The organism is Pseudomonas sp. C2B4 (genome assembly GCF_013359695.1).
Taxonomy (GTDB): domain Bacteria; phylum Pseudomonadota; class Gammaproteobacteria; order Pseudomonadales; family Pseudomonadaceae; genus Aquipseudomonas.
Map to the genome: position 1 here is coordinate 1 of NZ_JABFMU010000051.1, position 47,707 is coordinate 47,707.

Sequence of the window (47,707 nt, forward strand, 5' to 3'; positions counted from 1 at the left end):
AATTAATCCTCTGTAGGAGCGAGCCTGCTCGCGATGGTCGTCAACGATGACACGGGCTGACTGACACCCCGCGGCGCCTGTGCCTCCATCGCGAGCAGGCTCGCTCCTACAGAAGTAACTGAGAACATCAGTAGCTGAAATCATGCCCCAGCTCTTTCTGCATCCACTCCAGAAAGCGCCGCACCCGGGGAAAGTTCGAATGGGCCCGGGGAAACACCAGGTGGTGGGCAGTAATCGGCGCGCTCAACGCCGGCGCGACTTCGACCAATGCGCCCCGTGCGAGATAGTCCTGCGCCAGCAGCGTACTTTCGAGGGCAAAGCCAAGCCCGTGACTGGCGGCTTCCAACGTCATGTAGGAGCGGTCGAAGCTCAGGGTGTAAGGCTTTTCGGGGCGTGACACGCCATGTTGGGCGAACAGCTGCGGCCACTTGATCAGCGTCGCCTCCGACAGGATCAAATGGCTGTCCAGCAAGTCGGCGGCCGTGCGGATCGGGCGCTTTTCCAGCAGCTTGGGGGAAGCCATGACCGCAATCCTTTCATTGCGAATCGTCCGTACTTCGTAGCTGGGCCAGTTGGGCATGCCGTGGCGAATGTCGACATCGATCTTGTCGCGGCTGAAGTGCAGCGACTCATAAGAGCACGAAAGGTTGAGCTGGATATCCGGGTGACTCTCGCGAAACTGCTCCAGGCGCGGCATCAGCCACAGCAGGCCGAAACTGGGTGATGAGTGCAGCCGCAGGCAATCGAGACTGACGTCGCTGGTGGCGCGCTCGGTGGCCACGGCGAGGCTGTGCAGGATGCCGGACACCTCCGTCAGGTATTGCTCGCCGACCGGTGTAAGGGTCACGCCCCGGGCCGTTCGGAAGAACAACTGGCGCCCGATCATCGCTTCCAGTTTGGCCAACTGATGACTGACCGCCGAGGGCGTCAGGTCGAGCAATTCGGCGGCGCGCGCGACGTTGCCGAAGCGGGCTGTCTGCTCAAAGGCCTGAATGGCTTTCAGCGGTGGCAATGTTGCAGGTGCATCGTCATTTGAACGCATGATGATTGTTATTCCGCTGCAAGTGGCATGGCACGGGCGTCAAGCCATTCAAGCATCCGTACAGACGGTTGGCGAGTGCTGAATTTTTTTCAGCACCCAGTGAAGTTCGCGTTATTGCTCAGGGTCACCTCGGGGAACAAGCTGAGTCATCGATTCGATTCGGGTCGAACTAATAAAAACAATCTCAGAGGAACTCTCACATGCTTCTTCAAGGCAAAGTCGCAATCATCACCGGTGCCGCTTCCGCTCGTGGCATTGGCCGCGCCACGGCGACCACTTTCGCGCAGCACGGCGCCCGTGTGGTGATTCTCGATCTGGATGAATCCGCCGCCCGCGATGCCGCTGCGACCCTGGGCGAAGGTCATCTCGGCCTGGCCGCCAACGTCGCCGATGAATCGCAGGTCCAGCAGGCCGTGGCGAAAATCATCGAGCACTTCGGCCGCATCGACATCCTGGTCAACAACGCCGGCATTACCCAACCCCTCAAGACCCTGGACATCCGCCCTTCGGATTACGACAAGGTGCTGGACGTCAGCCTGCGTGGCACCTTGCTGATGTCCCAGGCGGTGATTCCGCTGATGCGCCAGCAGTCCAGCGGCAGCATCGTGTGCATGTCGTCGGTTTCCGCGCAGCGCGGTGGCGGTATTTTCGGCGGTCCCCATTACAGCGCGGCCAAGGCCGGCGTGCTGGGTCTGGCCAAAGCCATGGCCCGGGAACTGGGGCCGGACAAGGTCCGCGTGAACTCCATCGCCCCCGGTCTGATCCATACCGATATCACCGGCGGCCTGATGCAGGACGAACGCCGCCACGCGATCATCGATGGCATTCCCCTCGGGCGCCTGGGTGAGGCGCAGGATGTGGCCAACGCGGCGCTGTTCCTGGCCAGCGACCTATCCTCTTACCTGACCGGCATCACCCTGGATGTGAACGGCGGCATGCTGATTCACTGATGACACCTGGCGGGCCTCGCGGCCCGTGCGGTTCTGGATCGACGACGCAGCCGGGCCCCTGGGTCTGGCGGTCAATAAAAACAAGAGATCAGACCATCATGACAACCCTGTCGCTTGAAGCGGTTTCGACCGTGCGCTCCAACGCCTACCGCAAGACCGCGTGGCGCCTGATGCCCTTTTTGATGCTGTGCTACCTGTGCGCCTACCTGGATCGGGTCAACGTCGGCTTTGCCAAGCTGCAAATGATGAACGATCTGGCGCTCAGCGAAACCGTCTACGGACTGGGCGCCGGCATGTTCTTCATCGGCTATTTCCTCTGTGAAGTGCCCAGCAACATCATCCTGCACAAGGTCGGGGCGCGGGTCTGGATCGCCCGCATCATGATCACCTGGGGCATCGTCTCCGCCCTGTTCGCCTTCGTCGAAAACGCCTGGCAGTTCTACGCCCTGCGCTTTCTGCTCGGGGTTGCCGAAGCCGGCCTGGCGCCGGGGCTGTTGCTCTACCTGACCTACTGGTTTCCGTCCTACCGGCGTGCACGCATGACCGTGCTGTGGTTCATCGCCATTCCGCTGTCGGGCATGGTCGGTGGCCCGCTGTCCGGCTGGATCATGAACCACTTCGCCGGCATGCACGGCTGGGCCGGATGGCAATGGATGTTCGTGCTGGAAGCGGTGCCGACCGTGTTGATCGGACTGCTGGTGCTGAGCTACCTCAAGGACGGCGTGCATCAAGCCAGTTGGCTGGATGATGACGAAAAGGCACTGATCAGCCGCGAGCTGGCCGAGGACGACCAGCAGAAAGTCACCCATGCCTCGGTGGGCGAGTTCATCCGCGACCGGCGCCTGTGGTTGCTGGCCGGGATTTACTTCTGCGTGGTCATGGGCCAGTACGCCATCACCTTCTGGCTGCCGACCCTGGTACGTAACGCGGGGGTTTCCGATCCGCTGCACATCGGTTTCCTGACCAGCCTGCCCTACCTCTGCGCAATCGTGGCCATGCTGTATGCCGGACGCAGCGGTGACAAACACCGTGAGCGCCGCTGGCACCTCATTGTGCCGATGATCGCCGGTGCCATCGGGTTGAGCCTGGCTGCGCTGATGGGCGGGAATGTACTGCTCTCCATTCTCAGTCTTTGCCTGGCCGCTTCCGGCATTCTGTCCGCGACATCGATGTTCTGGATGCTGCCCACCACGCTGCTCGGTGGGGTGTCCGCCGCCGCTGGCATCGCGGCGGTCAACAGCTTCGCCAACCTCGCCGGCTTCTGCTCGCCCTATCTGATCGGCTGGGTCACCACACAGACCGGCTCCAGCGCCATCGGCATGTACCTGATCACCGGCGTACTGCTGTTCGGTGCCACGTTGGTGCTGCGCATCCCCGCCGCCTCGGTCAATCGTTGATTCATTGGAGTTTCACCATGACTGCTCATCCTGCATTCACGTCATCCACGACGCTGGCGCAACGCGCTCACAACATTCGCCGCCATGCCTTGCGCATGGGTCAGGTTCAGGGGCAAGGCTATGTCGGCCAGGCCCTCGGCGCTGCCGACCTGCTGGCCGTGTCCTACTTCCACGCCCTGAGCTATCGGGCCGAAGACCCGGAATGGGAAGGACGCGACCGCTTCTACCTCTCGATCGGTCACTACGCCATTGCCCTGTACGCAGCCCTGATCGAAGCGGAAATCATCCCTCAGGATGAATTGGAGACCTACGGCGCGGACGACAGTCGCCTGCCAATGTCGGGCATGGCCGCCTACACACCGGGCATGGAGATCACCGGCGGTTCGCTCGGCCAGGGCCTGGGCATCGCGGTCGGTGCCTGCCTGGGGCTCAAGCGCAAAGGCGCATCCTCCTTCGTCTACAACCTGCTGTCGGACGGCGAACTGAACGAAGGCTCGACCTGGGAAGCGGTGATGTCGGCGTCGCACTGGAAGCTCGACAACCTGATCGCCATCGTCGACGTCAATAACCAGCAGGCCGACGGTCATTCCAGTGAGATTCTCTCGTTCGAACCCATCGTGGATCGTTGGCAGGCCTTTGGCTGGTTCACCCAGCGGGTCGACGGCAATGACCTGGAGGCGCTGGTCGCCGCATTCGACACCGCGCGCAACCATGCCGGCAACCAACCACGGGTGATCATCTGCGACACCAAAATGGGCAAAGGCGTGCCCTTCCTCGAAGCCCGCGAAAAGACCCACTTCATCCGCGTCGAAGAACACGAATGGGATCTGGCACTGAACAACCTTGAAGAAGGAAACCACCAATGAGCAACGCCGCCAACACGCCGACTTCCACGGTTGAACCTGCCAAAAAACGCCTGACGACTTCGGCGATGATCGCCTCGATTGCCTCTGAGGGCCAGGCCACGAAATCCGCTCCGTTCGGCCATGCGTTGGCCACCTTGGCGGATCAGCGCCCGGACATCGTCGGCCTCTCCGCCGACCTGTCCAAGTACACCGACCTGCACATCTTCGCCAAGGCGCACCCGGATCGTTTCTATCAAATGGGCATGGCCGAGCAGTTGCTGATGAGCGCGGCAGCGGGGATGGCCCGGGAAGGTTTCGTGCCGTTCGCCACCACCTACGCCGTGTTCGCTTCGCGCCGCGCCTATGACTTCATCTGCATGGCGATTGCCGAGGAGAACCTCAACGTCAAGATCGTCTGCGGCCTGCCCGGCCTCACCACCGGCTACGGCCCCAGCCACCAGGCCACGGACGACCTGGCGATCTTCCGCGCCATGCCCAACCTGATGATTGTCGACCCGTGCGACGCACTGGAAATCGAGCAAGCCGTGCCCGCCATCGCGGCGCACAACGGGCCGGTGTACATGCGTTTGCTGCGCGGCAATGTACCGCTGGTATTGGACGAGTACGGCTACCAGTTCGAGATCGGCAAAGCCAAGACCCTGCGTACCGGCAACGATGTGCTGATCATCTCCACTGGCCTGATGACCATGCGCGCACTGGAGGCTGCCAAAGCACTGCAAGCGGACGGCGTCGATGTCGCCGTGCTGCACGTGCCGACGATCAAGCCGCTGGATGAGCAAACCATTCTGGCTGAAGCCCGCAAACCGGGCCGTCTGGTGGTCACCGCCGAAAACAGCTCGATTATCGGTGGACTGGGCGAAGCGGTCGCCGGGGTGTTGCTGCGCAATGGGGTGACGCCGACCTTCCGGCAGATCGCCTTGCCCGACGCCTTCCTCGACGCCGGCGCTTTGCCGACGCTGCATGACCGTTATGGCATTTCCACGCAAGCGGTCTGCGCTCAAATCAAGGCCTGGCTTTGATCGCCGGCTGACAGAGGCGCCCAGGGATGGGCGCCCGACGTGCTCAAGGCATCAGCCCGGGATCGATTCCCGGCTGAATGCCCCCACCTCCTTCACCAGGCCCTCAGCGGCCAACATCACCAGTGCCCGGCCTTTTTCCGCAGTCGCCTGCGCCGGGTCCGAACCCATGCGACCGTCCGGATGGCGTGCGCGGAAGTCTTGCGCTTCGCGGATAGGGCCCCAGTTGGCGATCTGCGGTGAATAACCCGCCGACTTGATCGAGTCTGGATAGGCCCACTGGGTGACGGCAATTTCCGAAGGCGTGGCATGCACACCGTGGCCCGTCGGGAACTGCTCCTTGGCAAGGTCATTGACCCCTTCCAGGTCCCACCAGTTGCACAACTTCAGCGCGAACCCTGCGGGACGACGGGCGAAACTCGCCTCGGCGTAGAGTTCCGAAAAAGCCGCTTCAATCGATGCCACGTTGCCGCCGTGACCGTTGAGGAACAGGATTTTCTCGAACCCGTGGGCGGCCAACGACCGCACCCAGTCGCCAATGGCGGCGATGAAGGTCGAGGGGCGCAGTGAAATGGTGCCCGGGAACCCGAGATGGTGCTGCGCCATGCCGATGTTGAAGGTCGGCGCGATCAGGATGTCGGCATCCTTTTGAGCTTCACGGGCAATGATTTCCGGGCACATCCAGTCAGTGCCCAACAGGCCGGTGGGACCGTGTTGTTCATTCGAACCGATGGGAATCACGATGGTGCGGCTGCGTTCAAGAAACTGGCCGATCTCGGCCCAGGTCGACAGGTGTAGAAGCATGGAAGTGCTCTCCTTTGGGTGGTTCCTTGCGGAACTCGACGATTCAATTTCAGGGTTGAAGGTAACTGATCAGCCTGCGCTGTATTGAGGCGCGACCTGCTCAGTCGAGAGTGATCTGTTCAGCGTGATAATAAGCACCGCACACAGGGAAGCGCAGCCAACGACTACGATGCCGAGGTTCATGTCGCCGGTGGCGGTTTTGGCCCAACCAATGACCGCCGGCCCCCAGAAGCCGCCGCACAGGCCGATGGTGTTGATGAAAGCAATGCCTCCCGCCGCCGCTTCACCCTTGATGTGTTCCGAGGGCATGGCCCAGAACACGGTATACGCCATGAAAATCGTTGCGGTCGCCCCGGTCAACAGCGCCAGCGTCACCAGAACATGTCCCTCGGCAAAAGGGAACATCAGCAGGCACAAGGCGGCGATACCCGCCGGTACGGCGCAGTGGTAGCGTCGTTCGCCGAGTCGGTCGGAGCGGCGTCCAATCAGGTACATGCCGATGGCGGCGCCCAGGTAGGGAATGGCGGCATACCAACCCAGTTGCAGGGTGTCATTGACCCCTCTAGCCTTGAGAATGGCTGGCAGCCAGAAGCTCATGGCGTAGATCGAGAAGATGATGCAGAAGTAGGCCGAGGCCAGGATGTAGGTTTTCGGGTCACGCAGCACGGCCCGGAACGAATGGACCTGGCTCGTCGATGTCCCCAGTTCAGTCTCCAGCAATTGTTTTTCCTCGACACTCAACCAACGGGCCTCCGAGGGTCGATTGGCTAGCACGAAGTACGTGAGGATGCCGAGGAACACACAAGGCAGGCCTTCAAGCAAAAACATCCACTGCCACCCGGTCATGCCGCCCACACCGGACAACGTGGTGATCAGCCACGCGGACAGCGGGCCACCGATGATGCCGCCGATGGGCCCGGCGATAAACACGATGGCAATGGCGCGGGCCATTCGTGTCGGGCCGTACCAGCACGACAGGTAATAGATCATGCCCGGGGCAAAACCGGCTTCGAACACACCCAGCAGAAAGCGCATCAGATAAAACGTCGGCACGTCGCGAACAAAGAGCATGCACGCCGAGGTGATGCCCCATAACACCAGGATGCGGCTGAAGGTCTTGCGCGCGCCAACCCGTGGCAGCATCAGGTTGCTCGGCAATTCAAACAACACATACCCCAGAAAGAAAATGCCTGCGCCCGCGCCATAGGCTGCGTCGGATAACCCCAGATCGTTTTGCATCTGCAACTTGGCGAAGCCGACATTGATCCGGTCCAGGTATGCAAAGACATAGCAGATGAACAGCAGCGGCAGCAGCCGCCAATTGAGCTTGCGGTACAGGGCCGTGATCGCCCCGCTTCTTGCCGACGTTGCAGTGATTGACATGCGCGTCTCCGATTTTTCTTGTTGATCTTCGGTGGTGGAAAGGATGTTGCGCCGACGACCAAAGCCCAGCAAGAGCAACTAAGTTCGCGTATCGTTGCTTTATGAGCAACACACAGAGGTATCCGCCATGCGCGAAATCAACCAGCAACGGCTGCGGTATTTTCATGAAGTGCTGACCCACGGCTCGATTCGTGGCGCGGCCGACAGCATCAACACGTCGCCATCGGTGATCACCCGGCAGATCAAGCTGCTGGAAGAGGAACTGGGGGCAAAGCTGTTCGAACGGCTGGCGCGGGGTGTGCAGCCGACCGAAGCGGCCGCGCATCTGTTGGAATTCTGGCGCGGTTATCGATCCCACCAGGAGAAGCTCGAAGACCAACTACAGGCGATCAAGGGTCTGCAGCAAGGCCATGTGCGGGTGGTCATCAGCGAGGGCTACGTCGATGCGTTGGTCGACAACGTACTCGCGCCGTTCTGCAAGCAGTACCCGAAGCTCAACGTCACCCTGGACACGCTGCCGGTCGTCGACGTGCTCCACGAAGTCGCCGAAAACCGCGCGCACATCGGCCTTGCCTACAACCCGCCCCTGCATGCGCACATCGATTTTCGGGCAGCGTCGTCGCAGCCGGTCATGTTGCTGGTTCGCCCCGATCATCCGTTGGCGTTGAGAGGTGGCCCGGCAACGGTCGCGGATATCCTCGCCTGCCAACTGGTGTTGACGCCCACCACCTTCGGCATCGGCCAGGCGATAGAAATGCTCGAGTACGCGGAGAAAATCGAGATCCGCCCGGTGCTGGTCAGCAACTCCCTGGCAGCCCTCAAGCGTCTTGTGGCCACCGGGGACTTCGCTTCGTTGCTCGGAGAATTCGCCGCCTACAGGGAAATCGCCCAGGGCAGCCTGGCCGCCATCGCAGTGGAGCATCCGCTGTTCCAGGGCGTCGAGGCGAAGCTGCTGGTGAAGTCCGGACGACCGCTGGCCGCTCCGGCTCAGGAGTTGCTCAACTGGATGCTCAAGCGCCTGCCCATGTTCTCGCCTGACGGGAGCCCGGGCCTGGAAGGAAAAGAGACCGCCTGAAGCGGATGCTTCGGGGGAATGAGGGTAATGCAGCCGGTGTGAGCGTTCACTGAAGCTCAAATTGTGGGAGCGAGCCGGCTCCGGGCGGCGTTCCGACGAATGCGGTGTGCCATTCACCTGGATGTTGACTGACACGCCCTCTTCGCGAGCAGGCTCGCTCCCACAGTGGGCCCGGTACATCTGTGAGGGATGGGTCGGTTGTCAGGCCGCCATCGCGAGCAAGCTTCGCTCCTACAGGTTTTAGTCCGCCAACCGAACCTGCAACCGACCGCGATGGGATAACCCGGCCTGCAAGGCAAAAGCCACGATCACCGTCGCCGGCGCGGAAAAGCTGCTCAGGCCGCTGCCAGCAAACATCAGTGCCAGCCCGAGCGCCGTCGCGCCAAACCAGGCCGTCAGGCCCACCGGGTTGAACGCCGCCACCCGATCCAGCGCCGACGCGTCATAACGCCCGTAGACAATCTGCGCCAACGCTACGCCGACCCAGGCCACCACGAAGATACCTTGATAGGCCAACGCCTTGAGCAAGTAGGCAAACACGTCCGCCAGCATCAAGCCGTAGACGATCACGCCGACCGCCAGCGCCCACACCAGGTACGAGGCGCGCAGGCCGAAACGGGCGAAGAACGCCTGCATGTTCAAGGTCGCCAGGTAGTAGTTGGCGGTGTTGATCCGGGTTTGCGTGGCCCACACGAACAGCAGGCCCCACAGCCCCATCAGTTGCAGGATCGCCATCACCACCGACACTTCGTTCAGCGCGCCTTCGTGGGGAATGCTGCTGACCAGGTAGATGCCCGCCGCGCCGTTGAGCAAAAAGGTCACCGCGTAGAACGGCATGCCGAAGTTCCAGCGACCGTGATACTCGGCGTCCTCGGCCTTGCCGAACCGGGCGTAGTCGAAGGTGAACAGCATCAGAATCCACACGCCCATGTAGGCCACGAAGCAGTCCCACCAGCCAAACGCACTGGGGGTTGCCGGACCGAAATCCAGCCATTGCGGCTGGTAGCCATAACGGCTGATCGACAACCCCACCGCCACCAGCAAGCCACCGAGGTACACCGGCAGCAGCACACCATTGAGCTTGTCCAGCCAGTGCTGCACGCTGCCCAGGATCATCGGCACGCTGTACAGCACCACCATCAGCGCAGCCAGCGGATACACCAGTTCCGGGTACAGGTGATTGAGCGCCACGGCGATCACCGAGCCTTCGAACACCGCGTAGTAGATCGCCGTCGAGAAGAAGATCAAGGTCGCCAGACAGGCACCGGTACGGCCAAACAACAGCCGTGAAAACAACGCCACCGACAAGCCGCTGCGCACCGCGAAGCGACTGAGCACGGTGTTGACCAGCCCGTAACTGATCACCGACAGCACCATCCCGATCAGCGCGTTGCGCGCACCGTAGGACAAGGCCAGGGAAGCGCCGACCACGATGTAGAACATCGCGCTGCACACCGCCCACCAGGCCATGGTCAGCGACAGTCGACCCATGCGCGCTTCGGTGGGGACGGGATGATTGGCCGGGTCTTGCCCGGTTTGACTCGATTGCGATAAAGCAGCCATATGCGTGAACTCCAGAACCAGTCAAAGGTTGAAGCGCGGGCAGCCGCCACCGCACCGGAGTGCGGCGTTGGCTTGCCGTTTGGCTTTACCCGCGCAGTGCGACGGGCAGTGTCAGGAAGGGAACAGCTTGCTCAAGCAGCTGAGTTTTTTCTTATAGGAACGTCGCGCTTCCAGCGCTTCTTCGAGGGTCACCGCCACGAAACGGGCTTTCTGGTTGGGTTGCATCTGGCCGATCAGGTCGAGGTCGGCGCTGATCACCGTGCCGATCATCGCGTAGCCGCCACCGGACACCGCGTCGCGGTGCAACACGATGGGTTCGAGCCCGGCGGGCACCTGGATCGAACCGATCGGGTAGCAACTGTCGACGATGTTCGACGGATCGGAACCGGCACCGAACGGCTGCTCGCGGGGCTGGAACGTCAGCGCGCTGCCGCCCTTGAAGCGATAGCCGATGCGGTCGGCTTCCGAACCGACGGTCCAGGCCTCGGCGAAAAAGCTGTCCGCCGCCGCTGGAGTCAAGCGGTCGTAATACAGCCCCGGCACCACGCGCAAGGTGATTTCGCCACCCAAGGATTGGCGCAACGCCATGGGCAGACTGGCCCCGGCGCGGCCCTTGCCACTGGCGACGCCGACGGGCAATTCGTCCCCGGCAATCAGGCGACGGCCCTGAAAACCACCGAGCGCACCCAGCGCATAGGTGGATCGACTGCCAAGCACCACCGGCACATCGATGCCGCCAGCCACGGCCAGATAAGCCCGCGCGCCCGCCTTGGGGAAATCAAAACGCAGCACTTGCCCGGCCTTCACCTCGAAAGCGGTGTCGAGGTGCATGTCCACGCCATCGACCTTCGGCGTCATGTGCGCACCGCACACGGCCACCAATGCGTCTTGCTGGAACTCCAGCTCCGGCCCCAGCAAGGTGCATTCCAGCGCCGCCGAATTGGCCGGGTTGCCGACCAGTTGGTTGGCCGCGCTCAGGGCGTATTGATCCAGCGCGCCGGACGGCGGGATGCCCAGGTGGTAGTAACCTTCGCGGCCCAGGTCCTGCACCGAGGTGGCGAGACCGGGTTTGAGTACCTTGATCATGCCAGCACCTCCTGCAACGACTTGGGATAGCCGATCGGGTCGGCGAGAAACGCATCCAGCGAGAACTCCACCGGACGAATCCGCAGATCGAAGCGCCCGGCTTCGACCTCGGCCACCGCGTGGTCGTATTCCTCACGGTCCATCGGTTTGAACTGCACGATGTCCCCCGGACGGAAGAACACCATGTGCTCCTTGAGGTACGCCAGGTTCTGCTGCGGGTCGTAGATCGGGGCCGGCGTGACGCCGAACATCTGATAACCGCCGGCACCGCGCACCGAGTAGATGCAACCGAAGCAGCCGCCGTGACCGAGGGTCAATTTCGGCGTGTCGGTGCGCGGGCGCAGGTACTTGGGCACCTGCAACTGACGCTCGCGCTCGACCATCTGGAACATGAACGGCAGGCCGGCGACGAAGCCCACCATCGAGACAAACCACGGCGCGCCACTGTGGGCGGCGATGAACGCCTCGACGTCGGCCAGACCGTTGATCCGCGCGGCGTACTCCAGGTCCGTGGCGCTCGGGTCCTGATGGCGGTCGCGAAAACGCATCAGGGTTTCATGGGTCCAGGGATCGTTGTACAGCACCGGAATCTCGATGATCCGGGTCTGCAATGTACGCTCGGCGACCGCCTCGGCTTCCGCGCCCTTGACGGCTTCGAGCAAGGCGTGAGGGGCGATGCGGTCCGGGTCGAAGCGGATCTGGAACGAGGCATTGGCCAGGCACACATCGAGCACGCCATCCAGCGCCAGCCGCTCTACCGCGCGGGTGACCGCCATGCCCTTGAAGAAGGCTTCGAGGGACATGCTGTCGCTGACTTCGGCGAACAAATGCTCGTCGGCGCCAAAGCTGTAGCGGATTGGAGTGCTCATGCTTGACCTCCATTGCGGCGTTCGGCCAGCCAGGTTTCCAGGGTGCCGGTGTGGAAGTCGGCGCTGTGCAGCCACGGTTGTTCCAGCAGTTCGCCGTGCAGCGACAAGGTGCTGGCCATGCCGGTGAGCGTGGTCTGCTCCACTGCGACCCGGGCGCGGGCCAGGGCTTCGTCGCGATCGCGGCCATGGACGATCAGCTTGGCCAGCAGCGAGTCATAGTATGGCGGCACGCGGTAGCCTTGATACAGATGAGAGTCGACCCGCACACCCTCCCCTTGTGGCCAGACCAGCGATTCCACCAGACCGGGGCTGGGGAAGAAATCCCGTGCCGGGTCTTCGGCGTTCAGGCGCATTTGCAGGGCGGCGCCGTTGAGCTGGATATCGCTTTGCTGCAAGCCCAGCGGCTCGCCGCCAGCAATGCGCAACATGGCCTGCACCAGGTCGATACCGGTGATCAGCTCGCTGACCGGGTGTTCCACCTGAATCCGCGTGTTCATCTCGATAAAGAAAAACTCACCGGTGGCATCGTCGTACAGATATTCCAGGGTGCCGGCGCCCTTGTAGCCCAAGGCTTCGGTCAGGCGTACGGCGCTGGCGCAGAGCGTTTCGCGCTGTTGCGGGTTGAGGACCGGCGACGGCGCTTCTTCAAAAATCTTCTGGCGCCGACGTTGCAGCGAGCACTCGCGCTCGAACAGGTGCACCGCGTGCTGGCCATCGCCCAGCACCTGCACTTCAATGTGCCGGGCCTTGCCGATGAAGCGCTCCAGGTACACCGCGCCATTGCCGAAGGCGGCCTGGGCTTCGCGCTGGGAACGGGGAAATTCTTCGCTCAGTTGTTGGGCATTTTCCGCCAGGCGGATGCCACGCCCGCCGCCACCGGCCGAGGCCTTGATCAGCAGCGGGAAGCCGACGGATTCGGCCGCCTTGAGCGCCGACTCGACATCGAACAGCTCATCGGGGGAACCGGGCACCACGGGTACGCCGGCCGCTTGCGCGGTGCGCCGGGCTTCGGCTTTGTCGCCCATGCGGCGGATGGTCTCGGCGCTGGGGCCGACGAAAATCGCGCCGGCGGCGACAACGGCTTCGGCAAAATCGGCGTTCTCCGAGAGAAAGCCGTAGCCGGGGTGTACCGCATTGGCGCCGGTGGCTTTCAAGGCACCGAGCAATGCCTCGACGTTCAGATAGCTTTTATCGGCGCGGGCCGGGCCGAGGATGTGCACCTCGTCGGCCATGCGCGCCGCCTGGGAATCGACGTCCGCCTCGCTGCACGCGGCAACGGTGGGGATCCCCAGTGCTTTGGCCGCACGGATAATCCGCACGGCGATCTCGCCACGGTTGGCGATCAGTAATTTACGAATGCCTTGAGTCATGGTGCCGCCCTCACGCGTCGTCGAGTGTGGCGATGACCTGACCCGGTTCCACCGGATCACCGTCTTCAACCAGAAACGCGCTGAGGCGACCGGCCGTCCCGGCGGTCAGTTCGGAAAACTGCTTCATGACCTCGATCAGGCCAATCACGGTGTCGGCGCTGACCTCGGCGCCCGGCTCGACGTAGTTCGGCGAGTCCGGGGTGGCCTTGCGGTAAAAGGTGCCCGGCAACGGGGTAATAACGGTTTGTTCGGCCATGTCTGTTCCTCTTGGAATAGTTGTAGAAAGGCAGGCAATAAATCGATATGTGTAAACCCTGACTTCTCTGTGTCAGGTGCTTGATCCGGATTCAGCGGGGTGCGCGAACCTTGATTCCTGCGTCATCCAGCGCTTTGCGGGTGGCTTCAACCAGCGCCAGGGCGCCCGGTGTATCGCTGTGCAAACAGATGGAATCGAATTCGATCGCCAGGTCTTCGCCCTCGACGGTACGCACCACGCCCTCCTGGCAGGCACGCAGCACCCGCGCCGCCACTTTCGCCGGATCGTAGGCACGCACGTTGCGGGTAAAGACGATGGAGCCGCTGAGGTCGTATTCGCGGTCGGCGTAGAACTCGCGGATCACCGGTTGGCCGAGTTCTTTGGCGACGCGCCAGATCACTGAGTTGGGCATGCAATACAGCAGCAACTCCGGCTCCAGGCGCTGCAGGTTTTCCACCAGCAAACGGGCGGCTTCCTCGTCCCGGGCCAGGTGCATGTACAGCGCGCCGTGGGGTTTGATGTGTTGCAAGGCCACACCTTGAACCCGGGCGAGTTCGCGCAGCGCGCCGAGCTGATAGAGCATGTCGTCCACCAGCTCCTGGGCCGGTGCGTTGATGTGCCGGCGGCCGAAGCCGACCAGGTCACGGAACCCCGGGTGCGCACCGATGGCTACGCCCAGGCGCTTGGCCTGCTCGACGGTGCGGCGCATGGTACCGGGGTCGCCGGCATGAAAACCGGTGGCGATGTTGGCGGTGCTGATGAAGCCCATCAGCTCATTGTCGACGCCATCGCCGATGGTCCATGGGCCGAAGCCTTCGCCCATGTCCGAGTTGAAATCTACTGACTGCATGACACTTGCTCCTGACGCTTGTGACTTCATGCAGGCCACGTTAAATTCCCGCCAACCCCTTGGGAAGATCTATTATCAGATAGGCCATCTTCTGAAAAACAGATACCCCGTCGACCGGAGTTCGTATGTCACTGACCCTGCGCCAGGTCCGCTATTTCGTCGCCACTGCCGAGATCGGCCAAATCTCGCAAGCCGCGATCCATTTGAATATTTCCCAGTCGGCGGTGACCACGGCGATCAAGGAACTGGAAGGCATGCTCGGCACCCTGCTGTTCCAGCGTTCGGCCCAGGGCATGAGCCTGACCGATGCCGGGCGGCACTTTCTCAACCGGGCGTATGTGATCTTGCGCAGCGTCGATGACGCCCTCAACAGCCCGCTGCCCGACGTCCGCGCCAGCGGCTTGTTGCGGGTGGCCGCCAGCTACACGGTGATTGGTTACTTCCTGCCGCACCACTTGCAACGACTGGAACACTGGCACCCGGACGTGGCCATCGAAGTCCACGAACAGGAACGGCAAGCCATTGAACAAGGCCTGCTGGAAGGTCGATTCGACATGGCGGTGGTGCTCACCTCCAACCTCACCCACCCGGACATCGTCTCGGAAACCCTGTTCAACTCCGAACGCCGGTTATGGCTGCCCAGCCACCATCCGCTGTGCGAACGCTCGGCGGTCAGCCTCGCCGACGTGGCCAAGGAGCCCTATATCCTGCTGACCGTCGACGAAGCCGAACAAAGCGCCATGCGCTACTGGGAACACGCCCATCAGCAACCCAATGTGCGGGTGCGCACCAGTTCAGTCGAAGCAGTGCGCAGCATGGTAGCCAACGGCAGCGGCGTGGCGATCCTCTCGGACCTGGTGCACCGCCCCTGGTCGCTGGAAGGCAAACGCATCGAAACGGTGACCATCACCGACAAGGTCACCCCCATGAGCGTCGGCCTGGCCTGGCATCGCGAGCGCGAGTTCAGCCCCGCGATGCAGGCGTTCCGCAACTACTTCCACGATGCCTTCCTGGCGCCGCAGCAGCATTCGGCGCGGCGCTGAATCAGCGTTAAAATCCTCCGAATTCAAACACTAAATCCTGTAGGAGCGAGCCTGCTCGCGAAAAACTCTAGACAACTCGTTCATTCAGACAACACGCGTTATCGTTGGCGACCATCGCGAGCAGGCTCGCTCCTACAGTTGGTACGGTGTTCAATGCACTGACCCGATTGGCTTTCCATTTTTAAGGATGATCACGGCATGTCCACCCTCGACACTTCCCTGCAAGACACCGCCGCCCCCGACGGCGTTTGCTACGGCTGCGGCGGCAGCAATCCCCACGGGCTGCACATCAAGAGCTACTGGCATGAGGACGGCGTGCACGTCGTGGCCGAGCACATGCCGGAGGCCATGTACTGCGGCTGGCCGGACCTGGTGTATGGCGGTTTGATCGCGATGCTGGTCGACTGTCACTCCAACTGGACGGCAATGGCCTATCACTACCGCGCCGAACAGCGCGAAGTCGCCAGCCTGCCCCGCATCAACTGCGTCACCGGCAACCTGGGCATCAAGTTCATCAAACCGACGCCCATGGGTGTACCGCTGCTCCTGAAAGCCAAAGTGGAAGGCGATGTCGGACGCAAGACCCGGGTGATCTGCGAAGTCTTCGCCGGCGACGTGCTCACGGCGGTGGGCGACTCGGTGTTCGTTCGGGTCGATACCGGGCAACTGGCGGATGCGGCGCATGGGCGCTGAGAGCCCCGCCACTGCAAGACGTTGAATGCATCAATCGTCGTTGTCGTCGCGATCGCGGTAACGACGGTGATCGCGATCATAGTCACGACGATCGTACCGGCGGTCATAGCCCTGATCATCGTCATCCCTTTGGTCGTAGCCGCGCCGATGGTCATGATCGTGATATCGGCCGTACCTTTCACCGTCGTCCCAGTGAGGACCGCAGCCTCCCAACAGGAAGAAACTGAACATGGCCAGGGTCATGAGGATTGCGCGATTCATAGGTACGCCCTAAACGTGGAAGGTATTGAGTGGTATGGCTGCTCGAACGGTTCATTCGGACAACGTTCAGCCGTGGCTATGACCATTGAGTAACCTAATGATTCCGTGAGGAAATCCCCCTTTCGCGACCGCATCGCCCATACCCCCGATATTCACGGTCCGATTACCTTTCGGCATTCCCCTTTCCTACCCCTTTTGGGGTACTTACTCAGCGTGATAGGAACTTTTTCCACGACACGCATACTGTTCGGGCCTTTGACAAAGTCACCCGCTTCCTGGCCAGGACGCTATTTACCGGAAAGGTCCGACAATGAAACTTGAACTCGTACAGCTGGCAGGTCGCGATGGCGATGTCGCTTACAACATGGAACGCGCTCTGCGAGCGATTGCCGACAGCGCACCGGACACCGATATCGTGATGTTTCCCGAGGCGTATCTCACCGGCTTTCTCAATCACGAGAATATCGGCCGCCTCGCCGAACCCGTTTCCGGGTCCAGTGTCCAGGCGATTTGCGCTGCCGCCCGGGAGCGGGATATCGCGGTGGTGGTGGGTTTGATCGAGTGCGACGGCGAGCGCTTCTACAACACCACGTTGTTCATCACGCCGGAAGGCGTGGCGTTGAGTTATCGAAAGACTCACTTGTGGGTGGGCGAACCCGGCCTCGTCCTGCCAGGCGACCGCTTTTCGACCGTGCAATGGCGCGGTGTGCGGATCGGGCTGTTGATCTGCTACGACATCGAATTCCCGGAAGGCGCATGCGCATTGGCGGCACTGGGCGCAGAGCTGATTCTGATCACTGACGGCAACATGGAGCCTTACGGCCACGTGCACCATACCGCCGTTGCCGCCAGGGCCCAGGAAAACCAGGTCTTCGCGGCCATGGTGAACCGGGTCGGGCAAGGCGATGGCGAAGTGTTCGCCGGAGGCAGCAGCGTAGTCGACCCGTTCGGCCAGCGCCTGTTCGAAGCCGGAGCGCAGGAATGCCGGCATGTCGTGGAACTGGATATGACGCGGATCGCCCCGGCACGCGCACTCTATGACTATCGCAAGGAGAAACGCTTGCCACTGCACGGCACGCTCAATGAGCACGCGGATGGTCGCCGTGAGTGGTTGATTCCCTGAGCGGCGAATGCTGCCTCGATTTCAAACAAGAACAATTGCAGCGGATCCCCCATCGAGGGTCGATTCGCCAGGAGCACCCTATGAAATCTTCGCGTTTGCTGCACGTTGGCCTGTTGACCTTTTTCGGGCTGGGCATGGGCGCCAGTTGGGCGCAGGCCTCCAGTGTGAACCTGTACAACTGGTATGACTTCATTGCCCCCGAAGCGCCCAAGGACTTCGAGAAGGAAACCGGCACGCCCATGGTGCTGGATACCTTCGACAGCGCGGAAGTGATGCAGAGCAAATTGATGGTCGGGCGCAGCGGATACGACGTCGTGGTCGTGACGAGCAGTACGCTGCCCAACCTGATCAAGGCGGGCGTGCTCAAGGAACTGGATGGCAGCCAATTGAGCAACCGGTCGAACCTTGATCCCGGGATCCTCGCCAAAGTTGCCCACAACGATCCCGGCAATCGCTATGCGATCCCCTACCTGTGGGGCACCACGGGTATTGGCTATGACGTGGACAAGGTAGCGGCGGTATTGGGCACGTCTGCCCCGGTGGACTCCTGGGATCTGATCTTCAAGGAAGAAAACATCGCCAAGCTCAGCCAGTGCGGCGTCGCAATGCTCGATTCCCCCGGCGAGATCATTCCCATCGCCTTGCATTATCTCGGTTTGCCCCCCGACAGCAACAACCCGGATGACTATGCAAAGGCCCAGGCGCTGTTGCTGAAAATCCGCCCTTACATCACTTACTTCGATTCGTCGCGGTTCATCACTGACCTGGCCAACGGCAATATCTGCGCCGTGGTGGCCTGGTCGGGTGGCGTGCATGACGCGAAGGTCAACGCCGAACGCGCGAAGAACGGTCGCCAGATCGCTTACCGCATTTCGCGCGAAGGCTCTTCGATTTGGGTGGAAACGATGGTGCTGCTCAAGGACGCCCCGCATCCGGAACAAGGCATGAACTTCATCAACTACATGATGCGCCCGGAAATCATCGCTAAAAGCACCAACTACCTGGGCTATCCCAACGGCAACAAAAGCGCCATGCCCTTTGTCGACGAGGGGCTGAGAAACAACCCTGACGTCTACCCCCCGGCAACAACCCTGGCCACGCTGTTCCCCGACCAGCCACTGCCGCTCAAAACCGAGCGCATTCGTACCCGGGTCTGGAGCAAGGTCAAAAGCGGGACCTGAATCCCATCATCACCTTCCCGCTGCTTGCTTCGGAGCAAGCAGCGGATTGTTCTGCCGTGCCAGGTATGCTCCGCTGAACAAGCCGCCCTAAGCCCCAAAAAAACGAACGTCATCCTATGGCTCGTTGGACGTATCAGCTACGGCGAAATTCGATGGTGAAATGATCGCCATCAAAATGGGTCAGTCGGCCAATCAAATCTTCCCGTGTTGAGAAAGTGTTGTTCAGCTTGCTGGCGTCTCCGCCCTTTGCGACCGCTTCCGGATTGTCCGTTCTGGCGAGCACCAGTCGGACATTCAGGTTACTCGCCAAGGTAATTTCCAGATGTCTGCGTAACAGATTCCAGCCCGCTCGGTTACTCCCATTCCACCTCGAAAGCGAATCGACATATCGCAGGACGCCATCCGCTGGCGGTTCGAAGTATTGCTTCCAACAACTGATAACCAGCTCGCCGTCCGCAGAAATCGCCGAGACGGCCCAATTAGGGTTGTCGAGTTTCGCCTTGTACCGTTGAAAGGCGGTCGTATAGTTCAAACTTGCCATCGTAGTTACATCCTTGCTTGTTGCACTGACAGGATCCTTGCGCGGACTTGGCGCAGAATCACTTTCAAGTGATTTGGCTTTTATGAAAAATCGATTACCGAAAAAACGGCATTCTCTAACTGCCAATCAATCGAGTTCAGGTTCAGTTGGCGGCGCGCAAGTAGGCTATGAATCCTGCCCAGTCGTGGCTCTGATACTTCTCCAGCATGCGCTTGGGCAGCTTGATCTGAGGTATGGGCCAATCGATGGACTCCTGCCATTCGATCTCATCGAGAATGTGCTGGCCGGTAAAATAGCGAACCTCATCTTCGTTCGTGTTGTAGATGAGGAAGATGCGGTCGGGATTCGCACTCACCGCAGATCGACTCAGCCCCCGCTGATTATTCCAGTTCTCGCCACTCTTAATCTGTACTTCAAAATAACGGCCTTCGTGGCCGACGACTCCGTCGATGCCCTTGTCATCCACCAGCGATGGAAATACATCGAAATCCTCTTCGAGCAGGTATCCCCAAATGGCGAACTCATTACGCTTACCTATTGCGAGTTTTTTTTCACGCCCTGCATCCTTATGCCGTTTACGGCGAAATTTTCGATGCCCCACCGAGGACCGAAGAAGGCCATATGCTATCACTCAGCAACAGAAATTTATCTAGCGCGAGGCCGTATCGCCAGGTCAGTGATTTGACAGGTTCCCAAATCAGAAAAAACTGATAGAGATGGATTGGAAGCAGCGCTTCGCGAAAGGCAACAACCGGTTGCCTCTTAAATCCAGCTGGAAAGCCAGGGCAGTTTCAATGCAATGCATGCAATCAAACACCAACCTTTGCATGTGCGTTACGCAGGCTTCGGCTTGAATACTCTGCCTATTTCCCTCATCACCCCACCAAGGGTTAAGTTATTTTCAATAACACGGTTCTGCTTTGTAAGGTTATGCCGCTAGCCTTTAACAGGCGTTGGTATAAGTCGCCCACGAGACAAGCTTTGGATTCGTAAATGGTAAATCCAAATACGCTATCGAGAAGCCACCAGTTTACTCCATTAGGTGATTGGCCCAGTGCCACGTGGTGGCCTGTGTCGTTCAATGACCCGGGGAGAATTTGCAGCGACCATTTCCCGCCATCAGTCATGTATTGCGGCAGGATTTGGTCCAGGCCGGCAAGAACCTGATTATCCCATATGACTTCAACTGTGGATTTCCCCCACATCCACATGTCTAACGTGCTCTTTGCGTTCGGATTGTGCAGGCAGTTTGTCTTCAGATGCTCGATCATTTTTTGCCGATTTATAATATTGTTTGAATCTTGGGTTTCTCCAATTAATAGTACTTTTGAGGCGTTCTCTTTGTCGTGCAAATAGAACGATGCAACGGCATCGCAACAATCTTCAACTCCTTCAGGGAGTTTTATGCGGAGAACTTCCTTGCACATGTTATTTTTCCTTGCGTGAAGGGTGGAGCTGGAGGCTGTTGGCTCACAAATATAGCTGGTTTATTGGCAGTATCCATTTCGCCGAATCACTCTTCACGCTACCCACAGCCTTGACGACGGCGTCTGCCGATGCGCGCCCGTGCTGGAGCAGCAGCTGCTCGGTCTGCTGTGGCGAGAGCCACACATACTTGGGTACTAAGTCATGCATACCCATGTATCCACCGCCATTACCAACGCATGACAGACAGCGCCGACCGGATCTTTAAACTCGCCCCATGGCCACACTTCAGCAGTGGGCCTGCATCGCGCACAGGTCAGTCAATCCGGCGTCAACGCCGACACCTCCTCCTTTGGACTAAAAAACATGAGTGCATCTCAAAAGGTCGTCATCGTTACCGGCGCGTCACAAGGCATAGGAGCTGAAGTCGTGAAGGCGTTCCGCAACCTCGACTACCGTGTCGTTGCGACGTCCCGTTCGATCAGGCCGTCGGACGACCCGAACATCCTGGCGGTCGCTGGGGATATCGGCGATCCGGCGACGGCACAGCGCGTTATTCGCGAGGCTGTCGCGCGATTCGGCCGGGTCGATACGCTGGTGAATAACGCCGGCATCTACATTGGCAAGCCGTTCACCGAGAACACCCTGGAAGACTTCAACGCCGTCATGAACGTGAACATGGCGGGCTTCTATCACATCACCCAACTGGCCATCGCTGAAATGCAAAAGTATGGGCGCGGCCATGTGGTGACCGTCACCGGCAGTGTAGAGAACGGCATCAGCGGCGCGCATACGGCCCTGGCGGCGCTGACCAAGGGCGGCTTGAACGCCGTGACCCGGTCGCTGGCGATCGAATACGCCCGGCAAGGCATCCGCGTCAACGCGGTTGCGCCGGGCATCACCAAGACGCCCATGCACAATGAGGCATATTACGAGATGCTGGGCAGCCTCCATCCGCTGGGGCGCATGGGCGAAGCGAGCGAAATCGCCAGCGCCATCCTGTTCCTCGATTCGGCGGAGTTCATTACCGGAGAAATCCTGCACGTCGACGGCGGTCAGAGCGCCGGTCGGTAACGGTTGCGAACAGAGTCCTTTGCGGCCATCGCGAAGGACTCTGCCAGTGACAATGGCATGCTCCCCACTATTTGGAGCAATGGGTCACCGCCTTGATTCAGGTCCGAATCGGATTTGCTTGAGGGACCGAGTAGACGCCGGAGGGTAGTGTTGATACCCCTTGCCTACCGTCCGCTTTGGGTCGATTTCAACCCTGACGCATAGGAATGTACCCTCCAGGACGATCCCTCACTTCTTGTCATCGGCTTCTTTTTTAGTCTTCCAAGCCTCGCGAACCGTCTTCGCCTGGGCGATGAGTGTGTTCATGAGCTCCGTTGACGTACTGATCCCTGACTTCTCGCTTGACGTGTTCGCCCCACAAGCGGAATGCATGTCAACCTTCCCCTTTTGGGGAAACTTGATGGTCTGGATGAAGTTTGGGTCCGCCACAGTCGTTGTGAATTGCTTACCCGTAAGGGGTGCGCTGGTGAACGTGATCGTCGCCGTGCGACACGCCGAATAGATCATGATTTCCTGGGGATTATTGATCTGAGCAATGAAGGCATCCCTTGCTATTGCGTCGCCCGGCAATGAACCGAATTGAATGTCGAAACGTACGGGATCAACACACGTGCGCTGAATAGACCCATGGCGGGCGCTGGGGTCGGCGGCCTTGGATTTAGTCGCATTCAGGAACTCTTCGGTGTCAATTGCCAGGGGCAGTTCTGCCGGCATGGGTATGCACCCCCCTTCACCGCCAGGTGGAGCGGTTGCGACTGCAGCCATAATCACAGAGACAGCAATCCCGGCAACGCTTTCGATCATCTTGGTACGGTTGTCTTCGATTTCGGTACCGACCGACTCAAGCAGATCGGTGTTGTCGCGCTTTTTCACCATCAAGTGCGTCTTGATGCCCATTGAATCAGAAGGTCGAATCATGAAACTGACCTTCGAGGGATCGCCATTTGCACCGGCTTCGGCTGGCGTAGACGTGAGACTCAGCCCTGTTTTTTTGTCAGGATCGGAGTACGAGGCATAGAGAATGGACTTGGGCAGGGTGAACTTGGTCAACCCTTCAAAATCACCGGGATAGTTGGGGCCGTTGTGAGCAACTTCGTATTTCACAGTGGGTTGGCCGGAGCATCCGGCGAGTATTGAAGCTGCAACGGATGTAGCCAGCAGCAGAGGAACGCGCATGGGGATTTATCCTTCGTTGAGCATTCGGTGGCGGGCACTTCCGCACCCATCCATGGCACATTGCCATTTCTACCCTAGCCAGTGACGGCCGGGGCGTCCAATGCATATGGCAATCTGCCAGACGGTCAGTCCGGATTAGCTCTGGTGAGCTAATTTTCATTGTGTGCAGTTACCTCAAACGCGCATATGGAGAATGTCATGGTTGACCAAGCTGCTGGCGTCTTACCTGCCGATCCGTTTCGTTTAAAGCGCCCGGAGCAACAGGGCATCGCCAAAGACCCCAGGGTTCATGTATACGGAAAACACGAACAAATAATCTGTGATACCGAATCTCGCGGTTATAAACGCAACCCCGCAGAACTGCAGCTCAACGCTACTGAAGGTTTCATTCCACTTTGGAGCGAAGGTTCAATTCTCAGATGGAGATTCCAGGAGCAATCACTTTCAAACTTCGAGTCGCCCAACGAAGTCAAAGCCAAAATTGAAGAGCTTTTCGCTCTGGCACTGGAGGCTTGGGGAGATGCAGTTCCCGTTAGTTTTACGAGGGATGATGACGCTTGGGATTTCCAGATCGTCGTCCAGGAGGTCGAACGGTGCAACGCAGCCAGGGCCTGCGTTTTGGCAAGCGCCTTCTTCCCTGATGCCGGTCGTCATGACCTGGTGATCTATCCAACACTCTTCAAGCAGGATCTATCTGAGCAGATAGAGACGATAGCCCATGAGCTGGGTCATGTGTTTGGCCTCCGCCATTGGTTCGCCCCTCAGAGTGAACCGGACTACCCGGCGGAGCCCTTCGGCTCACAAGATCGAAGGTCGATCATGAACTATGGCCCCGACAGTCAGCTCACCGAGAAGGATAAACAAGACCTTAAAGACCTTTATTCACGTGCTCGAAGTGGAAAACTCAAAGAAATAAACGGTACAGCTATCCGTTTGGTCACGCCGTTCCATACCCTGCGAGAGCTGGCGAACAGCGTCATTTTCAAATGACACCAACCTGGCCCTGGCCATAAAGGGTAATGCCATGATCCATGGCATAACGCACCGATACCATCAGACAGGTGACCATCGATCTCAGGTCATCGAAAGTGCCTGGCTCGTAGCAGATCCGGAGCAGTCTTTTTCAGCAGACTGCTCAGGACAGCTGTGCACGCTACAACCCCCAGTGAGGCAGGCCTGATGGACGAACTCAATGAATCGAACAAGCACCTGGAGCAAGTCCGTCAATCCCGTCTCTTTCGCTGGGCGCTCATCTTGCAATGGCTGGGGCTCGCCTTGTTCCTGCTGGCGGTAGGCCTGGCGCTGTTCACCAACCTCCTCCATGAGATTCGTGGTGTCATCCTCATCGCCGTGCTCGGCATGCTCGGTTTACTTTCGCTGGTGCCGGCGCGGTTCATTCTGACCGTACAACTGATGACACCCCATGGCATCAACAAGACCGGCCTGAGCAAAAAGCCACCCGAGCATTGAAGCCTTACCAACCACTCGTCCTGCCTGCCAGGCCCGGGCATTGCGCGAAGTTCTCTCCAGTGAGCATGGCATGCCCCCCGTTCGAGATCGTCAGGCAGGCGCGTCATTCACTCGCGCGGCTTAGCCCAAAACTGTTGGGCCAAATTGTGCAGTGCAGTGGTGAGTCGTGCCACTTCACTTGCGCTCTTGCGATTGTTTTGCCCGGTACTGACATTCGAATCGGCGGCGTCGCGGATGCTGCCGATGCTTCGATGAATGTTTTCACTCACGGCGCCTTGCTGCACGACCGCTGCGGCAATTTGCGTATTCATCCTGGTGATTTCGCTGACCCGTTGACCAATGCCTGCCAGTGCATTGGCCGCTTGCTGGGCATAACTGACGCTCGATTGTGCCTGTTCACGACTCTTCTCCATGACTCCGACCGCAGAGCGGGCACCTTCCTGCAACACGTTGATCATTTGCTGAATATCCGCAGTGGATTGCTGCGTACGGGCGGCAAGGCTTCGCACCTCATCGGCAACAACCGCGAATCCCCGGCCTTGCTCTCCGGCACGAGCGGCTTCAATCGCTGCATTGAGTGCCAGCAAATTGGTTTGCTCGGCAATTGCACGAATCACCTCCAGCACGGTGGAAATTTCGTTGCTGTGATTTTCCAGCTCATGAATCACTTGTGTGGCCTGTTGAACCTCTTCTTCAAGTTCGCTGATGGATTCACTGGTCTGGGCGACCAATTGCTGCCCTGCGCGAGTTTCGTGGTTGGCTTTTTCCGCAACATTGGCCGCATTCTGGGCATTGCTGGCAACTTCCTGGACTCTGTCTTTCAACTGATTGATCGCCACTGCAATCTGGTCCGTTTCGGTCTGCTGATCGAGGGTCAACGCATTGCTTTCCTCGAACTGCCTGACCAGGTTCTGGGTGTAGTTCCCCAATTGGTTGGCTGCATCATTGATGCGACCAATCACTGCTTCAGTTTCTGCCTGCCTCATGCGCAGGGCAAAATCAATCTGACCGAACTCGTCCAATCGCCCACTGTAGAGCCGTTGGCTCAAAGGGTTATCGGCAACGTCCCGCGCTTTTCCGACAAGCGCACCGAGTGGCTTCAGAAACCTCGCGATACAGATCGAACTGACTCCGCTGCACAATCCCGCCGCCAGCAAAGCACTGCCCAGCGGCAAGGAGCACAAATTGGATGCCCCCACGGAACCCAGGAGAATGATCAGACTGACCGTCAAGGAAAGTTTTGCACTCAGGCCCAATGACGGTCGCCGGATCAGCGACTTATCGCCCGCTCGCAACCGACTGTAGAGCCGCTCCGCCGCCAGTACCGATGCCGGGTCGGGCTTGGTTCGCACGGACTGGTATTCCACGGTCTGACCGTTCCTGCGGATGGGAGTGACATAGGCACTGACCCAGTAATGATCGCCATTTTTGCAGCGATTTTTAACCAGGCCCATCCAGGAGCGCCCTGCTTTCAAGGTCCCCCACATGTGCTCGAAAGCGGCGGCGGGCATGTCGGGATGCCTGACGATATTGTGACTCTGTCCTTGCAGTTCAGCCTCGGTAAAGCCGCTGATTTTGATGAAGTCCGAGTTGACGTAGGTAATGCAACTCTGTGTGTCCGTTGTTGACAGGATGTTGATACTTTGCGGGAGTTCGAGATTTCGTCCCGTTACAGGTAAATTTTGTCGCATTGCAGTTCCTGGATACAGTTTCAGTAGCCGCATCCGTGCTGCATTAAGCGACGGTTTTCAGTTAAGCCTCAGTAGAACCTTTTAGGAGCATCCTCCATCGGCAATTAACAAAACGTCTTTCCTGTATCGCAATCTATATCCTGAACCATTGATCGTTACGATCAGGCAATCCTTAAAGTGAGATTGATCCAGCTCACCTTGTGTAAGTAACAGCCTCTGAAACAACGCCAGTACCTCGTCTCGATCTGACACCAACGACTCAAGACGAACTACGCCCTGCCCGCTTCGAACCGGTCTGCCCAAAACACCGCCATGGCAGCATCGCGGTGTTTGTCCTGCCCGGATAACCAGCAACCCCACTCTCTTCGAGGGGTACTGGCCTTCAACCCGCGTCGATAGCATTCAGTCAATTCGTGCACACGTTTGCACAGCATTGAAAAGCGACCGGAGCACAGGACATGAAGCGCGACAGCACTGCCGGGAATGCACCGACACAAGCCGTGCGTGTTACCGCCAGGGACCTCGCGCAACGTATCGGGGTCGCCACATCCACCGTCACTCGCGCCTTCGATGCGAACTCACGCATCTCCGCCAAGTTACGCGAGCGCATCCTGGCCATCGCCGATGAGTCGGGCTATCGCCCCAGTGCCATCGCCCGATCGTTGAACCAGCGCAAGACCGGCATCGTCGCGCTGGTGGTGGGCGATATGGCCAACCCCTTCTACCCCGCACTCCTTGAAGAGTTCTCCCTGAAACTGCGGCAGACAGGTCGGCAATTGCTGCTCTTCGTCGTGCCACCGGGCGGCGACGCGGACGAAATGATGCCGCACCTGTTGCAGTACCAGGTCGATGCCATCGTGGTGACGGCGGCGCGGCTGTCTTCGCACATGGCAGAGCTGTGCGCGCGCCAGGGTGTTGCGGTGGTGTTCATGAACCGTCGGGTCGAGGACCCGACGGTCTGGTCGGTGTTCTGCAATAACCAGCACATGGCCGCCGAGGTGGCCAACTATCTGGTGGGACAACAGCGTCGGGCCTGTGCCTTTGTGTCCGGCGATCCGGGCATTTCCACCAGCGCTGACCGCCTGTGCGGCTTCGAACAGGGCCTGGCCATGCACGGCCAGCGCCTGATGGCGTGCGTCCAGGGCGGGTACACCTACGAAGGCGGGCGTGAAGCGGCGGCGCGGCTGTTCAGCGCCGGCCAACCGGCCATCGACGCGGTGTTCTGCGCCAACGACGTGATGGCCCTCGGCGTGCTGAGTCATCTGCGGATGAACACCACCCTGCGCATACCCGAAGACGTCGCCGTGGTCGGCTTCGACAACATCCGTGCCGCGGCCTGGCCGGAAAACGACTTGACCACCGTGCACCAGCCCGTCAGCCAGATGATCGATTGCGCCATCGACTTGCTGGGCGAAGGTCGCCCGGACACCAGCGTCATCCAGGCACTGCACGAGCTACCCGGTCGACTGGTGATTCGATCCTCCGCGTAGCGCCTCCCACCCCCCATAAAAACAATTGTCAGCCCTGACATCCCAAGGAGACTTTCCCGTGATCCAACAGCTCAAAAAAGGTCAATCCGCCCAAACAAAAGCGAGCAATCAAGCCCAGGTGCGCTTCACCGTGGAAAGCATCCTCGCCGACATCGAACAGCGCGGAGATGCGGCGGTGCGCGAGTACTCGGAGAAGTTCGACCGCTGGGCCCCCGACAACCTGCGGTTGACCCAGGAGCAGATCGAAGCGTGCATCGCCAGCCTGCCCCAACAGACGCTTGACGATATCAAGTTTGCCCAGGCGCAGATCCGGCGTTTTGCCCAGATCCAGAAGGATTCGATGCACGACGTCGAGGTCGAAACCCTGCCCGGTGTCGTGCTCGGTCATCGCAACATCCCGGTCAACTCGGTGGGTTGCTACATCCCCGGCGGCAAGTACCCGTTGATCGCCAGCGCACACATGAGCGTACTCACCGCCAAGGTGGCCGGCGTCAAACGCGTGATCGCCAGTGCCCCGCCGTTCGAAGGCAGGCCGTGCCCGGAAATCGTGGCGGCCATGCACCTGGCCGGTGCCGACGAGATCTATTGCCTTGGCGGTGTGCAGGCCGTGGCCGCCATGGCCATCGGGACCGAGAGCATCGTCGGCGTGGACATGATTGTCGGCCCGGGCAACGCCTATGTGGCCGAGGCCAAGCGTCAGCTGTTCGGTCGCGTCGGTATCGATCTGTTTGCCGGCCCGACCGAAACCCTGGTGATCTGCGATGACACCGTGGATGCGGAACTGGTCGCCGTCGACCTGCTGGGCCAGGCCGAGCACGGGCCCACCTCCCCCGCCTATTGCGTGACCACCAGCAAAACAATCGCAGCGGAATTGCCGGCCGCCATCGAACGGGTGCTTTCGCGCCTGGACACCGCGCCGGTCGCCAGCGTGGCCTGGAATGACTTCGGTGAAATCTACCTGTGCGACACCGATGAAGAAGCCCTGGAAGTCGCCGAACGCCTGTGCTCCGAACACGTGCAGGTGATGACCCGGGACCCGGACTGGTACCACGATCGCATGACCCGCTACGGCGCCCTGTTCCTGGGTCACCGCACCAATGTCAGCTATGGCGACAAGGTCATCGGCACCAACCATACGTTGCCGACCATGGGTGCCGGTCGCTACACCGGCGGGTTGTGGGTCGGCAAATTCATCAAGACCCACACCTACCAGCGCGTGCTGACCGACGAGGCCAGCGTGATGATTGGCGAATACTGCTCCCGGCTATGCGGTTACGAACACATGTCGGGCCACAAAGAGCAGGCGGATATCCGCGTGCGCCGCATGAAGCAGGAGGCGTGAAGCCATGAGCAAACCCGTACCGCACCCACGCAACGCCTATCGTTACCTGCGCGATATCACCACGCGCTGGATGGACAACGACGTCTACGGACACGTCAACAACGTCATCTACTACAGCTGGTTCGACACCGTGGTCAACGGCTGGTTGCTGGAACAGAACCTGCTCGACTTCGAGCAGTGCCCCACCGTTGGCCTGGTGGTCGATACCCATTGCAGTTACTTTTCGTCCATCGCTTTCCCCGACCTGGTGCGCGCCGGCCTGCGCGTGGCCAGCCTGGGCACTTCCAGCGTGCGCTACGAAGTCGGCCTGTTCGCCAACGACAACACCGAGGCGTCGGCACAGGGGCATTTCGTCCACGTTTACGTCGACCGCGTGACGCGTCGGCCAGTGCCGCTGCCCGCGCAATTGCGCCGCGCGCTGGAAAGCCTCGAGGTGGCGTCATGAAGCACCTCGGCAAACTCGTCATGGCCTGCGTCATGCTGGCTGCCCCGCTGGCACAGGCCCAGACCGCCAAACCCAACATCCTGGTGATCTGGGGCGACGACATCGGCTGGCAGAACGTGAGTGCCTACGGCATGGGCACCATGGGCTACACCACGCCGAATATCGACCAGATCGGCATGGAGGGCATCCGCTTCACCGACCACTACGGACAGCCCTCCTGCACGGCCGGCCGGGCGGCGTTCATCACCGGCCAGTATCCGATTCGTTCCGGCATGACCACCGTGGGCCAGCCGGGCGACAAGCTCGGCCTGCAAGCCGCCTCGCCCAGCCTCGCGGAGGTGCTGAAACAGGCCGGTTACAGCACCGGCCAATTCGGCAAGAACCATCTGGGCGACAACAACCCCAACCTGCCCACGGTGCATGGCTTCGACGAGTTTTTCGGCAACCTGTATCACCTCAACACCGAGGAGCAGAGTGAGTACACGGACTACCAGAATTTCGCCAGACAGTATCCCGGCGGTCCGCAGGCCTACGCGAAAAAATTCGCTACCCGTGGCGTGTTGCACAGCATCGCCACCGACAAGGACGACCCGACGGTGGACCCGCGCTTTGGCGCGGTCGGCAAGCAGACCATCGAAGACACCGGGCCGCTGACCACCCAGCGCATGGAAGACTTCGACGGCGCGGAAGTGATCCCCCGTGCCATGGACTTCATGCGCAAGGCCAGGAAGGACGACAAGCCCTTCTTCGTCTGGCTCAACACCAGCCGCATGCACCTGTACACCCATCTCAACGACAAGTGGAAACATGCCGCCGCCCCGTACACCCACGAAGACGACATGCAAGGCAGCGGCATGCTGCAGCACGACCACGACATCGGTCAGTTGCTCGACTTCCTCAAGCAGAACGGCCTGGATGAAAACACCATCGTCTGGTACTCGACCGACAACGGCCCGGAACACTCCTCCTGGCCGCACGGCGCGACCACGCCCTTCCGTGGCGAGAAGATGACCACCTTCGAGGGCGGCGTACGCGTGCCCTCAATGCTGCGCTGGCCGGGTGTGATCAAGCCGGGGCAAATCAAGAACGGCATCCAGGCGCACCAGGATATGTTCACCAGCCTGGCCGCAGCGGCCGGCGTGCCGGACGTGGTCGAGCGCATGAAGGAACAGAAGAAGCAGTACATCGACGGCCTCAACAACCTCGATTACTGGACCGGCAAGGCACCGGAAAGCGCGCGCACCAGCCTGTTCTACTACATCGAGAACAAACTCACGGCCGTGCGCATGGGACCATGGAAGATGCATTTCTCGACCAAGGAAGACTACTACGCACCGATAAAGCCCTTGTTCGCGCCCCTGATGTTCAACCTGCGCAGCGACCCGTTCGAGAGCTACGACAGCAATGATTCCTATGGGCACATGATCCAGAAGTCATCGTGGATCTCCGGCCCCATGGGCGAACTGATCGGCGCACACCTCAAGACACTGGCCGAATACCCGCCGGTGCAGGCGGCCAAGACGTTCGACCGGTCGAACCTGGTGCAGGATTTCCTGAGGAGTCAGCAGAAGGCTCAATAAAAGAGCCTGAGGTTGCAGGCTTGCGTTGCACAGACCTGTAGGAGCGAGCCCGCTCGCGAGAAACGTTCGGACAACGCGGGCATTCAGGCAGCACGCGTTATCGTTCACGTCCATCGCGAGCAGGCTCGCTCCTACAAAGGGCAGTGTCGTTCACACAATCCAGGCACGACCATGATCCAGGGTTTTCAGGTGTGTTCCCCATCGCGCCGCTTGCGCGCAACGACAATCGCGTCATACCGACTTGAAACACCAAACTTGAAGAAGATGTTCTTCAGGTTCCACTTCACGGTTTGCAAGCTGAGGTTCAAGGTCAGCGCGATGCGTTTGTTGGACATCGACTGCTCCAGCAGATCGACGATGTCCTGCTCGCGTCGGGTCAGGGACGTTTGTTCGCGGGCCGTCTCAATCAACGCCGACGGTTTTTTATCCGCCTCGATGGGCGGTGCCTCCGGCAGGTCCTGAACCAGCTTTCGGTAATAGTCACCGAGCACCCCATCGTCTGCCAGGTCGAGCTGCGGCAACAGGGACTGGAAGGCTTCGCCCTCATCCAGGAAGGTGCGCACCAGCCCCAACCGATAACCGCTGGCGACCGCCGAATGCAGATATTCCCGGGCTTCGGCGTTGCGCTCCAGTTCAGCCAGGGCAAATGCACGGAGCAATTCGACCTTGACCCGCCATTGCCCCCGGCCAAGTTCACTGGCGTGGCGCTCGACGATATCCAGCGCCTGCAACGCTGCCTCCGGTTGCTGTCGAGCCAGGGCCAGGCGTGCCTTCGAGAAGGCTGCAAGGGTCATGATTTGCCCATCGCAGGAGGACGCCCCCACGGTGATTGCGCGCCAGATCGTCAAGCAGCACCTGCAGCGTCTCGGCATGCCGCCAGTCACCGCACTTCAAGGTGATGCGCAACTGCTCATCGAGCATGCAGGCCGTCCCGCGATCAAGCCCCAGGGCACGGAAATGCTCTTCCTTGCGGACCAGATACTCCAAGGCGTTGCGCGGCGATTCCTGCAGATCCAGCAAGCGGGCATGGCACAACGCAGCGCCGATCATGTAGCCCGGCGTCGAGAAACGCAGAATATCCAGACGATTGGCCAGCACCTCGCGCGCCTCATCCAGACGATCGAGTTCGTAGAACACCTCGGCCACGATCGTCGCGCTCGTGCAGGCGCTGACCGAGCGACGTCCGTGCACGGATTCGGCCTGGGCCAACACCGAAGAGCCCAATCGCTCGGCCTCCAGCACCTTGCCCTCCAACATGACGTTCGTGGCCATGGCCGTCATGCCCATCAAGGCCATTTCATCGTTGCTGTTACGCAAACAGCGCCCGGAGAGGCCATTGAACACGTTGCGGGCCTCCGCGTGACGACCGGAGAGCCCCAGGCACGTAATGGTCATGCCGACACGCACCTGCTCGAGAAAAGGATTGGTGGCAGCCTGATCGACCGGCAGGCTCAACAAGGTCAGGCAACCGGTTTCATCATCCCCGTGCATGGCCAGGCACGCTTTGAGCAATTGCACCTGATAGGCCCATTGCGGCGCTTGCGGGACGCTTTCAAACGCCGTTATCCACGCCTGTGCCTTGCCGGTCAGCACCGTGAGCAGTGCGCCCCAGATGCCCAGCAGCATCAACGAGGGGTGCCGGGTCAACTCAAGCAATGGCACCTGTTCGAGCCAGCGCATGAACTGGCTCAAATGACTCACACTGCGATACGACGGCTGCACGCGCTCCAGCAACTGCACGACCACCGTGAAATCGTCGCAGTGCAGCGAATGGCGCAGTGACTCGGGCACCAATCCGGCCTGTTCGAACCAGGTGGCAGCGCGCCTGTGCAACTGCGCGATATCGGTCCCGGAGGCCTGCAAGCGCTGGGTGAGAAATTCGACAAACAACGGATGCAGCCTGTACCACTGATGCACGCCCGGCACATCCACCGGCTGTATGAACAGGTTGCGTTCCTCCACCGCCGCAATCAATTCCGTCGCCCGCGCAGAGCCGGTGACATGCGCGGCGACATCGACATTGAAGCGCCGCAGAATGGAAATTTTCTGCAGGAAGTCGAACAGTTCTGTTGGCAAATCCGCGACCACGTCTTCGGACAAATAGGCTCTGAGAGCAGCGCTGTCGGGTAGCAGTGCCGTGCCCTTGACCCCTTTTTTCGGGTTGGCCTTCAAGGCGATGGACATCAGTTGCAGACCGATCGGCCAGCCATCGGTCAGGTCGTGGATGGCATGCGCGGCGTCCAGGTCGACCCCCTGATCCAGGTGCGCCTTGAGAAAGGCCAGCGACTCCGCGAAGTTGAACGACAGGCCCGCGCAATCCACTTCGCAGAGCTCGCCCATGGCGCGCAGGCGCCCCAGCAACAATGGCGGGGTGGTGCGCGATGCCAGGACCACATGCAGATGATGCGGCGCATCGTCGATCAACGTATGCATCAACTGGGCGATGCGCACATCCACCGCATGCTGGAAATCATCGAGCATGACGTACAGCTCGCCGTTCACCCTGGCCAGGGCATTGATCAGCAGCGAAGCCATGGCCTGGATGTTGATGGCTTCCGGTCCGGCCAACAGCAGCAGGTCGCCATCCAGAGGCAAGCCAGCCTGACGCAAGGCACCCAGCAAACTGGCGCAAAACGACTCCAGCATGCCGTCGTCCGGCGACACCGACAGCCAGGCCACCTGATCGCCATTTTTGATCAACTGCTGGCGCCACTGCGCCATCAGCGTGGTTTTGCCAAACCCCGCGCTACCGGTGACCAATTGCAGACGGCAGTGTCGCTCTCGCTGCAGCTTCTCCAGCAAGTGTTCGCGGGTCACCGCCTGGCTGCCGATTCGCGGAGGAGAGAATCGGGTGGTGGTCAGCAATGAGTGGGTGTTCATGTATGCGTACTCGGTTCAAGCGGTACTGAGCACGCCGTAGGCCCAGAACGGTTATTGCCATGCGCGTGGCCACGCATGGCTCGCGACGCAGGGAAGCCTAGCCAGAATCGGTCGCCTGACCTATCGCTCAAACGGATTAGATTCGATTGCCGTTTGCAATCGGACACGAAAAAAAACGCGCCCTGTAGGAGCGAGCTTGCTCGCGATGGACGCCCGATCAACGCGTTCATTCAGACAGCCAGCGTTATCGTTGACGTCCATCGCGAGCGAGCTCGCTCCTACAGGGGAACGCGTGTATTTGTGGTCAGGCGATATTGCGACCGTGATTGGCCCAAAACGGTTCGCGCAATTCGTTCTTGAGGATCTTGCCCACGGTTGAAAGCGGCAGGGCCTGGCGGAACTCGACGCTGCGCGGGCACTTGTAGCCGGCGATGCGCGTGCGGCAATGGGCGACGATCTCCTCTTCGGTGGCCACGGCTTCAGGCTTGAGCACGATCACCGCATGCACCGTTTCACCCCATTTCTCACAAGGGATGCCGATGACCGCGCTTTGCGCCACGGCCGGATGGCTGGCAAGGGCATTTTCCACTTCGGCGGAGTAAATGTTCTCACCACCGCTGACGATCATGTCCTTGAGCCGATCGACGATGTACACGAAGCCTTCCTCGTCCATGTAGGCCCCATCACCGGTGTGCATCCAGCCGTCCTTCAGGACTTGCGCCGTGGCGGCCGGATTGTTCCAGTAACCGAGCATCACGTTCGGGCCGCGTACCGCGATTTCGCCGACGGTGCCCCGTGGCACTTCCCGGCCGTCGCCGTCGACGATTTTCAGTTCGACGCAACTGATCGCCCGTCCGGCCGAATACATCTTGCCGCTGGCCTGGTGCTCGACGCTGTGGTACTGCGCATCGAGCATCGTGCCGCCGGTGGTCAGCTCGGTCATGCCATAACCCTGAAAAAACCGAGCGGTGGTGAAAGCCTCGCAGGCACGGTCCAGCAGCACAGGGGAAATCGGCGAAGCGCCATAGATGATGTTCTTGATCGAACTCAGGTCCAGCGCGGTCAAGGCCGGTTTGGCGTCCCGCGCATCCAGCATCATCTGGATCATGGTCGGTGCGAACATGGCGTCGGTCACGCCTTCCTGGCTGATCAGCTCAATCGCGGCTTCACCGCTGAAGGCCGGCAGCACGACATGGGTGCCGCCGCAGATGAACATGCCGTACATGCCGGAAAAGTCCGCCAGGTGGAACATGGGCATCGCATGTAAAAACTTCGCGTCGCTGCCGTAAAAGCCCTTGCTCAGGCTGGCCAGGGAGGCGAATGCCAGGTTGTCATGGCTGATCATCACGCCCTTGGGGAAACCGGTGGTGCCGCCGGTGTAGAAAATGCCCAGCAAGGCATCGCCGCTGCGACGCACATCCTCGATGGCCTCGGCCTCGGCCAGCAGGGCTTCGTAGGACAGCATGCCGTCCGGGGTTGCGTTATCGCCGGCATAGATGACATGGCGAATGGTTTTGGCCTGGCGGGCGATCATGGCGCCCATGGTGCTGAAGGCGTCGTCGACGATGAGGATGGTCGAATTCGAATCGTCCAGGGAGTAGACGATTTCCATCACGCTCCAGCGGGTATTGACCGGGTTCAGTACGCCGTCGGCCCAAGGTACGCCGAGGCTGTACTCGATGTAGCGCTGCGAATTGCGCGACAGCATGGCGACGCAATCACCGCTCGCCAGACCGAGTGTCTTCAACGCACCGGCCAGGCGGGCAACCCGCTCGCCCAGCGCGGCAAATGACAGGCTGCGGCCCTGATAGCGGATGGCGGTTGCATCCGGGCGCTGCTGCATGTGTCGGTGCAATCCTTGGGTGATGTACATCTGAGCCTCCAGAATCTTGTTGTTATAAGTAAAGCAGCTGCCTTTTGTGGTGCGGCAAAAAACCCATTGTGGGAGCGAGCCTGCTCGCGAAGGTCGTTAACGAATACGCGTTTTTCCTGCTTAAACGCGGTGTTCTGTAGTCCTTCGCGAGCAGGCTCGCTCCCACATAAAGCACCCTGCGGGGTTAGAGCGAACGCCCCACCAGCTCACGCTGGATTTCGTTGGCGCCACCGTAGATGCGGGCGACGCGCGCGTCGGCGAACATCCGGGCAATCGGGTATTCGTTCATGTAACCGAAGCCCCCGAAGAACTGCAGGCAGCGGTCCATGACCTCGCCCTGACGGTCGGTGAGCCAGAACTTGCCCATCGACGCCGTGGTGGTATCGAGGGTGCCATCGACCCAGCGCTGGATGATCAGGTCGCCGAAGGTCCGCGAAGCGGTGACCGTGGCCTTCACATCCGCGAGGGTGAAACGGGTGTTCTGGAAGTCCAGGATCGCCTTGCCGAAGGCCTTGCGTTCCTTGGTGTACTCAACGGTCAGCGCCAGGGCGCGTTCCATGGCGGCAACGGCCTGGATGGAGATTTCCGCGCGCTCGTAAGGCAGCTGTTGCATCAACTGATAGAAGCCCTGCCCCTCGACGCCGCCCAGCAGGCAATCGGCCGGCACTTCGCATTCGTCGAAGAACATCTCCGAGGTGTCCTGCCCCGGCAGGCCGACCTTGTCCAGGCACTGCCCACGGACGAAGCCCGGTGTCCTGGTGTCGACGATAAACAGCGAGATGCCCTTGGAACCCTTGGCTTCCAGATCGGTTTTGGCGATGACCACCACCATGTCACTGTTCTGGCCGTTACTGATGAAGGTCTTCGAGCCGCTGATGACGTATTTGTCGCCCTTCTTCACCGCGCGGGTGCGCACGCCTTGCAGGTCGGAACCGGTGCCCGGCTCAGTCATGGCGATGGACGTGATGCACTCGCCGGAAGCGATTTTCGGCAGCCATTGCTGTTTCTGCGCTTCGGTGCCGCTGGCCAGGATGTAGTGACCGACGATGTGGTTGATGCTCAGGGCGATGCTCATGACGCCGGCATAGGTCAGCTCTTCCATGGCCACGGCGTAGTGCGCCGGGGTGCCATCGGCGCCGCCGTACTCCGAAGGCATGTCCGGCAGGATCATGCCCATCTCGCCGCAGGCCAGCCAGGCCGAGCGATCGGAACGGTGTTGTTCGCGCCACTTGTCTTCCTGGGGCACGAGCTGTTCGCGCACGAAGCGGCGAATGCTGTCACGGAAGGCGCCAAGGTCTGCGTCCATCCAGGGGGATGTGTAGTTTTCCAGTTGCATGACAAATCTCCTCAAAGGATCAGACGGTGCCGAGGCCGCCGCCGCAGACCAGGACCTGGCCGGACACGTAGTCCGATTCCGGGATGCAGAACAGATACACGGCGCCAGCCGCTTCATCCGGGGTGCCCGGACGGCCCAGCGGACACATCTGCTTGCCGGCTTCGATGGCCGCGGCCTGAATGCCCACCTTGATCTCGCGACCTTCGATGTTCACGGTCTTGCTTGCATCGCCGGCCAGTGCCTGGGTCATGCGGGTTTCGATGTGACCGTAGGCCACGGCATTGACGTTGACCTTGTGACGACCCCACTCCTTGGACATGGTCTTGGTCATGCCGAGGATCCCCGCTTTGGCCGTCGAATAGTTGGCCTGACCGGCGTTACCGGCAGCGGCGATCGAGGAGATGTTCACCACCTTACGATGCACCACGCGACCTTCGGCGGCTTCAGCCTTGGCGGCTGCACTGATCACCGGATAGGCCGCGCGCAGGATGCGGAATGGCGCGGTCAGGTGGCAGTCGATGATCGCGTACCACTGCTCGTCCGACATCTTCTGGATGACGTTATCCCAGGTGTAACCGGCGTTGTTGACGATGATGTCGATGCCGCCATAGTTGTCGACGGCGGTCTTGATGAAACGGTCGGCGAAATCGACGGCGGTCACGCTACCGACGCAGGCGACGGCCTCGCCACCGGCCTCACGGATCTCTGCTACCACTTCTTCGGCCGGGCCGGCGTCCAGGTCGTTGACCACCACGCGGGCGCCGTCAGCGGCGAGTTTCAGGGCGACACTGCGTCCGATGCCACGGCCGGAGCCGGTGACCAGCGCTACTTTGCCTTCAAGCTTTTTCATTGTTCGATACCTGTGTTTCTTGTTTTGTGTTTGTGAGTGGAAAGCCGGGGTTCAATCGGTTTTCAGTTCGCCATTCAGTTCAAGCGCACGACCGCTTCGCCCACCAGCTTGTCTTCGCCGAACTGATTGCTGCACTTGATTTCCAGGCGCACGAGGCGCTCGCCGTTCGCTTCGAATTTCTGTGCCACCCGCCCCGTCAGGTGCGGGATATGGCCGATCTGGGTGATACCGGTGAAACGCACCGCGAGCTTGCGGATCTGCGGTTGCGGCACCCAGCTGGTCAGCAGCCGACCGAGGTAGGCCGCCGATAACATGCCGTGGGCAAACACGTCCGGCATGCGTGCCTTGCGGGCGAAATCGATGTCGATGTGGATCTCGTTGTGATCGCCCGATGCACCGGCGTAGAGCGCCAGCATCGTGCGATTGATCGGGCGCAGCTTCATCAGCGGCACCACATCGCCTTCCTGCACGTCGCTGAACTGCGGGGCGGTTTTCTGGGGTTGGGACATGGGTAACTCCTCAGCGCTGCACGAGTGAAGAACGAAGATCGGCGATGTGTTCGCCGTCCTGGTTGGTCACGCGGGTTTCCTGCACCACGAATTGCAGGGCCCCGCCCTTCTTCTCGTACACGTCGGCAATGCGCGTATCGAACGTCAGCACGTCGCCGGCAAAGGCCATGCGGTGATAGTTGAACTCCTGCTCGGCATGCAGGATGCGGCCCAGGTCAAAACCCATGACGTCTTCGACGATGGCTTGGGGATTGCGGCCTTCGCTTTCCAGGCACAGCAGGAAAGTCGGCGGTACCGGCAGTGCCTTGTAGCCGGCGGACTTTGCCGCTGCTTCATCGGTGTAGACCGGATCGGTTTCGCCAATGGCCTTGGCGAAGAACCGCAGGCGCCCCTTTTCCACTTCACTGGTGGTGACGCCCAGGGAACGGCCGATCAGACTCTTGTCTGCCATTTCTATTGATTCCTGTTGGTGATCAGGTCACCGCGTACCCCTTGAGGTACGCGGCCCACAGTGAGGTCAGCCGCGACCGAAAAGCGTGACGACGCCGGCGCCGCCCAGGCCGAGGTTGTGCTGCAACGCATGCTGCAAACCTTCGACCTGACGGGCGCCAGCGCTGCCGCGCAGCTGATGGGTCAGCTCGAAGCACTGCGCCAGCCCGGTGGCCCCCAACGGGTGCCCCTTGGACAGCAGACCACCGGACGGGTTGACCACCACTTGACCGCCGTAGGTGTTGTCGCCATCCATCACGAATTTCTCGCCACCGCCGACCGGGCAGAAGCCCAGGCCTTCGTAGGTCAGCAGTTCGTTGTGCGCGAAGCAGTCGTGCAGTTCGCAGACACGGATGTCCTCGGGGCCGACGCCGGCTTTTTCGTAGACTTCGTTGGCGGCCTGGCGGGTCATGCCGACGCCGACCACGCTGATCATCGAAGGCGGATCGAACGCGTCCGGTTTATCGGTGGCCAGTGCCTGGGCGAGGATGGTCACGTCGGTGCGCAGGCCGTGTTTCTTGGCAAAGCGCTCGGAGACAATGATCGCCGCCGCGCCGCCGCAGGTCGGCGGGCAGGCCATCAGACGGGTCATCACCCCTTCCCAGACCACCTGGTCGGCCATCACTTCTTCCGTGGTGACCACCTTGCGGAACACCGCCAAGGGGTTGTTGGCGGCATGACGGCTGGCCTTGGCGCGGATCGCCGCGAAGGTTTGCATGCTGGTGCCGTATTTCTCCATGTGCTCTTTACCGGCGCCGCCGAAGAACATCAGCGCGCCCGGCATGCCGACGCCTTCGGGAAAGGCGGCGGCGGAAGCATCGAAGCCTTTGCCCATGGTCAGGGGACGGTCGGTCCAGAAATTTTTCAGTGCACCGGGCTGCATCTGTTCGAAGCCGAACGCCAGCGCGCAATCGACGGCGCCGCTTTCCACGGCCTGGCGCGCCAGGTACAGCGCGGTCGAACCGCTGGCGCAGTTGTTGTTGACGTTGATCACCGGAATCCCGGTCATGCCGACTTCGTACAAGGCCGACTGGCCGCAGGTGGAGTCGCCATAGACATAACCGGCGTAGGCCTGCTGCACCAGGTCGTAGCCGATACCCGCATCCTGCAGGGCGTGACGTACCGCCTGCGCCCCCATTTCGATGTAGGAACCGCTCGCGCCAGGCTTGGCAAACTGAATCATGCCGACGCCGGCTATGTAGGTTTTCTGTGACATCACGTTCTCCCCGGGGTTGATTGACGGAGCGTGGGTCGTCTCACGAGCCCGCTGCTCCATGACGTCATGGTTGCGTACCAACCCTCGGGCTGTATCCCGCTCACAGGGAGTGGGATGGGGTGGGATTCCCGTCTGCCAAAATACAAAACCTGTAGGAGCGAGCTTGCTCGCGAAAAACCCAAGTGCGCCGCTGGGCATCTGGATTTGCGCGTTATCGTTCACGACCTTCGCGAGCAAGCTCGCTCCTACAGGGGGGCTATCAGGCAATCGCACCCGCCGCCCGCAGCTCGCCGATCCGCCCATCGTCCAGCCCCAGCTCGCGCAGGATGTCGAGGGTGTGCTCGCCGTTCTTCACCACCCTCCCCGCCGTTGCCGGCGTGCGACTCAGGCGCGGAGCCGGTGCGGGGTGGGTCACGCCGTTGGTCTGCATGAAGGTGCCTCGCGCCTGATGGTGCGGATGCTCAGGGGCTTCGTTGAAATCCAGCACCGGGGCGAAACAGACGTCGGTACCGTCCAGCAACTGGCACCACTGATCCCGCGTGCGGGTGAGGAACATGGCTTCGAGCTTGCTGCGCAATGCCGGCCATTGCTGACGGTCCCACTGGCGCTCGAACGCCGGATCGTCGATCTGGCAGAGTTCCATCAGCAGTCGGTAGAACTGCGGTTCGATGGAGCCGATCGAGACAAATCCGCCACCGGCACAGGCGTAGCAACCATAAAAAGGCGCGCCGCCATCGAAGATGTTTTCCCCGCGACCGCGCCACTCTCCGCTCTGCTTGAACTCGTAATACATGGTGCTGAGCAGCGCGGCGCCGTCGGAAATGGCCGCATCCACCACCTGCCCCTTGCCGGATTTCTGCGCTTCCAGCAGCGCACTGACAATGCCGAACGCGAGGAACATCGCGCCGCCGCCCATGTCGCCCGCCAGGTGCAACGGCGGTGTCGGCTCGCGATCGGCATGGCCCATGGCATGCAGCGCGCCGGTGATGGCGAGGTAGTTCAGATCGTGGCCGGCAGAGAGCGCCCACGGCCCCGTCTGGCCCCAACCGGTCATGCGCCCGTAAACCAGGCGCGGGTTGCGTTGCAGGCACTGCTCCGGCCCCAGGCGTTCCATGACCCCCGGTCGAAAGCCCTCGACCAGCACGTCGGCGCCTTCGATCAGTTGCAGCAAGACGTCAATCGAACCGGGCTTGCGCGGGTCAATCGCCAGGCTGCGTCGGCCCCGACTGATCACGCTGCCGTCGCCATTGAGGAAGCCTGACACCAACCGGTCGACCCGAATCACTTCGGCGCCCATATCGGCCAACAACATGGTGGCAAACGGGGCCGGCCCGATCGCGTTCATCTCGACTACCTTCACACCTGCCAGTGGTCCTGCCATCGCTTATCTCTCTCATTGTTGGATGCATGGCTGCAGCGCAAGCAAATCGGCTCGCAGCGCGCAACAGGCTATCCAGCCCGGCAGGCGGGACAATCGCTCAAACGAGTGAAGTTCCGCCCGCCAGCCTGACCGCTTGCGCAAGGCGGCCTTGCCACCAGACAGGGGCGTGGCAATATGCGACGGACAAGAACTTCGAAAAAACGGGTCAGTCAGGCTGCAAAAAAAGCCTGTGGGAGCGAGCCTGCTCGCGAAAGCGGTCTGTCGGCCGACTCGATAGTGACTGGCACCACGCCTTCGCGAGCAAGTCGAATCGTCGCACCGCCGCCCCCACAAGGTCGTGATGTTCAAGCCCTTGACTGATCAGCAAGCACGCAACGCCCGCTGGAGAAATACATGCCTGACCGCCCGGACCTGTTGGCCCGACTGACCCTCGTCCCGCCCCTGAACGACACGCTGGATGATCGGTCTGCGGTGGGCACTGCTGATGCGAAGCTGCATGCCTCGCGCATCCATCCGGAGAAATTTCGCGTACCCGGAACGGCGGCCAGTCACCTGTCGCGTGTTCATTTGCTGGATCGAATGGACAGCCCGCAGAACGCCCGACTGATCCTCGTCGAAGCCGCGGCGGGCTTCGGTAAAACCACGCTGCTGCTTCAATATCGCGAGCGTTGCCTGGCCCGCGGACGCCGGGTGCTGTGGTTGACGCTGGATGCCGCCGACAATGAGCTGCGGCGCCTGTCGGCCCACCTGCATGTCGCCTTGCAGGGGCTCGGCGCACCTGCCGATAGCGAGAAACCCACCGATTTCAGTCCCCAGGCGCTGCTCGACAAACTGGGGAGACTGGACCAACCCTTTGCGATTTTTCTCGACGATTTTGAAACCCTGGAATCCGCCCCCGCACTGGATTTTGTCCGGCAACTGCTGACGGTCCTGCCTTCCTGCGGATTGCTGGTCATTGCATCGAGAACCACGCCGGATATCGCGCTGGGCCGTTTGCGAGCCCACGGGCAAATGCGCGACATCACCACCGATGCCCTGCGCATGAGCCTGGCCGAAACCACGACTTTCTTGCGCGACAAGTGCAGCCTGTCGCTTGAAGATGCAGAAATTGCCACGTTGCAGCAGCGCACCGAAGGCTGGATCACCGCACTGTACCTGAGCACGCTGTCGCTGCGCGGGAGGACAGCCCCGGCGGATTTCGTGGCGTCGCTTTCAGGCGCAAACCTGGAGCTGGCCGATTACCTGGCCGAGGATATCCTGGGGCGGCAAACCGATGAATGCCGGCAGTTTCTGCTGAACAGCAGCGTTCTCGGACGCTTCTGTGCCGCGCTGTGCGATGCAGTGACAGGGCGTCACGACAGCCAGGCCATGATCGACTATTTGCAACGGGCCAATCTGTTCATTCAGCCAACGGACGAACAGCATCGCTGGTTCCGCTATCACCCGCTGTTCGCCGACTTCCTGCGCCGTGCCCTCGAACGCCATTCGCCCGGGCAGGCAAAAAAACTGCACGCCATGGCTGCCCGCTGGTACCTCACGGAGAATCAGCCGGCCGCCGCGATCGAGCACTATTTGCTGGCGGGTGACGCTGACAACGCGAGCCGGCAGATCGACCGGCATCTGGACGCGTTGATCGATGCCGGTCGGCTGCGCTGGCTGCTGCGCTGGTTCGAACAGATTCCTGACCGCGTACTCGATGGTTACCCCCGGCTGATCCTCGCCCATGCCTGGACACTGGTGCTCGATCATCGCTATCAGGACGCCATGCAATGGGTTGAGCGCCATCGCGACACTCAGGAGATGGGCACTATTCGCTGCCTGTTGCAGGTGTTCACCGACCAGATAGACGCCGCGTATGCCACGGCCCTGGCCGAGATTGAACAGGTGTCGCCGCAGGACGTCTTGCAGTACGGCATGCTCGCCACCACGCTGGCCTACTGCATGGTCGCGACCGGTCACTTCGAACAGGCGCGGGGCTTGTTGACCCGGATGGTCAGCCAGGGTGCGCAGAACCGCTCAATACTGGTCGACAGCATCGCCGTCTGCGTCGAGTGCATTCTGGACTTGATCCTGGGACGGCTGGAAAGCGCCGTTGCCCGCCTGCAGGCTGCCAGTGAAGCTCAGGCTCAAAGGCTCGAAGGCAAATGGGCAGGCGGCAGGCCCTCGCTGGATACCCTGCGCGCGATGGCCCGGTATGAACAGGATGCACTCGTGCAAGCCCGGCAGCTGCTCAGTGATATCCCCGCCTACGCCCTCGACAGCGGCGGACCGGATCCGCTGATCGTCCGGCATGTACTGCTCGCCCGCATCGCCTACCAACAGGGTGAGCGCGCCGTCTGGGTGCAGCACCTGGCTGAACTCGAACAACTGGGTCGGCGCAGCGGTTCGCTGCGTATTCTCAGTGCAGCGTGGCTGGAACGTGCCCGCATCGCGACACTGGAAAACCGTCTGGACATCGCTGCACAAGCCCTGCATCACGCCGAACTGGCGGGGAGTTGGGAACGTCCCGACCTGGTGCTGCACACCTGCGATACCGATACCCATTTCATCGCGCGCCAGCGACTGCGCATCGCCAGCGGTGAATTCGCCACAGCGGCCACGGCGCTGCAACCGGCCATCGCCGAGGCCCTGGAACGTCAACACCACCGACGGGCGTTGAAACTGCGCTTGCTGCATGCCCTGGCACTGGACGGCCTGGGTCGAAACAAAGAGGCGCTGGACACCCTCACCCCGGCCCTGCGCCTGGCCAGCGACGAAGGCTTTCGCCGTACCTTTATCGATGAAGGCCCGGCCGTGGCAAAACTGCTGCAGCGCTGGGCGGTGGCCTTCAAGGCGCAATGCAAGAGCCTGGGCATCGCCCCGGAGTTCCTGACTGATTTGCTGCAACGCAGTGCCACCCAGGGCACCCAGGGCACCCAGGCCGAGGCAGCTGTCGACGAAGAGGACACGCCACTGACCACCCGCGAATTCCATGTCATCCGGCTGCTGGCCGCCGGCAACCGCAACCGGGCCATCGCCGAGCAGATGCACTTGTCCGAGCACACGGTCAAAACCCACTTGCGCAACATCAGCGCGAAACTGGGCGCCCAGAGCCGCACGGAAGTCATCGCTATCGCTCGCGCCAAGGGATTGCTCGATTGATGGGTATCAGGCCAGCACGCCCATCGCCTTGGCTCGCATTACGGCCTGGGTGCGGCGCTTGACCCCCAGTTTGTGGTTGATGTGAACGGTGTGGGCCTTGACGGTGTTGAGCGAAATAAACAACTGATTGCTGATTTCCTGATTGGACAATCCTTGCGCCACCAACTCCAGCACGCAAACTTCCCTCGGCGTCAGGTCCAGCCCGGGGCGTGGGGTGGAGACAGGCTCCTGCCGAGGGTTTGCCAACAGATTGAAGGGTGCCAGCGGTACTTCTGCACCAGCGGATACCACGCCGGATTCAGCATTGGCCCGCGCCAATGCGGCCTGCACTTCCCTGGTCAGGCTGCCGAAGCGCCGGCGTTCGCAATCCGCCAACAACGTCTCCAGGCGCTTGCGCGCCGCTTCAGTTTGACCGGCACCTTGTTCACCCAGGGCAACCATCAGCTCGATGCGTTGGCGCAACGAAGGCGCATGCAGCGGCGGAAGCTGTGGCTTATCGCCCTGGACGCAGGCCCGGGCCGCCAGTGCCATCGGCAGCAATCGCGTCCACGCCCCTTGTCGTGCCAGCAAGCGCAAGTTCTGGTAGAGGATGATCGCCTGATAACAGTTTTCCTTGATTTTCGCGCACTGCATGGCACGCGTCGCCGCGCTCAAATGGGCCTGTGCCTGTTCAAAGTCACCGCGACAGGCCTGCACTTCCGATAATCCGATCAGCGCGTGCAAGGTGTAGGGGTCGCCACTTTCCGTGCCGTGATCGAGGGCCATGCCCAGTGCCTCTTCGCTGGCATCCAGATCACCGCGCAGCAGGTACAGCTCGCCCTGCAACAACTGCAATCGGCCCAGCAACAAGCTGTGCCGGCCACTCAACCGGGTGATCAGGAGCAGGCATTCCTTCACCAGCATCTCCGCTTCCAGCCACTCGCCGCCGAGTATCAATTGACGGATGCGATCGGCATTGATCAGCACTTCGCTGGCCAGGCAACCTTGATGACGCGCCAGGGCCAGGCAGGACTGCAACAATCGCTCGGCCTGCTCGGTGTTGCCGGCGGCCATCGACACTCGCGCCAGGGTGGAATAACACAAAAATGACGATTGCCAGTCGCGCAATTCCAGGTGCTGCAAGGCGGATTCGCAGTGCTCGAATGCGCCCTCGGCGTTGCCCAGCAACCCCTGCAGCGTGCCCTCCAACGCCTGCCAGTTGGCCAGAATGCGCACGTTGACCGACGCCTTGGGCTGCGGCGAAATCCTCGCCAGTCGAGCGATGCACGCTTGCGCTTCGTCCAACCGCCAGCTGCTGAGCAACGCCCGGGCATTCATGTAGATCAGGTTTGGCGTGCACTCGAGCAAACGCAGCGGCAAGCGGGCCCGCCAATCGAGCCAGGTGAACAGGTTGCGCTCGATCAACAGCCAATCCAGCGTCAGGCGCTCCATGTAGCAGGCCGCCACATCGACGTAACCGATGGACAGCGCCAGTTCGATGGCCTCGTCGACAAACCCGTCATTGCATAACAGGCGACAGGCGCTCAACCGCACCTGGCTGACACCCGCGGCATTCAGCTCCCCCAACAGCGCCTGGGCCACGGCGGGCAACAGACGGTACCAGTGCGCGTCGCTGTCCAGCGGCTCAAAGAACGACTGCGATTGCAGCAAGCGACGAAAGACACTCCCGGCATCGATGTCCGGCCACAACTGCTGACACAGCGTCGTCGACACCCGTGGCAAATGTGCGATGCCCAGCAGCAGCTTGCGCTCATCGGCGTCCACCCGCGCCAGGAGCTCGCCGCCCAGGTAATCGCGCATCCATAACTCCCCTGCCCGCTCATGGCGACCTGCACCGTTGAGCAGCAGGAAGGTACCGGCGCACCAGCCGTGGGTCTGGCGCCACAGCTTTTCCCGCGCCGCCGGCTCGGCTGCCGGCACCCGCCACTCGACCACGCGCTCGAACTCCTCGCGGTCAAAGGCCAACTGCCCGGCACCGAGCTCAAGCAATTGCCCCTCCAGCAGCAATCGCGCGAGTTTCCAGCTCGGCCGTTGCCGGCAGCTGACCCAGAGCTGGACCTGTCCTTGCGAACGAAGCAGCCGGTCAAGCCACTGATCGAGTTCGGGACAGGATTGCGCCGGATAGTCATCCAGCACCAGCCACCAGGCGTCTTCGCTGCGCTCCAGCCACGTCAGCAGCGTCAACGGATCACGGGCGTCGACCTGAAGACCCGTGGCCAGTCGCTGGCAAAATTGCGCCAGCGTCAGCGCGTGCCCTTCCAGATCAAGCCATACGCACCGTTCGGGCCTGCTTTGACGCACGCACTCATTGATCAACGCCGTCTTGCCATAGCCCGCCGGCGCACACAGCAGACGCAGACGCTGGGCACCGGCGAGCAGTTCGTCGAGCAGGCGCGGGCGTGGCAGGTGATGCGCCCATTGTGAGGTGCGCGCGCCGACAACCTGGGTTTCATCCCGACGCGTCATTGAAAGGAGCATGGGCTCGCAGCCCTCCTGAAATCGACCATGGCCCGGCCACCCATCGCCTGAAATGCGCGGTGGGCCCCCGGACAAGAATTCGGGCCATCTTCGCGCGCGTGGAAGGGGCTACCCATCCGTCATTCGAGGTATTTCACTAACGACTGCATGTCTTTGCGATGAAAGGTTTGTGTTAGAGCGGTGTGCATATCCGTTTCTTCGGTAACGGCGGCTATTGGTTCCGCCCTTACGGCGGGTTACTTGGAAAAGCGCCAAGTAACCAAGCGCTTTCGCCCCTGACGTACGGCCCTTCGCTGAGGCTCAGGGTTCCCTCGCTCCGGTCCTGCTTCGTGGGCCCGCCGCCATCGGCCATCCATGGCCGGTGGCGGCTAGCCCGGCATCCATACAGCCGACCTGGTTAGGGCCTGTCTGTGATCCAACTGTGGGAGCGAGCCTGCTCGCGAAGGGGCCGGGTCAGTCAACATTTATGCTGAATGACACACCGCCGTCGCG

42 protein-coding genes and 1 pseudogene are annotated in these 47,707 nt (G+C 60.9%); 17 read left to right on the plus strand and 26 right to left on the minus strand.

All coding sequences use genetic code 11. The features are described from left to right. Positions 1–127: 127 nt before the first annotated feature. Complete coding sequence (locus HNQ83_RS24415) at positions 128–1,042, minus strand: LysR substrate-binding domain-containing protein (RefSeq protein ID WP_175391317.1); 915 nt, start codon at positions 1,040–1,042, stop codon at positions 128–130. 200 nt (positions 1,043–1,242) lie between these two features. Here HNQ83_RS24415 and HNQ83_RS24420 point away from each other — a divergent pair, with 200 nt between their 5' ends. The 4 genes from HNQ83_RS24420 to HNQ83_RS24435 all read left to right on the plus strand — a co-directional run bounded on the left by HNQ83_RS24420 (position 1,243) and on the right by HNQ83_RS24435 (position 5,274). After that, positions 1,243–1,992 carry an SDR family NAD(P)-dependent oxidoreductase gene (locus HNQ83_RS24420; RefSeq protein ID WP_175391318.1) on the plus strand — a complete coding sequence of 250 codons (750 nt, stop codon included), beginning with the start codon at positions 1,243–1,245 and terminating at the stop codon, positions 1,990–1,992. A gap of 98 nt (positions 1,993–2,090) precedes the next feature. Beyond that, positions 2,091–3,389, plus strand: a complete 1,299-nt coding sequence (locus tag HNQ83_RS24425; protein WP_175391319.1) for an MFS transporter — start codon at positions 2,091–2,093, stop codon at positions 3,387–3,389. A 17-nt stretch (positions 3,390–3,406) separates the two neighbouring features. Next, complete coding sequence (locus HNQ83_RS24430; RefSeq protein ID WP_175391320.1) at positions 3,407–4,255, plus strand: transketolase; 849 nt, start codon at positions 3,407–3,409, stop codon at positions 4,253–4,255. After that, complete coding sequence (locus tag HNQ83_RS24435) at positions 4,252–5,274, plus strand: transketolase family protein (RefSeq protein WP_175391321.1); 1,023 nt, start codon at positions 4,252–4,254, stop codon at positions 5,272–5,274. The genes HNQ83_RS24430 and HNQ83_RS24435 overlap by 4 nt, the downstream gene beginning before the upstream one ends. Positions 5,275–5,325: 51 nt before the next feature. Here HNQ83_RS24435 and HNQ83_RS24440 read toward each other — a convergent pair whose 3' ends face one another. Then, the gene (locus HNQ83_RS24440) at positions 5,326–6,075 is read right to left on the minus strand and encodes a creatininase family protein (protein ID WP_175391322.1); all 750 of its coding nucleotides are present in this window, start codon (positions 6,073–6,075) and stop codon (positions 5,326–5,328) included. Between the two features lie 69 nt (positions 6,076–6,144). Beyond that, positions 6,145–7,458, minus strand: a complete 1,314-nt coding sequence (locus HNQ83_RS24445) for an MFS transporter (RefSeq protein ID WP_175391323.1) — start codon at positions 7,456–7,458, stop codon at positions 6,145–6,147. A gap of 127 nt (positions 7,459–7,585) precedes the next feature. Here HNQ83_RS24445 and HNQ83_RS24450 point away from each other — a divergent pair, with 127 nt between their 5' ends. Next, complete coding sequence (locus HNQ83_RS24450; RefSeq protein ID WP_175391324.1) at positions 7,586–8,533, plus strand: LysR family transcriptional regulator; 948 nt, start codon at positions 7,586–7,588, stop codon at positions 8,531–8,533. Positions 8,534–8,773: 240 nt separating this feature from the next. Here HNQ83_RS24450 and HNQ83_RS24455 read toward each other — a convergent pair whose 3' ends face one another. From HNQ83_RS24455 to HNQ83_RS24480, 6 genes are all read right to left on the minus strand, one after another. After that, a complete protein-coding gene (locus tag HNQ83_RS24455) occupies positions 8,774–10,096 on the minus strand; it encodes a cytosine permease (RefSeq protein WP_175391325.1) in 1,323 nt (440 codons plus the stop codon). A 111-nt stretch (positions 10,097–10,207) separates the two neighbouring features. Further along, positions 10,208–11,182, minus strand: a complete 975-nt coding sequence (locus HNQ83_RS24460) for a biotin-dependent carboxyltransferase family protein (protein ID WP_175391326.1) — start codon at positions 11,180–11,182, stop codon at positions 10,208–10,210. Then, positions 11,179–12,051 (minus strand): allophanate hydrolase subunit 1, encoded by an 873-nt coding sequence (locus tag HNQ83_RS24465; protein WP_175391327.1) that lies wholly within the window; start codon positions 12,049–12,051, stop codon positions 11,179–11,181. The genes HNQ83_RS24460 and HNQ83_RS24465 overlap by 4 nt, the downstream gene beginning before the upstream one ends. Further along, the gene (locus tag HNQ83_RS24470) at positions 12,048–13,421 is read right to left on the minus strand and encodes an acetyl-CoA carboxylase biotin carboxylase subunit (protein WP_175391328.1); all 1,374 of its coding nucleotides are present in this window, start codon (positions 13,419–13,421) and stop codon (positions 12,048–12,050) included. Before HNQ83_RS24470 ends, HNQ83_RS24465 begins: the two co-directional genes overlap by 4 nt. 10 nt (positions 13,422–13,431) lie before the next feature. Further along, the gene (locus HNQ83_RS24475) at positions 13,432–13,677 is read right to left on the minus strand and encodes an acetyl-CoA carboxylase (RefSeq protein WP_008059700.1); all 246 of its coding nucleotides are present in this window, start codon (positions 13,675–13,677) and stop codon (positions 13,432–13,434) included. 91 nt (positions 13,678–13,768) lie between these two features. Further along, a complete protein-coding gene (locus HNQ83_RS24480; RefSeq protein ID WP_175391329.1) occupies positions 13,769–14,527 on the minus strand; it encodes a 5-oxoprolinase subunit PxpA in 759 nt (252 codons plus the stop codon). 125 nt (positions 14,528–14,652) lie between these two features. Here HNQ83_RS24480 and HNQ83_RS24485 point away from each other — a divergent pair, with 125 nt between their 5' ends. After that, positions 14,653–15,570, plus strand: a complete 918-nt coding sequence (locus HNQ83_RS24485) for a LysR family transcriptional regulator (RefSeq protein WP_175391330.1) — start codon at positions 14,653–14,655, stop codon at positions 15,568–15,570. A 198-nt stretch (positions 15,571–15,768) separates the two neighbouring features. Continuing rightward, on the plus strand, positions 15,769–16,263 hold the full coding sequence (locus HNQ83_RS24490) for a PaaI family thioesterase (protein ID WP_175391331.1): 495 nt from the start codon (positions 15,769–15,771) through the stop codon (positions 16,261–16,263). 30 nt (positions 16,264–16,293) lie between these two features. On the opposite strand, the gene HNQ83_RS24495 is transcribed toward HNQ83_RS24490, so the two are convergent. Next, on the minus strand, positions 16,294–16,524 hold the full coding sequence (locus HNQ83_RS24495) for a hypothetical protein (RefSeq protein ID WP_175391332.1): 231 nt from the start codon (positions 16,522–16,524) through the stop codon (positions 16,294–16,296). A 310-nt stretch (positions 16,525–16,834) separates the two neighbouring features. Between HNQ83_RS24495 and HNQ83_RS24500 the strand changes: the two genes are divergently transcribed. Further along, a complete protein-coding gene (locus HNQ83_RS24500; protein WP_175391333.1) occupies positions 16,835–17,647 on the plus strand; it encodes a carbon-nitrogen hydrolase family protein in 813 nt (270 codons plus the stop codon). An 80-nt stretch (positions 17,648–17,727) separates the two neighbouring features. Next, complete coding sequence (locus tag HNQ83_RS24505) at positions 17,728–18,828, plus strand: polyamine ABC transporter substrate-binding protein (protein WP_175391334.1); 1,101 nt, start codon at positions 17,728–17,730, stop codon at positions 18,826–18,828. A 133-nt stretch (positions 18,829–18,961) separates the two neighbouring features. Here the strand turns inward: HNQ83_RS24505 and HNQ83_RS24510 are convergent, their stop codons facing one another. The 3 genes from HNQ83_RS24510 to HNQ83_RS24520 form a co-directional block, all read right to left on the minus strand. Continuing rightward, a complete protein-coding gene (locus HNQ83_RS24510; RefSeq protein WP_175391335.1) occupies positions 18,962–19,369 on the minus strand; it encodes a hypothetical protein in 408 nt (135 codons plus the stop codon). Positions 19,370–19,511: 142 nt separating this feature from the next. Continuing rightward, positions 19,512–19,970 carry a hypothetical protein gene (locus HNQ83_RS24515; protein WP_175391336.1) on the minus strand — a complete coding sequence of 153 codons (459 nt, stop codon included), beginning with the start codon at positions 19,968–19,970 and terminating at the stop codon, positions 19,512–19,514. Between the two features lie 289 nt (positions 19,971–20,259). Then, positions 20,260–20,796 carry a hypothetical protein gene (locus tag HNQ83_RS24520; protein ID WP_175391337.1) on the minus strand — a complete coding sequence of 179 codons (537 nt, stop codon included), beginning with the start codon at positions 20,794–20,796 and terminating at the stop codon, positions 20,260–20,262. Positions 20,797–21,160: 364 nt separating this feature from the next. Here HNQ83_RS24520 and HNQ83_RS24525 point away from each other — a divergent pair, with 364 nt between their 5' ends. After that, entirely contained in the window at positions 21,161–21,868 is a 708-nt protein-coding gene (locus tag HNQ83_RS24525) for an SDR family NAD(P)-dependent oxidoreductase (RefSeq protein WP_175391338.1), read from the plus strand. A 228-nt stretch (positions 21,869–22,096) separates the two neighbouring features. Here HNQ83_RS24525 and HNQ83_RS24530 read toward each other — a convergent pair whose 3' ends face one another. Continuing rightward, on the minus strand, positions 22,097–23,044 hold the full coding sequence (locus HNQ83_RS24530; RefSeq protein ID WP_175391339.1) for a hypothetical protein: 948 nt from the start codon (positions 23,042–23,044) through the stop codon (positions 22,097–22,099). A gap of 198 nt (positions 23,045–23,242) precedes the next feature. Here HNQ83_RS24530 and HNQ83_RS24535 point away from each other — a divergent pair, with 198 nt between their 5' ends. Next, positions 23,243–24,034, plus strand: a complete 792-nt coding sequence (locus HNQ83_RS24535) for a reprolysin-like metallopeptidase (RefSeq protein WP_178132090.1) — start codon at positions 23,243–23,245, stop codon at positions 24,032–24,034. A 189-nt stretch (positions 24,035–24,223) separates the two neighbouring features. Further along, on the plus strand, positions 24,224–24,514 hold the full coding sequence (locus tag HNQ83_RS24540) for a hypothetical protein (RefSeq protein WP_175391340.1): 291 nt from the start codon (positions 24,224–24,226) through the stop codon (positions 24,512–24,514). 107 nt (positions 24,515–24,621) lie between these two features. Here HNQ83_RS24540 and HNQ83_RS31730 read toward each other — a convergent pair whose 3' ends face one another. Together HNQ83_RS31730 and HNQ83_RS31735 are read right to left on the minus strand one after the other, a co-directional pair. Further along, complete coding sequence (locus HNQ83_RS31730; RefSeq protein ID WP_372241930.1) at positions 24,622–25,500, minus strand: methyl-accepting chemotaxis protein; 879 nt, start codon at positions 25,498–25,500, stop codon at positions 24,622–24,624. Between the two features lie 27 nt (positions 25,501–25,527). Further along, a pseudogene (locus HNQ83_RS31735) lies at positions 25,528–26,238 on the minus strand (PAS domain-containing protein); the annotation flags it as partial. 425 nt (positions 26,239–26,663) lie between these two features. Between HNQ83_RS31735 and HNQ83_RS24550 the strand changes: the two are divergent. From HNQ83_RS24550 to HNQ83_RS24565, 4 genes are read left to right on the plus strand one after another with little or no spacing between them, the layout of a single operon-like run. Continuing rightward, positions 26,664–27,695: a LacI family DNA-binding transcriptional regulator gene (locus tag HNQ83_RS24550; RefSeq protein WP_175391342.1), complete on the plus strand. Its 1,032-nt coding sequence runs from the start codon at positions 26,664–26,666 to the stop codon at positions 27,693–27,695. 58 nt (positions 27,696–27,753) lie between these two features. Beyond that, positions 27,754–29,037, plus strand: coding sequence for a histidinol dehydrogenase (gene hisD / locus HNQ83_RS24555; RefSeq protein WP_175391343.1), 1,284 nt, complete (start codon positions 27,754–27,756; stop codon positions 29,035–29,037). Between the two features lie 4 nt (positions 29,038–29,041). Then, positions 29,042–29,482 carry a thioesterase family protein gene (locus tag HNQ83_RS24560; RefSeq protein WP_175391344.1) on the plus strand — a complete coding sequence of 147 codons (441 nt, stop codon included), beginning with the start codon at positions 29,042–29,044 and terminating at the stop codon, positions 29,480–29,482. Next, positions 29,479–31,062, plus strand: coding sequence for an arylsulfatase (locus HNQ83_RS24565; RefSeq protein ID WP_218585555.1), 1,584 nt, complete (start codon positions 29,479–29,481; stop codon positions 31,060–31,062). The genes HNQ83_RS24560 and HNQ83_RS24565 overlap by 4 nt, the downstream gene beginning before the upstream one ends. A 185-nt stretch (positions 31,063–31,247) precedes the next feature. On the opposite strand, the gene HNQ83_RS24570 is transcribed toward HNQ83_RS24565, so the two are convergent. The 9 genes from HNQ83_RS24570 to HNQ83_RS24610 all read right to left on the minus strand — a co-directional run bounded on the left by HNQ83_RS24570 (position 31,248) and on the right by HNQ83_RS24610 (position 41,596). Next, the gene (locus tag HNQ83_RS24570) at positions 31,248–31,856 is read right to left on the minus strand and encodes a helix-turn-helix transcriptional regulator (protein WP_175391345.1); all 609 of its coding nucleotides are present in this window, start codon (positions 31,854–31,856) and stop codon (positions 31,248–31,250) included. After that, on the minus strand, positions 31,756–33,942 hold the full coding sequence (locus HNQ83_RS24575) for an AAA family ATPase (protein ID WP_175391346.1): 2,187 nt from the start codon (positions 33,940–33,942) through the stop codon (positions 31,756–31,758). The genes HNQ83_RS24570 and HNQ83_RS24575 overlap by 101 nt, the downstream gene beginning before the upstream one ends. Positions 33,943–34,246: 304 nt before the next feature. Continuing rightward, positions 34,247–35,815, minus strand: a complete 1,569-nt coding sequence (locus HNQ83_RS24580; RefSeq protein ID WP_175391347.1) for a long-chain-fatty-acid--CoA ligase — start codon at positions 35,813–35,815, stop codon at positions 34,247–34,249. Between the two features lie 184 nt (positions 35,816–35,999). Next, positions 36,000–37,151, minus strand: coding sequence for an acyl-CoA dehydrogenase family protein (locus tag HNQ83_RS24585; RefSeq protein ID WP_175391348.1), 1,152 nt, complete (start codon positions 37,149–37,151; stop codon positions 36,000–36,002). A gap of 19 nt (positions 37,152–37,170) precedes the next feature. Continuing rightward, positions 37,171–38,001 (minus strand): SDR family NAD(P)-dependent oxidoreductase, encoded by an 831-nt coding sequence (locus HNQ83_RS24590; RefSeq protein WP_175391349.1) that lies wholly within the window; start codon positions 37,999–38,001, stop codon positions 37,171–37,173. Positions 38,002–38,075: 74 nt separating this feature from the next. After that, the gene (locus HNQ83_RS24595; protein ID WP_175391350.1) at positions 38,076–38,510 is read right to left on the minus strand and encodes a MaoC family dehydratase; all 435 of its coding nucleotides are present in this window, start codon (positions 38,508–38,510) and stop codon (positions 38,076–38,078) included. Between the two features lie 10 nt (positions 38,511–38,520). Further along, positions 38,521–38,961: a MaoC family dehydratase N-terminal domain-containing protein gene (locus HNQ83_RS24600; protein WP_175391351.1), complete on the minus strand. Its 441-nt coding sequence runs from the start codon at positions 38,959–38,961 to the stop codon at positions 38,521–38,523. A 66-nt stretch (positions 38,962–39,027) separates the two neighbouring features. After that, complete coding sequence (locus HNQ83_RS24605; RefSeq protein WP_175391352.1) at positions 39,028–40,215, minus strand: lipid-transfer protein; 1,188 nt, start codon at positions 40,213–40,215, stop codon at positions 39,028–39,030. 259 nt (positions 40,216–40,474) lie between these two features. Continuing rightward, positions 40,475–41,596 carry a CaiB/BaiF CoA-transferase family protein gene (locus HNQ83_RS24610; protein WP_175391353.1) on the minus strand — a complete coding sequence of 374 codons (1,122 nt, stop codon included), beginning with the start codon at positions 41,594–41,596 and terminating at the stop codon, positions 40,475–40,477. Between the two features lie 393 nt (positions 41,597–41,989). On the opposite strand from HNQ83_RS24610, the gene HNQ83_RS24615 reads away from it, so the two are divergent. After that, positions 41,990–44,737 (plus strand): LuxR C-terminal-related transcriptional regulator, encoded by a 2,748-nt coding sequence (locus HNQ83_RS24615; RefSeq protein ID WP_175391354.1) that lies wholly within the window; start codon positions 41,990–41,992, stop codon positions 44,735–44,737. A 6-nt stretch (positions 44,738–44,743) separates the two neighbouring features. Here HNQ83_RS24615 and HNQ83_RS24620 read toward each other — a convergent pair whose 3' ends face one another. Continuing rightward, entirely contained in the window at positions 44,744–47,215 is a 2,472-nt protein-coding gene (locus HNQ83_RS24620; RefSeq protein WP_175391355.1) for a LuxR C-terminal-related transcriptional regulator, read from the minus strand. Between the last annotated feature and the right edge of the window lie 492 nt (positions 47,216–47,707).

Bases quoted from the DNA above. Each gene is read 5' to 3' on its own strand.
- HNQ83_RS24415 (WP_175391317.1), bottom strand. From the start codon at position 1,042: ATGCGTTCAAATGACGATGCACCTGCAACATTGCCACCGCTGAAAGCC.
- HNQ83_RS24420 (WP_175391318.1), top strand. From the start codon at position 1,243: ATGCTTCTTCAAGGCAAAGTCGCAATCATCACCGGTGCCGCTTCCGCT.
- HNQ83_RS24425 (WP_175391319.1), top strand. From the start codon at position 2,091: ATGACAACCCTGTCGCTTGAAGCGGTTTCGACCGTGCGCTCCAACGCC.
- HNQ83_RS24430 (WP_175391320.1), top strand. From the start codon at position 3,407: ATGACTGCTCATCCTGCATTCACGTCATCCACGACGCTGGCGCAACGC.
- HNQ83_RS24435 (WP_175391321.1), top strand. From the start codon at position 4,252: ATGAGCAACGCCGCCAACACGCCGACTTCCACGGTTGAACCTGCCAAA.
- HNQ83_RS24440 (WP_175391322.1), bottom strand. From the start codon at position 6,075: ATGCTTCTACACCTGTCGACCTGGGCCGAGATCGGCCAGTTTCTTGAA.
- HNQ83_RS24445 (WP_175391323.1), bottom strand. From the start codon at position 7,458: ATGTCAATCACTGCAACGTCGGCAAGAAGCGGGGCGATCACGGCCCTG.
- HNQ83_RS24450 (WP_175391324.1), top strand. From the start codon at position 7,586: ATGCGCGAAATCAACCAGCAACGGCTGCGGTATTTTCATGAAGTGCTG.
- HNQ83_RS24455 (WP_175391325.1), bottom strand. From the start codon at position 10,096: ATGGCTGCTTTATCGCAATCGAGTCAAACCGGGCAAGACCCGGCCAAT.
- HNQ83_RS24460 (WP_175391326.1), bottom strand. From the start codon at position 11,182: ATGATCAAGGTACTCAAACCCGGTCTCGCCACCTCGGTGCAGGACCTG.
- HNQ83_RS24465 (WP_175391327.1), bottom strand. From the start codon at position 12,051: ATGAGCACTCCAATCCGCTACAGCTTTGGCGCCGACGAGCATTTGTTC.
- HNQ83_RS24470 (WP_175391328.1), bottom strand. From the start codon at position 13,421: ATGACTCAAGGCATTCGTAAATTACTGATCGCCAACCGTGGCGAGATC.
- HNQ83_RS24475 (WP_008059700.1), bottom strand. From the start codon at position 13,677: ATGGCCGAACAAACCGTTATTACCCCGTTGCCGGGCACCTTTTACCGC.
- HNQ83_RS24480 (WP_175391329.1), bottom strand. From the start codon at position 14,527: ATGCAGTCAGTAGATTTCAACTCGGACATGGGCGAAGGCTTCGGCCCA.
- HNQ83_RS24485 (WP_175391330.1), top strand. From the start codon at position 14,653: ATGTCACTGACCCTGCGCCAGGTCCGCTATTTCGTCGCCACTGCCGAG.
- HNQ83_RS24490 (WP_175391331.1), top strand. From the start codon at position 15,769: ATGTCCACCCTCGACACTTCCCTGCAAGACACCGCCGCCCCCGACGGC.
- HNQ83_RS24495 (WP_175391332.1), bottom strand. From the start codon at position 16,524: ATGAATCGCGCAATCCTCATGACCCTGGCCATGTTCAGTTTCTTCCTG.
- HNQ83_RS24500 (WP_175391333.1), top strand. From the start codon at position 16,835: ATGAAACTTGAACTCGTACAGCTGGCAGGTCGCGATGGCGATGTCGCT.
- HNQ83_RS24505 (WP_175391334.1), top strand. From the start codon at position 17,728: ATGAAATCTTCGCGTTTGCTGCACGTTGGCCTGTTGACCTTTTTCGGG.
- HNQ83_RS24510 (WP_175391335.1), bottom strand. From the start codon at position 19,369: ATGGCAAGTTTGAACTATACGACCGCCTTTCAACGGTACAAGGCGAAA.
- HNQ83_RS24520 (WP_175391337.1), bottom strand. From the start codon at position 20,796: ATGTGCAAGGAAGTTCTCCGCATAAAACTCCCTGAAGGAGTTGAAGAT.
- HNQ83_RS24525 (WP_175391338.1), top strand. From the start codon at position 21,161: ATGAGTGCATCTCAAAAGGTCGTCATCGTTACCGGCGCGTCACAAGGC.
- HNQ83_RS24530 (WP_175391339.1), bottom strand. From the start codon at position 23,044: ATGCGCGTTCCTCTGCTGCTGGCTACATCCGTTGCAGCTTCAATACTC.
- HNQ83_RS24535 (WP_178132090.1), top strand. From the start codon at position 23,243: ATGGTTGACCAAGCTGCTGGCGTCTTACCTGCCGATCCGTTTCGTTTA.
- HNQ83_RS24540 (WP_175391340.1), top strand. From the start codon at position 24,224: ATGGACGAACTCAATGAATCGAACAAGCACCTGGAGCAAGTCCGTCAA.
- HNQ83_RS31730 (WP_372241930.1), bottom strand. From the start codon at position 25,500: ATGAGGCAGGCAGAAACTGAAGCAGTGATTGGTCGCATCAATGATGCA.
- HNQ83_RS24550 (WP_175391342.1), top strand. From the start codon at position 26,664: ATGAAGCGCGACAGCACTGCCGGGAATGCACCGACACAAGCCGTGCGT.
- HNQ83_RS24560 (WP_175391344.1), top strand. From the start codon at position 29,042: ATGAGCAAACCCGTACCGCACCCACGCAACGCCTATCGTTACCTGCGC.
- HNQ83_RS24565 (WP_218585555.1), top strand. From the start codon at position 29,479: ATGAAGCACCTCGGCAAACTCGTCATGGCCTGCGTCATGCTGGCTGCC.
- HNQ83_RS24570 (WP_175391345.1), bottom strand. From the start codon at position 31,856: ATGACCCTTGCAGCCTTCTCGAAGGCACGCCTGGCCCTGGCTCGACAG.
- HNQ83_RS24575 (WP_175391346.1), bottom strand. From the start codon at position 33,942: ATGAACACCCACTCATTGCTGACCACCACCCGATTCTCTCCTCCGCGA.
- HNQ83_RS24580 (WP_175391347.1), bottom strand. From the start codon at position 35,815: ATGTACATCACCCAAGGATTGCACCGACACATGCAGCAGCGCCCGGAT.
- HNQ83_RS24585 (WP_175391348.1), bottom strand. From the start codon at position 37,151: ATGCAACTGGAAAACTACACATCCCCCTGGATGGACGCAGACCTTGGC.
- HNQ83_RS24590 (WP_175391349.1), bottom strand. From the start codon at position 38,001: ATGAAAAAGCTTGAAGGCAAAGTAGCGCTGGTCACCGGCTCCGGCCGT.
- HNQ83_RS24595 (WP_175391350.1), bottom strand. From the start codon at position 38,510: ATGTCCCAACCCCAGAAAACCGCCCCGCAGTTCAGCGACGTGCAGGAA.
- HNQ83_RS24600 (WP_175391351.1), bottom strand. From the start codon at position 38,961: ATGGCAGACAAGAGTCTGATCGGCCGTTCCCTGGGCGTCACCACCAGT.
- HNQ83_RS24605 (WP_175391352.1), bottom strand. From the start codon at position 40,215: ATGTCACAGAAAACCTACATAGCCGGCGTCGGCATGATTCAGTTTGCC.
- HNQ83_RS24610 (WP_175391353.1), bottom strand. From the start codon at position 41,596: ATGGCAGGACCACTGGCAGGTGTGAAGGTAGTCGAGATGAACGCGATC.
- HNQ83_RS24615 (WP_175391354.1), top strand. From the start codon at position 41,990: ATGCCTGACCGCCCGGACCTGTTGGCCCGACTGACCCTCGTCCCGCCC.
- HNQ83_RS24620 (WP_175391355.1), bottom strand. From the start codon at position 47,215: ATGCTCCTTTCAATGACGCGTCGGGATGAAACCCAGGTTGTCGGCGCG.